41 protein-coding genes and 2 pseudogenes are annotated in these 41,603 nt (G+C 60.0%); 25 read left to right on the top strand and 18 right to left on the bottom strand.

The window, feature by feature from the left end; translation table 11 throughout:
* The 3 genes and pseudogenes from K0P03_RS35440 to K0P03_RS35430 all read left to right on the top strand — a co-directional run.
* Nucleotides 1-598, top strand: a pseudogene (locus K0P03_RS35440) (IS481 family transposase); the annotation flags it as partial.
* Nucleotides 595-1,575 carry an ExeA family protein gene (locus K0P03_RS35435; RefSeq protein WP_003501092.1) on the top strand — a complete coding sequence of 327 codons (981 nt, stop codon included), beginning with the start codon at nt 595-597 and terminating at the stop codon, nt 1,573-1,575. The pseudogene K0P03_RS35440 and the gene K0P03_RS35435, both read left to right, overlap by 4 nt.
* A 157-nt stretch (nt 1,576-1,732) precedes the next feature.
* Entirely contained in the window at nt 1,733-2,194 is a 462-nt protein-coding gene (locus tag K0P03_RS35430; RefSeq protein WP_272792122.1) for an MFS transporter, read from the top strand.
* A gap of 74 nt (nt 2,195-2,268) precedes the next feature.
* Here K0P03_RS35430 and K0P03_RS35425 read toward each other — a convergent pair whose 3' ends face one another.
* Complete coding sequence (locus K0P03_RS35425; protein ID WP_051961367.1) at nt 2,269-3,363, bottom strand: tyrosine-type recombinase/integrase; 1,095 nt, start codon at nt 3,361-3,363, stop codon at nt 2,269-2,271.
* Between the two features lie 124 nt (nt 3,364-3,487).
* Between K0P03_RS35425 and K0P03_RS35420 the strand changes: the two genes are divergently transcribed.
* Nucleotides 3,488-4,444, top strand: coding sequence for a DUF1403 family protein (locus K0P03_RS35420; protein ID WP_272792123.1), 957 nt, complete (start codon nt 3,488-3,490; stop codon nt 4,442-4,444).
* Between the two features lie 14 nt (nt 4,445-4,458).
* Nucleotides 4,459-5,121 carry an SMC-Scp complex subunit ScpB gene (gene scpB / locus K0P03_RS35415; protein ID WP_272792124.1) on the top strand — a complete coding sequence of 221 codons (663 nt, stop codon included), beginning with the start codon at nt 4,459-4,461 and terminating at the stop codon, nt 5,119-5,121.
* A gap of 214 nt (nt 5,122-5,335) precedes the next feature.
* Here scpB and K0P03_RS35410 read toward each other — a convergent pair whose 3' ends face one another.
* Genes K0P03_RS35410 through K0P03_RS35400 form a run of 3 tightly spaced genes read right to left on the bottom strand, consistent with a single transcriptional unit; the run spans nt 5,336 to nt 8,202 of the window.
* Nucleotides 5,336-6,358, bottom strand: coding sequence for an RES family NAD+ phosphorylase (locus K0P03_RS35410; protein WP_272792125.1), 1,023 nt, complete (start codon nt 6,356-6,358; stop codon nt 5,336-5,338).
* 11 nt (nt 6,359-6,369) lie between these two features.
* On the bottom strand, nt 6,370-7,311 hold the full coding sequence (locus K0P03_RS35405; RefSeq protein ID WP_272792126.1) for a sce7725 family protein: 942 nt from the start codon (nt 7,309-7,311) through the stop codon (nt 6,370-6,372).
* 3 nt (nt 7,312-7,314) lie between these two features.
* Nucleotides 7,315-8,202: a sce7726 family protein gene (locus tag K0P03_RS35400; RefSeq protein ID WP_272792127.1), complete on the bottom strand. Its 888-nt coding sequence runs from the start codon at nt 8,200-8,202 to the stop codon at nt 7,315-7,317.
* Between the two features lie 81 nt (nt 8,203-8,283).
* On the opposite strand from K0P03_RS35400, the gene K0P03_RS35395 reads away from it, so the two are divergent.
* Together K0P03_RS35395 and K0P03_RS35390 are read left to right on the top strand one after the other, a co-directional pair.
* Nucleotides 8,284-8,973, top strand: a complete 690-nt coding sequence (locus K0P03_RS35395; protein WP_272792128.1) for a hypothetical protein — start codon at nt 8,284-8,286, stop codon at nt 8,971-8,973.
* Nucleotides 8,973-9,320 (top strand): DUF6527 family protein, encoded by a 348-nt coding sequence (locus K0P03_RS35390; protein ID WP_336314314.1) that lies wholly within the window; start codon nt 8,973-8,975, stop codon nt 9,318-9,320. Before K0P03_RS35395 ends, K0P03_RS35390 begins: the two co-directional genes overlap by 1 nt.
* Nucleotides 9,321-9,424: 104 nt before the next feature.
* On the opposite strand, the gene K0P03_RS35385 is transcribed toward K0P03_RS35390, so the two are convergent.
* Nucleotides 9,425-11,056 carry a hypothetical protein gene (locus tag K0P03_RS35385; protein ID WP_272792129.1) on the bottom strand — a complete coding sequence of 544 codons (1,632 nt, stop codon included), beginning with the start codon at nt 11,054-11,056 and terminating at the stop codon, nt 9,425-9,427.
* 451 nt (nt 11,057-11,507) lie between these two features.
* Here K0P03_RS35385 and K0P03_RS35380 point away from each other — a divergent pair, with 451 nt between their 5' ends.
* Nucleotides 11,508-12,173: a hypothetical protein gene (locus K0P03_RS35380; protein ID WP_272792130.1), complete on the top strand. Its 666-nt coding sequence runs from the start codon at nt 11,508-11,510 to the stop codon at nt 12,171-12,173.
* Nucleotides 12,174-12,259: 86 nt separating this feature from the next.
* The gene (locus K0P03_RS35375; protein WP_272792131.1) at nt 12,260-13,141 is read left to right on the top strand and encodes a DUF4238 domain-containing protein; all 882 of its coding nucleotides are present in this window, start codon (nt 12,260-12,262) and stop codon (nt 13,139-13,141) included.
* 244 nt (nt 13,142-13,385) lie between these two features.
* Here the strand turns inward: K0P03_RS35375 and K0P03_RS35370 are convergent, their stop codons facing one another.
* From K0P03_RS35370 to K0P03_RS35355, 4 genes are all read right to left on the bottom strand, one after another.
* Nucleotides 13,386-14,123, bottom strand: a complete 738-nt coding sequence (locus tag K0P03_RS35370) for a DUF3800 domain-containing protein (protein WP_272792132.1) — start codon at nt 14,121-14,123, stop codon at nt 13,386-13,388.
* A 421-nt stretch (nt 14,124-14,544) separates the two neighbouring features.
* Entirely contained in the window at nt 14,545-15,171 is a 627-nt protein-coding gene (locus K0P03_RS35365; protein ID WP_272792133.1) for a substrate-binding domain-containing protein, read from the bottom strand.
* 11 nt (nt 15,172-15,182) lie between these two features.
* A protein-coding gene (locus tag K0P03_RS35360; RefSeq protein WP_272792134.1) for an IS630 family transposase occupies nt 15,183-16,249 on the bottom strand; the annotation gives its coding sequence in 2 pieces (ribosomal slippage) (nt 15,183-15,763 and nt 15,763-16,249; 1,068 coding nt in all).
* 27 nt (nt 16,250-16,276) lie between these two features.
* A complete protein-coding gene (locus K0P03_RS35355) occupies nt 16,277-16,777 on the bottom strand; it encodes a LacI family DNA-binding transcriptional regulator (RefSeq protein WP_272792135.1) in 501 nt (166 codons plus the stop codon).
* 243 nt (nt 16,778-17,020) lie between these two features.
* On the opposite strand from K0P03_RS35355, the gene K0P03_RS35350 reads away from it, so the two are divergent.
* From K0P03_RS35350 to K0P03_RS35325, 6 genes are all read left to right on the top strand, one after another.
* Nucleotides 17,021-18,493, top strand: a complete 1,473-nt coding sequence (locus tag K0P03_RS35350) for a sulfatase family protein (protein WP_272792136.1) — start codon at nt 17,021-17,023, stop codon at nt 18,491-18,493.
* 18 nt (nt 18,494-18,511) lie between these two features.
* Nucleotides 18,512-18,934 (top strand): DUF4964 domain-containing protein, encoded by a 423-nt coding sequence (locus K0P03_RS35345; RefSeq protein WP_272792137.1) that lies wholly within the window; start codon nt 18,512-18,514, stop codon nt 18,932-18,934.
* Nucleotides 18,825-19,550 (top strand): IS6 family transposase, encoded by a 726-nt coding sequence (locus K0P03_RS35340; protein ID WP_272792201.1) that lies wholly within the window; start codon nt 18,825-18,827, stop codon nt 19,548-19,550. Before K0P03_RS35345 ends, K0P03_RS35340 begins: the two co-directional genes overlap by 110 nt.
* 173 nt (nt 19,551-19,723) lie before the next feature.
* Nucleotides 19,724-20,554 carry a sulfite exporter TauE/SafE family protein gene (locus K0P03_RS35335; RefSeq protein ID WP_272792259.1) on the top strand — a complete coding sequence of 277 codons (831 nt, stop codon included), beginning with the start codon at nt 19,724-19,726 and terminating at the stop codon, nt 20,552-20,554.
* A gap of 59 nt (nt 20,555-20,613) precedes the next feature.
* Nucleotides 20,614-21,549, top strand: coding sequence for a LysR family transcriptional regulator (locus K0P03_RS35330; protein ID WP_272792260.1), 936 nt, complete (start codon nt 20,614-20,616; stop codon nt 21,547-21,549).
* Between the two features lie 12 nt (nt 21,550-21,561).
* On the top strand, nt 21,562-22,980 hold the full coding sequence (locus K0P03_RS35325; RefSeq protein ID WP_272792261.1) for an amidase: 1,419 nt from the start codon (nt 21,562-21,564) through the stop codon (nt 22,978-22,980).
* Between the two features lie 229 nt (nt 22,981-23,209).
* Here the strand turns inward: K0P03_RS35325 and K0P03_RS35320 are convergent, their stop codons facing one another.
* Together K0P03_RS35320 and traA are read right to left on the bottom strand one after the other, a co-directional pair.
* Entirely contained in the window at nt 23,210-23,905 is a 696-nt protein-coding gene (locus K0P03_RS35320) for a DUF6118 family protein (RefSeq protein WP_272792262.1), read from the bottom strand.
* A gap of 22 nt (nt 23,906-23,927) precedes the next feature.
* The gene (traA, locus tag K0P03_RS35315) at nt 23,928-27,260 is read right to left on the bottom strand and encodes a Ti-type conjugative transfer relaxase TraA (protein ID WP_272792263.1); all 3,333 of its coding nucleotides are present in this window, start codon (nt 27,258-27,260) and stop codon (nt 23,928-23,930) included.
* 258 nt (nt 27,261-27,518) lie between these two features.
* Between traA and K0P03_RS35310 the strand changes: the two genes are divergently transcribed.
* Both K0P03_RS35310 and K0P03_RS35305 read left to right on the top strand, forming a co-directional pair.
* Entirely contained in the window at nt 27,519-27,815 is a 297-nt protein-coding gene (locus K0P03_RS35310) for a mobilization protein (protein ID WP_272792264.1), read from the top strand.
* A 35-nt stretch (nt 27,816-27,850) separates the two neighbouring features.
* A complete protein-coding gene (locus K0P03_RS35305; protein WP_272792265.1) occupies nt 27,851-29,500 on the top strand; it encodes a type IV secretory system conjugative DNA transfer family protein in 1,650 nt (549 codons plus the stop codon).
* 137 nt (nt 29,501-29,637) lie between these two features.
* On the opposite strand, the gene K0P03_RS35300 is transcribed toward K0P03_RS35305, so the two are convergent.
* From K0P03_RS35300 to K0P03_RS35270, 7 genes are all read right to left on the bottom strand, one after another.
* Nucleotides 29,638-29,955: a helix-turn-helix domain-containing protein gene (locus K0P03_RS35300; protein ID WP_272792266.1), complete on the bottom strand. Its 318-nt coding sequence runs from the start codon at nt 29,953-29,955 to the stop codon at nt 29,638-29,640.
* Nucleotides 29,939-30,322, bottom strand: coding sequence for a type II toxin-antitoxin system RelE/ParE family toxin (locus tag K0P03_RS35295; protein ID WP_272792267.1), 384 nt, complete (start codon nt 30,320-30,322; stop codon nt 29,939-29,941). Before K0P03_RS35295 ends, K0P03_RS35300 begins: the two co-directional genes overlap by 17 nt.
* Before the next feature lie 52 nt (nt 30,323-30,374).
* Nucleotides 30,375-30,704 carry a stability/partitioning determinant gene (locus K0P03_RS35290; protein ID WP_272792268.1) on the bottom strand — a complete coding sequence of 110 codons (330 nt, stop codon included), beginning with the start codon at nt 30,702-30,704 and terminating at the stop codon, nt 30,375-30,377.
* Complete coding sequence (locus K0P03_RS35285) at nt 30,701-31,372, bottom strand: ParA family protein (RefSeq protein ID WP_272792269.1); 672 nt, start codon at nt 31,370-31,372, stop codon at nt 30,701-30,703. The genes K0P03_RS35290 and K0P03_RS35285 overlap by 4 nt, the downstream gene beginning before the upstream one ends.
* Nucleotides 31,373-31,653: 281 nt before the next feature.
* Nucleotides 31,654-32,364: a helix-turn-helix domain-containing protein gene (locus tag K0P03_RS35280; protein WP_272792270.1), complete on the bottom strand. Its 711-nt coding sequence runs from the start codon at nt 32,362-32,364 to the stop codon at nt 31,654-31,656.
* Between the two features lie 196 nt (nt 32,365-32,560).
* Nucleotides 32,561-32,773 (bottom strand): ribbon-helix-helix protein, CopG family, encoded by a 213-nt coding sequence (locus K0P03_RS35275; protein WP_272792271.1) that lies wholly within the window; start codon nt 32,771-32,773, stop codon nt 32,561-32,563.
* Between the two features lie 291 nt (nt 32,774-33,064).
* Nucleotides 33,065-34,453 carry a hypothetical protein gene (locus K0P03_RS35270; protein WP_272792272.1) on the bottom strand — a complete coding sequence of 463 codons (1,389 nt, stop codon included), beginning with the start codon at nt 34,451-34,453 and terminating at the stop codon, nt 33,065-33,067.
* 181 nt (nt 34,454-34,634) lie between these two features.
* Here K0P03_RS35270 and tnpB point away from each other — a divergent pair, with 181 nt between their 5' ends.
* The 8 genes and pseudogenes from tnpB to K0P03_RS35230 all read left to right on the top strand — a co-directional run.
* The gene (tnpB, locus tag K0P03_RS35765; RefSeq protein WP_080600525.1) at nt 34,635-34,928 is read left to right on the top strand and encodes an IS66 family insertion sequence element accessory protein TnpB; all 294 of its coding nucleotides are present in this window, start codon (nt 34,635-34,637) and stop codon (nt 34,926-34,928) included.
* Nucleotides 34,929-35,136: 208 nt separating this feature from the next.
* Nucleotides 35,137-35,946, top strand: a complete 810-nt coding sequence (gene phnC, locus K0P03_RS35260; RefSeq protein ID WP_006473175.1) for a phosphonate ABC transporter ATP-binding protein — start codon at nt 35,137-35,139, stop codon at nt 35,944-35,946.
* Nucleotides 35,943-36,791, top strand: coding sequence for a phosphate/phosphite/phosphonate ABC transporter substrate-binding protein (gene phnD / locus K0P03_RS35255; protein ID WP_046802286.1), 849 nt, complete (start codon nt 35,943-35,945; stop codon nt 36,789-36,791). Before phnC ends, phnD begins: the two co-directional genes overlap by 4 nt.
* Nucleotides 36,792-36,861: 70 nt before the next feature.
* Nucleotides 36,862-37,668: a phosphonate ABC transporter, permease protein PhnE gene (phnE, locus tag K0P03_RS35250; protein WP_006473411.1), complete on the top strand. Its 807-nt coding sequence runs from the start codon at nt 36,862-36,864 to the stop codon at nt 37,666-37,668.
* A 13-nt stretch (nt 37,669-37,681) separates the two neighbouring features.
* Entirely contained in the window at nt 37,682-38,680 is a 999-nt protein-coding gene (locus K0P03_RS35245) for a phosphonate dehydrogenase (RefSeq protein ID WP_003501101.1), read from the top strand.
* Between the two features lie 12 nt (nt 38,681-38,692).
* Nucleotides 38,693-39,613: a LysR family transcriptional regulator gene (locus K0P03_RS35240; protein WP_003501100.1), complete on the top strand. Its 921-nt coding sequence runs from the start codon at nt 38,693-38,695 to the stop codon at nt 39,611-39,613.
* 340 nt (nt 39,614-39,953) lie between these two features.
* Nucleotides 39,954-40,556, top strand: a complete 603-nt coding sequence (locus tag K0P03_RS35235; protein ID WP_003501098.1) for a recombinase family protein — start codon at nt 39,954-39,956, stop codon at nt 40,554-40,556.
* A pseudogene (locus K0P03_RS35230) lies at nt 40,549-41,603 on the top strand (DDE-type integrase/transposase/recombinase); the annotation flags it as partial. The gene K0P03_RS35235 and the pseudogene K0P03_RS35230, both read left to right, overlap by 8 nt.

Genomic DNA, 41,603 nt, shown 5'->3' with positions numbered 1-41,603 from the left:
GGCGATGTGCTCCTGGGAGCGGTTCTGCGCCTTTGCGCGCGAACCGGAACGACGGACGGTTGCTGGAGACGCGACCGTATCGGTCGAAGGCGCATCCTATGAGGTCGAGCCCGAACTTGCCGGCGAAACGGTGACCTTGCTCTGGGGCCTGTTCGATCAGGAACTGTTCGTCGAGCATGAGGGCAAGCGCTTCGGTCCATTCCAACCTTCGCGCGGGGCGGTTCCCCTCTTTCGCTATCGCAAATACCAGAAGAGCAAGCTCGAAGAGCGGCTCGACAAGGTGGTGCGCCTGGCAGACCAACTTGGGCTCCCCCGCGCCGCGGTCACCGGCGGGGATCGTCCATTGCCTTCGCTGCCCCCGACCACGGCTGGGCTGAGTGTACGGCGGACACCGTTTCCGGAACCCGCAATAGAGACCGCTTATCCAAATGGCCTCGCAGCCCGTGGGGCCATCGCCGACCAGCTCGGCCGGCCGATCGGCGCGATGAATGCCGGTGACCGCGCCTTCATCAATGAACTGCTTGGAGAAACACTCGACAAAAAGATGATCGCGGCCCGTATCCGCGAACGCTTCCAGGCGCGAAGAAAGGAAGAATGATGCTCGCTGACGTTCAATCCAGTTACGGCCTCGACCGGCCTTTCCAAGGGGCCGGCAACTTTGAGACCGAGCATCAGCGCACGATCATCCGCGAGGTGTGTGCGGCCGTCCAGACCGGTCGGCTTGTCGTGGTCTCCGGCCTGGTCGGTTCGGGGAAAACCCACCTTTTGCGCCGCATCGAGGCCGAACTCACCAAAGCCGGCAAGGTCGCACTCGCCAAATCGCTGGCGGTCGACAAGCGGCGCACTTCGCTGCCATCGCTCATTGAAGCCCTGTTCTACGACTTGTCTCCCGGCGATCGTGCGCAGGTCAAGATCCCCAAGCAGGCCGAGCGCCGGGAGCGCGACCTGCGCGACATCATGAAAAAAGGCAAACGGCCGATCGTCCTCGTGGTCGACGAGGCCCATGACCTGCACCACAAGACCTTAACCGGCCTGAAGCGACTGATGGAGGTGGTCGCCGACGCCGGCGTGCTCCTTTCCGTACTTCTTGTCGGGCATCCCCGGTTGCGCAATGATCTGCGCCGGCCGCAAATGGAGGAGATTGGCTACCGCACGACCATTTTTGACTACGAGGGGATCGGCTCCGCGCGCCGCGACTATGTTGCCTGGCTGCTTGGCGCCTGTGCGGCCGAAGGCGTAAAGGTTGGCGAACTCCTCGAGGAAGAAGCCATCGACCTCATCGCCGAACGTTTGCGCACGCCGCTTCAGATCGAGATGCATCTCACCCTCGCATTCGAGCAGGGCTTTCGCCTCGGCGCCAAGCCGGTTACCGCCGAAATCGTCGAGCAGGTCCTGTCCCGCGCCATCGACGATCTCGAACCGACGTTGACCCGAAATGGTTACGATGCGACGGCTCTGGTCACGCACCTCAATGCTCGGCCGTCGGATATCCGCGCCTTCCTGGCGGGCACCCTTGATCCCGAATATTCCCGTCAGCTGACCGAGCAACTACGACAGGCAGGCGTCCCGGTTTGACCATGCCGTCGCTGGCAATTAATCTGAGCACGTGGGGGATGTTTGCAAGCAGACCCGGATGTTTGCGAGCACATTGGCAGGGAGCGTGAGCACGACGCCCGCTCCATTGTCAGATAATTCGAGCAGAAAATGCCGATGTTTGCGAGCAGAGGCGCTTATGTTGGCAAGCCGCTACACCTATGGCTTCGCCTGGGGCGGCTCACAGCTCTTCACCGGTCGACTTTCCGATCACGTTGGGCGTCATTGGCCCAATGTGCTCGGCATGTGGATTTCGGGCCTCGGGGTCGCCATGGTGGTGATAGGCAGCGGCGTTTGGTGGTGGGCCGCATCGGCCGCCATCGCCGGCTTCGGCATGGCCCTGCTTTATCCCAATCTGTCGGCAGCCGTGGCCGACATCGCCCCGCCCAGCTGGCGCGGCTCAGCCATTGGCATTTACCGGTTCTGGCGTGACCTTGGATATGGCATTGGTGCGCTCGGGCTCGGCCTGGTTGCCCATTTCAGCGGCGCTCTCGAGGCTACATTCTGGTTCGTGGCACTTTCGATGATGGTGTCGGGCTTGGTGTTGTGGGCATTCGGTGAGGAGACCCATCCGCGGATAAACCCGGAAGATTTGGCCTAGCTCATGCCTTGGCATCATGGTGGACGTTGACGTCGCTTGATGGCAGCTTTCAGGCATCCCAGCAGGGCAAGGGGCTATAGTCCCGCAGCCTTGGTAAGGTTTACGCGAAAGCGGTCCCGCCGGCGTTGATAGCGACGGGTCATCTCAGCCGAAACATGCCCTAGCTGCTTCTGGACGTAGCGTTCGTCGACCTCGGCCGATGAGGCGAGACCGGCCCGCAGAGAATGGCCGGCGAACAAGCCCCCCCGGGCATCTTCCGAAAGGTCGCCCCGTACCCCGGCCGCCAGTGCCGCTGTCTTGACCAGGCGGGCGACTTGTTTGTCGTTCAGTCGATCGGCGCCGACGCCCTTGCCCTGCCCAGTCACACGGCGAAACAGCGGGCCATGCGCGATCCGAGCGAGCTTAAGCCAGGTTTCCACTGCCACAACGGGGCAGGTGGCATCAGTGGATCCGCGACCGATTTCCACTTCACGCCATCCGGTCTTGCCCCGAATATTCAGGACCATCCCTTTGTCCAGGATCTCTATCCAACCACGGCCGTCCTCGCTCTGCCCTTCGCCGCCATCGAGGCCGACGATTTCCGAGCGCCGCAGGCCGCCGGCGAAACCCAGCAGCAGCATGGCGCGATCGCGGATGCCACGCAGGCTGCCGCGGTCGAAGGTTTCCAGCATCGCCAGGAGATCCTCGGGCAACAGGGCTTCCTTTTGCCGTGGTGGCTTGGCGTGGGTATTGCGGATGCCAGCCATCACTGTGGCGATGTGGCGATCCTTGCGATCTAGGACTTGCCCGAGCTGGGTGTAATTCCAGGAAAGCGACGAGAGCCGGCGTTCGATGGTGCTGACTGCATTTGGCGCAACCGTAGCCTGGCCTGTCGCACAGGCCGTAATGTAGAGGCCAACAATCTGTGGATCGGGCGGCTGCACTGCCAGTCCCTGCCGGCGACACCAACCAGAAAAATGCTTCCAGTCCGAGGCGTAGGCCAGCCTGGTGTTGGCCGAGCTGGCTGCCTCGACATAGTCCCGGGCGCGATCCGCCAGGCCGCGCAAATGGGCGCGATCGCCGCCCGGAATCGACACGGCGGAATTGCCGACGGGTGCCGCGGCTGCAGCACAGGGCAGGGGGGCGTTGCCGGCGTCGTTTTGCGTGGTTTCGTCGAGGTTTTGGGGCATTCTCTCTATAATGAGCAAAACGTCCGATAATGCAAGATTATCATTCGTTCTGAGATGCCGACAGGTAGGGCGGTTTACAACCAAATCGGTAGCAAAAAGCGCCGCTGCGTGTTACTCTGTTTGCATGAAAATCGCTGCTGATTTGCTCGAGATCGATCTGCCACCAGTGCCGAAGGTGCCGGCCTGGGCGCGCTCGCGCGGCGAGATTTCTTACGATGTCGACGGTGCTTACATGGCGGGTGCAGCGTTGAATTCGTTGGATAGTTTAGTGCGGCAGAGTTGTCCTTGGGCCGGTGCCTGGCGCCAGCGACTGGCCCTGCATAGTGCTAGCGCGGCGGTGAACTTGACCGGTCGGCGCGAGGACGAATCCGCGTTGCGCGATACCCATTTTCTGCGCGGCAAGGGCGATGATCCTGGGCCAGCCGGGCACCTGCTGATGGCCTGGCGCCGCTTGGCCAGCCGGACCACCAGTTGCGACGCAGAGTTGGTACGCCCGGTGGTCGAACAGCATTTTGCTCTGCAGTGGGATGACGTTCTTGCCGAGGTTGTCGCCAATGCCGAAGACCTGACGGCGTCGTCGCGGCCGGCTCCAGCCTTGGCGGCCGAGATTGCCGCTGCCGTCTACCGGGCCCGGCCCGATGCCGAATTGTTGGCCTTTTGGCTTGCTGACATGGTCCTCGCCCAGAAGTTCAGATGGCCTGTTCCGGTGCCCCTGCTGATGGGGCAGGTGGCTTCGCCGACCTTTAAATCGGGCGAACACCGCAAACGCATCCGGCCGGGAGGAGAAGGTTGGGGCAAGGCGGTGTTTTGGGCCTACGCCACGGCGGCGGCAGAAGCCTGCGATCTCGGGTCAGAGCTGGGGCAGCGGGCGGCAATACTGGCTTCGGCGGCGCCAAAGTTGCGCGCTAAAGGTGCTGGCGACGTCATCAAACTGCTACTGTCCGATGACGCGGTGCCGGGCTCCTGGTCCAGCCCAAGACTGTCGGCGCGCGGGGCTCGGCGGCTATTCGATCGCTTGGGAGAGTTGGGGGGAGTGCGCGAACTCAGTGGCCGGCCGACGTTCCGGCTCTACGGTTTGTGAGGCAGGGCAACGGGATGGCCAGGCGCAAAAGGACAGATGCCGAACCGCCGATCTTCGATTCCGAACTGGTCGATATGCCGGCTGACCTACGCTGGCGCGAATGGATGAACCGCATCGAAGCCGTACTGTTCGCGGCGCCCAAGCCGGTGGAGCGCGAGGTCCTGGCGCGGGTGATCGGTCGTGACGCCAGCATCGACCTGCTCATTGACGACATCCGTGAAAGCCTGCGGGGCAAACCCTACGACCTGGTCAGTGTCGCTGGGGGCTGGGCGTTCCGCACCCGAACGGCCTATGCCGATGCCATCGCCACGTCTGCTGCGGTGCCGGACCGGGCGATCGATCTGACTCAGAACGAGGCCATGGTGTTGGTGTCGATCGCCTATCACCAGCCAGTCACGCGAGCAGGGGTGTCGGAAATCCTGGGGCGGGAGGTGTCGCGCGACGTCATCGGGGCGTTGCGGGACAAGAACATGATCACCGCGGGACCCCGCAGCCCGACGGCCGGGGCGCCGTTCACTTATGTGACAACCAAGGGGTTTTTGGAGCATTTTGGGCTAGCTACGCTTCGTGATCTTCCCGAAATTGAGGCGCTCCAAGATGCTGGTCTTCTCTCCAGCGACCATGGCCAGCACGGCGACGTTCCGATTGGCAGTGACCGCTCCGCTGACGAGGCATAGGATTTTGGGAGTGTCAGTGCCACGGTTGTATGGATGCTCGGAAGCGCTCAACCACCCGCCATCTTCGCCGCACCGCAACTTAGACTTTATATTTCATCAATCGAAATATCGAGATAGCGCTCCGGATCGCAACGACAGCACTATGGCATGACGCGCATATCCCACGTCCCATAAGGAAAGTTGGAAACAGCCGAGTTGGCGCTCATCGCGGCGATCAGGCGGGGTCAACCTGGACCGTGACCTTCGTGATGTTAAACTTTGAGACTGCGCCGCCGATCGCCTTCGCGGGATCAAATAGCGCTAAGTTCATCCCGTCGCTGACCGAGCTGCGGTAAACGACGCCGTCATAGCCGTTCTTCTTGATGAACTCACAGAGATACTGGCTGGGAATGTAATCGATTGCGGCCCCACGAGGCAGCACAGGGCGTGTCAACTCATCCCCAAGCCGCTCCAGAAACGCAATGTCCGCCCGCAGCTGACCGATCGCGCTCGCATCGGCCAAAAGGAAGGGCGACACCAGCTTGCGCGGGTTACGCAAATCCACCGCGCGCAGCGGCATAGGAATTGTGAACTCGGCGACGCACGCCACCTCGCCGGTATGAGGCCGGACTTCCGCGGCCGCGGTCTCTGGAATTGAACCGAGATACAAATATGGAATGCCGGGCGGGTTCGCGCGCCCGTGTGATGCAAGCCGCTTTGGCGGAGCACCCATTTCTCCAATAAGATAAACTGTGTCGTCGGACAGGATACGCGCCCGGTACCACTTCGCAGGCATGTCATCCGTCGGCAAATGGCCAAGCAACTCCCGCAGCCGATCCGCGTCCAGGACCTCGTCCAGGAAGTACCGGTTCTTCCACATCAGTTCATCGCGCAGATTTTCCCATTGCGCGAGAGCTTTGCTGTCATAGGCGGACGACGGCGCGAACGGCTTGCGGACGATGTCGCCGTCATCGAGAATCTCAGCGAGTAGCTCCTTCGAATGCGCAACGTCCATTGCGGCATGGCTGAACAGCTGCCAGTCATCTTTCATCCATTCAACTAAGGTTTTGCCCGCGGAATCTGCTTCGTAGATCCCGATTAACAACTCGAAGATGTCAGCGAGGGCACGTGGTTCAACCAGGATAACGGCTGTCGACCCGCAGAAGTCACAGTCCCCCATTCCATGGCTGAGCGAGGGGATGATGTCGCGGCGAAGGCCACGGTCGTCGAAGCATTCGGGGCAACAGAACTTCGGCATGTGATTGCCCGCTACTCGGAAAAAAAGTCTGCGAGCGTCTCGATATGATGGCGCATCGAAAGCTTCTTGACCTGCCCGAGCCCCGGGAAGTGGCCTTTTTCATGCAACTCCCGAAATTCGGCGATGGCTGTGCTAGCAAACAGTCTGGAGGTTCCGGAATCCAGCTTAGCGATCAGTTTTGCCAGCGCTTGGGCAAACTTACCGCCCGGATCAGTCGGCGTGTCCTTTGTCGTTGATACGAAATGATAGATGTACATCACCTCGTCCTTGTCGGGGTCGAGGAACGTCAGGTGGATCGCGACAGCGTACGCGGGGCCGCCACCTTCAACATAGTCGTCGCCAACGATTAGGAAGTCGCCGAACCCGTCCATGTCTTCCTCCTCGAATGTGAGGTGGAGGTCTGAAAACAATTCGACTGCTGGATGATCGGCGTTGCGCCGCCGTTCGAACCCGTCACGAAGAAGGATACGGGTTTTGCTGCCTTTCAGGTGTTTCCGGTAGAGCTTGTGGCAGTGCTTTTCGAAGAAGACGTGTCGAGTCTCAGAGAGGTCATTCCCGAGCGCTTCTGCTAGCGCCTTCGCTTCGGTGAAACCGGCATGGATGAATACAGGACGATGTGCCTGGTGCTTGGTGTGACAGGCCATCGCGTCATCGATATTCATGTCGTTGGTGAGCAAGATGCCGGCGCTAATGCCGTCTTTATTTAGAAATCCATTTCCCAGAAGGGTCGAGATGCTCACGCCGTCCTCAGCATGATCGCCATAGGCTGGATTAATGATCACGATCGCCTCGCCGCCGGCGTCGCAGATCGCCGTCAGGGTTCTCTCTAATCCCTTGAGCGCCTCCCGCACCGGCTCAATGATGGGCACGAACCCCGATCCAGCCATCAGTGCTGCGGTTTCGCGAATGGCGATCAGCTCGAACTGCTTGCCACGAAAATAGGGGTGATACATGCGTTAGGCCCAGGCCATCGACTCGCCCAGCGGCGTAGAGATCGCTTCTACCACATGGGCATGGTCTGCACGGCGCACCGGAATTGAAAGAGCGGCAGCGTGGAGCGAGCGCGGGAGCCGGTCGACGAGGTAAGCTAGTGGCGCCAGATCGCGGGTGCGTTTTAAGGTCCGCACCACTTCGCGGTGAACCGCGACGGGGTCCAGATGCGCGAATAGCGCCCGCATGGCGGCGTGGCGCTGTGTATTGGGAACATCAGGAACGGCAATGCTAAGCGCTTTCAGGATACTCGCAGCTTCTGCTGAACGAAGCGATTCGAACACCGTAGCCGGGCAGATTCGCTCGGGACAATCTACTGCGTCACGCACGGTCGCGATGCGGTAGCGATGCGACAAGCACAGGATACCGACATCCTCCGGAAGGATCAGTCGGACGCCGTCCACATGGCGCTCGCTGACTACAACGTTCACAGATGCGAATACGCGTTTGTAGTTTTCCACTTGGTTGATCAGACGCGCGAGGGAGTCTCGCTCGGATTTGATCTCGTAGACCGTCGAGGTTCCGTTGAGAATGACAAGATCGGCTTTGCACGATCCGGCGCGAAATTCGTTTAGCATTGAGGCGGTGCGCAAGGAGTGTTTGCCCATCAGTATCTTGTGGGTCAGCGCTGACCGATAGATATATTCATCGCGTAGTCCGGCGACCCTGAGAATCGAGAAAGCGGCCTCAAAGGCATCCCCGACTGTGGCTTCTTTCGCGCACAGCTCGGCGAGGCGGGTCTCGCCGAGTAGACGTCCAAACAGCGCAGAGCGCCCCTTCCGGGCCAGTTGCTGGAACACGGCCGAAGAGAACAGGCGCGTCAGCGCTGAAAGTTCTGTTGTACTTACGGTCACGTTTTTCCCCGACGCGCAGACTTAGGCCGCGACTGAGCCAGTTTAGCTTAGCGGCCCTACAACGCAAATCGATAATGCTCAATGGGTTACCTCACCTATCAAGCCGCCATGCTCATATTTGCCGGCAATGCTGGATATCGCGGTCCGGACGTTGCGACTGCCATTGCTGAGAGCATCGGCTCCCGCGAGGCAATTCTCGCGGTCAGTCAATGCGACGTCATCTTCAGTTGCGTCGACACCCACGAGGCAAGGCAGATTGTTGACCTGATCGCGTCTGCCTTTCTTATCCCCTTGTTCGACGTGGGCGTTGTCATTCCGACGCGGAAGGTGGGGAACGACGGAGTAGCAATAGCCGACGTTTGTGGCCGGATCGACTACGTCCAGCCTGGGGGTTCTACTCTTGCTGACCGGCGCGTATTCACTCCCGAGAGCCTCCGCGCGGAATGGCTGCATAAGGCGAACCCAGGCGCATTCAAAGAAGAGCAAGAAGCCGGCTACATCAAGGGGCTGACCGAACAGGCCCCTTCCGTTATCTCGCTCAATATGCGGGCAAGTTCGGCCGTCGTGATGGAGCTCATCGCTCGTACCTTTCCCTTCAGGCACGATGCGAATGAGCTTTATGCCCGGACCACGTTCAGCCTGGCGGCAGCCGAGGAGGAATACACCCCGGAGAGCGAATTCGATCGAGACCCCGACACGGAGCTAGCCCGAGGCGCAGAAGAGCCGCTGCTGGGCATTCCCGCGCTCGGCAAGCCAAAGGGCAGAAAGTGATGAGCCTGCCCCGCTGGTTTCATCGTCTGTGGGATCGGTTCGGCCCCGCGCGTCGACTTCAAACTGTCGTGGGAGACGAGTTGCCCTCCGCGATGCCGTCCAGGGACTTGGTGCTTGCTATCGATGATGGCGAGCCATGGAGTGTGGGCATGATGTGCCCATGCCGCTGCGGCGCCATGATCGAAATGCTTGTGGTCGATGCCGGGAAGCCACGATGGGACATCGCCGTAGATGCCAAGGGTCGGCCGACTTTGCGTCCATCCGTCTGGCGGAATACCGGATGCAAGTCGCATTTCTGGCTGCGTTCGGGCCGGATAGTTTGGTGCGGCAATTCCGAAGCGGACTAGCGCTTTGACTAGCCAGGGTCGATACAGAGAGCCGGGTAGTTGGGTTATCGCATACACGAAAAAGCATGTGAAACACCGCGCGCCCTGGGCATTCTCCCTAGGTCTTAGGAGGCTGGCGGCTTTGGAACGGCAATCGCCGCGTCTATTTCAAGCAGCGCATTGACCACGCTCTCCAGCAACTGCAGACCTTGCACGGCTTGTGGGTTCCTGCCATCGACGCCAAGGCGCTCAAGGCCACTTTGCACCAGGGTCGAACCGAGGTGCGAACCGGCATTGCGAAGGTCAATCATACCAAACAGCGGCCCCATCATCTTCCTGGCCTGTTCCTCGGTTAGGACGGTACCCAACAAGCGCTCAATGGCCTTTAATGACCCTGGCTTCTTCTCGCCCTTGGCCAATGGGGGGCATTGCGCCAGCACCACATCAACATCAACCCGTTCGGTGAAGAGCTGGGTCAATTGCTTGGAAAGTTCCAGCAAACCTTCCGTCTCCGCACTTCGGAACCGATGGGCTCGCGTGAACAAGTCCGGCACCTGGGCATTCTCACGAAGCAGCTGCTGACCATACCGCTCGCGGAAGCTCGAAGCGACACTATCGACGGCCTTTTCAATAAGGGCTTCTGGCGCCTTGGTCGAGGCCGGCTGGACCATCATCTGCGCCTCAAAAAGCTCCTTGGACACACCGCCATCCGGGGTGACGTTGTGGGCGGCCCAAATTCGCTGTTCCCATGGCTTGAGCATGCCGATGTCCTTGGCGAAAACGGTGATCAGACCAAGGTCGTTGACACCGAAATGGACGGTGTCTGAGGTCGCACCCACACCACCAGTATCTCGCGACGCCCAATGAAGCCGACCACCACGATGCCGAAGCAAGGCATTGATGATCCCCGGGTCAAAGTAAAGCCAACCGATGTCTCCATGCAGCCGCGCAGCGGCCACCCGGGTACCATCCGGCTTGGTCACGAAAGAAACCTCATCGGCTGGCTTATCACCGCGGACACGAGGGCTGAATGTTCCCGGCTCCAGCCATTCAGTTCGCCATATGGCGCCTCTGGTGAAGAACGATCCGCGAGGATTGGGCCAACCTGCCGAGGTGGTAGTGTATTCGAGCAGATCTCGCCCCTCAGCCACGTTGATTGGCTTGCGAGACCAGCCGTAGCCGGGATCCTTCTCAGTCACTGCCGTCCGCTCGGCATAGCTCGAGCAAAAGAGACGCATCCCCCGTGCTGCTAGATAGTCGTTGAGGAATTCAGTTTTGATCTCGATGGAAACCGGCTCCCCATTATCGCCTCGGGCCAGCCGTACGACCTCCGGCCACCCTTCTTCGGGCCGGTACCAGCGATCGCCTTCCTGGATAAGCCGGAGCGCCACAACCAGATCAGGATGCAGATGCCAAATCTCCTTGCTCGGCTCCTCGAGGTGCTGGGCAATGACCAGGTTGATGCCAAGTTCGGTGTCTCCCCAGCCACGGAACACATCCGATGACTGGTAGCCCCATGATTCCATACCTGCCCGATGGGGGTTCAGCCCGACATCGTTCCATCCCATCGTGTCTACATCAGCGGACTTGGCGGAATGAACCGCGGCGGTCGCTGTCCCGTGGAATTCGGCTACAGAGATGACCCGAGGCGGGAGATCGTTAAGCGTCGACTCCGTCACCCTCCGCAAGGGGGTCCAGGTGCGCGCCGCGAGCTTCGGCAAGTCAGCCAGATTGAAGAAGGTCTGCTTGATCGTCATAGGCGCTCCTTTGCCTGGCGCAGACCAGGAATCGGTGCCGCGATCGAGATGTGGACCAAGATACGCTCTGCGGCAACGGTGGAGCCTGGGAAACCCCTGCTCCCTTGCTTGGGTGAGCCCTTGGGGTGGACTGAGCGAGGTTGAAGTGCCCACTATGGGATGCCCGCTCGCGCCCCCAGGCGTTTTGCGGCGATTGCCAACACATATTTGCGGCGGACGCTCGCCTCGCCGATCTTGGCTATCTCTTCGAACTAGCCATGGGCAATCCGAGTTGAGGCGTTGTCTGCATCGATCAAAGCAGCGAGACGAACGGTCAAGGGCCGGTCGCGGTCCTGGTTGGATAAAGTAGTTGGGCGCTATGGCACTTAATATAGTGAAAACGTTGTTTTTGCCCATTGTGCCGACAGGGCGCTGAGGAGATTGTTGTCCTACGATCCAAGAGGGGGCACCTATGTCTGTTCTAGATATTCCTCTCCGAAAGGCCCTTCAGTTATTCTATGCGCCCAATTCACTGCGTCGATCCATTTTGAAAGAGGACATTCGACTTGATCGTAAAAAGGAAGCCGGCGGCACTAGAAGTCGAGGCGGCGACTTCTACCTACCCTTTTGGTCAGACGTTAAGATGCACATCTCTGGCCGAGGCGACCTAGCGCAGCTGACCCAAGATCGCATCCGATCGAACAGGAATTTCAAACGACTTTATCCGCTACTGACCAATGGAATTCTCGAACTGCTTAGCGCAAAGCTGCGCTGGTCAAACGAGCCCGTGGAGATCGTTCCTATAAGCATGCACGGCAACCTGCGTATCGAAACTTTGGGAGCCACAGTTCGGATAAGGGATGCACTCCATGCGCGCGTCCGGGGGGAATATACACGTGTGGTATACCCATACTTCAGTGAAGAGCCGCCGCTCTCGGAAGAAGGAGGGAGGCTAGGGCTCTGGGCAATGCAACAAGTCCTAACTGAAGCAGACTCCGCTGACATGCGTGTTATCGATGCACTGCGTCGTACTTTCTTCTCTCCGCAAATGACGCCGTTGCAGGGCAACGAGGAGGCAGTTTTTCATGAAAAGTACAGGACGTTGATTGGCGAGTGGGAGCGACTGAAGCTGGAGTGAGCGAATGCGCGAATGTCGTCTAGGCTGTTTAGCCTTTCACATGCCATAGACAGCGCCCTTATGAGGAGAAGTCATGGTGACGGCCCGTGCCTAAGTCCGGTAGCCACAAATCGCAGCACTATATCCCAAGGAGCTACCTTTCCGCCTGGTGTGATCCGCATACGCCTGCTGGAATGCAGCCCTTTGTGTGGACCTTTGATCCCAGTGGCGGCGTCGGCCGCAAGCGAGCACCCCAAAACCTCTTCACCGAGACCGACATCTACACGATCCTCGGGCCGGACGGTTCCCGGGATCTGCGGATAGAGTTTGAACTGTCGAAACTTGAGCAGGGCCTGAAGACACTCGTCACAGACTTCGTAGCCAGCCACCGCCAGTTGCCTCGGCTTCGGCAATGGCAGTTGATCGCCTTCATCGCAGCGATGCACGGGCGTACGCTTGAAGCGAGAGAGATCCAACGGACGCTTTGGCAGCAGACCTTGGACGCGGCTGAGAAAAAGGCCGTTGCTCTAGGTATATCCGCAAATTCCGAGGCGCAGCTAAACAGCATTCGAAAAGCGGTGGCGTCGCCTATGCAGTTTTTGTTACCGGGAGCCATGATGGATGGTCTGACCATGCTAAGTGAAGTGACGATGACTATTATGTGCTCCGTTGAGCCCGACTTCATTACTTCAGACAGTCCGGTAACTTGGTTCGATCCAACTGTGCCTAGGGAGAGATTCTTAACTCACAAGAGTTCTCTAGCGAATCCGGGCATCGAGGTGGTGATGCCGCTTTCGCCGCAGCATACAATTATCTTGCATTACCCAAGAACACCCTTCGAAAAGCCGGTCCGTTACGTCAGTGCTGGTTCGGCGACCGTCGCTGCCCTAAACAAGCGCACGGCGCACTACGCCCACAGGGCCGTAGTGTCATGGAGAGACGGGTCTGACCCCGAATGGCGAATAGGGGCGCCGGACCGGTCGGATTGACGTCACTCAATGCCAGGATGTTGCTGGCGAATGTCTGCTTTGGGGATTGGTCGAGGGGCGTTGAACGGCAGGAATGGGGGCGCATTGCGGACGGAAGAGGGGCCAGCGACAGGCATTGGACGCTATATTTGCCTCAGCAGTGGGTTGACAGTCCACCTAGCTGGACCCATTTTGTAAACAAATGGAACGGGAATGCTCGTTCGGCGTCGGGCCTCGGGGAATACCTCGGGGCCCTTCGCTTTTCTCACGGGAATATTTTCAGCCCGTAGCCGCGTATTTTCCCAGCCGCACTCCGACGGAACTTGGGTTCTGCAAGATCGTAGGCCCGGTTTGGCTGGTCAGGAGCTATTATGTGCCGGGCGACCGGGTAGGCCAAAAGGTCGGCCATCTGCAGCCCCGCTGAATTATGCTTCTTGTCCATGAAGCGGATGTCGAGGTTTGGCATGGGTCCAACCTGGTTGCCGCCAGCGGCAATACGCCTGAACTCGAGCTCTAGGTCATCGTCCTCTTTCCGGCCTCGCTGTTCGACCAGTATCCAGGTCTTGCGGTGATCTTGCCCTCGTTCGGCCAAGAACCGCTGCAGGCGCTCCATGCAGAAAGTTAGCGCAATTTTGTATGGATTGTCGGGATCATGGTACTTCTGCACATGACGTTGCTTATCAATTGCAGCCGCTATGAGCGTGACCGGCGCCTGTTCGACGACATAATTCACAGTTGCCATGAAGCGGTCGCGCACGGTCTGATTGAGCAAGATGGAAAAGTCACCGGACGACTTCCGGATCTCGCGGCTATGTAGAACAACGCCGTCATGGCCCCAAAACTCGAACTTGAGTGCCTGCACAAGCGGTACCATTGCTGTCCGGTAGGCCTCTTTCTCGAAGATGCAGAAGGTGAGCACAAACACCGGATTCTGCGGATTTATGCTGACAAGCCCGTGGTCGCCGCTCTCATCGACGTAGACTATAAAATCACTGAATTCCATGCACCCAGCGTTGCACAGACGCGAGATTCTGCCAATGCAATGGAAGCGTGACGGCACTCATGCACGGGGAGTCGGGCCGGATTCGCATAATATTTGTTGGGGAACCCACAGTGCCTCAGCGGCGGCCACCAACATGTGCGGCCCTGCTAACGGCAATCGGTCGGCCGCATGAGAATGGAATGATCGGTCTCGTCCACCGCGGCGCCCGCCTCACGACGCGCCAGCACTTGGTCAATGGGCGACGCAGACTACGACGTCGTCCTAACTGGAATTAGCATGTGGTGCCGCATGACGAGGTCGGCGCGCTCGACTATGGCTAGGCCATTGCGCTTTTGCCGGCGCCACCGGTTAAGGCGGCAACGCGATGGGGGGGCCGCGCGCCGATACCGGTCTTTTGTACGCGAGCGACGGGATGGCTAGTTCAGACTAACTTCAAAATTCGGTGCGGGCGCGGAAGGCCGACGGACTTGCGCTCCACAAGCGGGCAATCAATCTGGAGTCTGCCTGCTATGATGCCTAGTTTTTGCGCTTCGCGCTTAGCGTAGATGTGCGTAATCGCACGTCTTCCCATATCTTCGTGCGGAACGCGGATTGTGGTGAGCGGAGGCTCCAGATGACGGGATGAGGATGCATCGTCGAAGCCGATGACCGAGAGGTCGCGCGGAATCGATAGCCCAGCTTCCTTTGTGGCCTCGTAGCAGCCGATGGCCATCTCGTCGCTGGCACAGAAGATCGCCGTGGGTGGCTCGGGCAGAGCGAGCAGTTCGCGGGTGCAATCGTGGCCGCCTGAAAGCGTCCAGTTGCCTGATCGGACGAGTTTGGCGTCGAACGCTATGTCGGCGGTCTTGAGGCCGCGCTTGTAGCCGCGCAGACGGTCCTTGCTAGCTTCCATCCAGCCTTCGCCGTTAATGAAGGCAATGCGCCGGTGGCCGGAGGCCGTCAGGTGGCGCACGGCCGTTTCGGCGCCCAGCGCATGCGCCGGCAGGATGGCCGGAGCAATGTCGCCTTTAGTGTGGCAGTTGATGAGCACGACGGGAACCGAGCTCATACCAACGGCTGTCATGATTGACCGATGTGGGCCCAGTCGCGCATTCCGATGGACATGATTGTTTCGGGCTGATCGATGAGGTTGTTCCAGGCTTGGCATGACGCGTCGATGATGGCGTCGTAGGTATCGAAGACGCGGTTGGAGAGCCAGTTCTGCCTGAGGTATTGCCAGATGTTCTCGACCGGGTTCAGTTCGGGAGAGCGCGAGGGCAGGAAGATCAGCGTCATGTTCTTCGGGACGACGAGTTTGCCCGTGGTGTGCCAGCCGGCGCGGTCGAGCAGCAGAACGGCATGAGCGCCGCGCTGAACATGCCGGCTGATCTCGTCGATGTGGAGTTGCATGGCGAAGGTGTCGGCAAAGGGCAGCGCCAGCCCGGCGCCCTTTCCCTTTGCCGGGCAGATAGCGCCGAACAGATAGGCGTTCTGGTAGCGCTGATCTGCCGGTTGCCGTGGGCGGGTTCCACGCCTTGCCCAAAGCCGGGCGATCCCATTTTTCTGCCCGATCCGGGCCTCGTCCTGGAACCAGATTTCGATCGGCTTGCCCTTGGGGAGATGGCAGATATGGGCGGTCAGCGCCCGCGGCCAGTTTTTTTAAACGCCGCCACCGTCGCGGCGTCCTGACCAGGATGCAGCGGGCGTGCGCTCATGTGGGAGAAGCCGAGTTTCTTGAGAAGCGTGCCGACATGGCGCTCGTGATACTCGATACCGAACCGCTCCCTAATGACGCGCTGAAGATCTACTCGGCGCCAGCGAACAACGCCGTCTACATCCGGGTCGGGACCGGTCTCGACGATCTCGGCGAGTTCGACCTTCTGCTCTTCCGACAGCCGCGATGACGGACCGGGTGACCAGTGGTCGAAAAGGCCATCGGGGCCGGCTTCGTTGAACCGATGAACCCAGTCCCGAAGCGTCTGGCGGTCCATGCCGCCGATCCGGGCGGCGTCGGCGCGGCTCATGCCGTCAAGCACGGCTGCTAGTGACAGAAGTCGTCGGCTCTGGTTGGCGTCCTTGCTCCGTGACGCCAGCCGCCGGAGTTGAGAAGGGGTATAGTCCTGTCGCAGTCGAACCGATCCGGGCATGGGCGAATTTCCTTCGCCGACATCGAATCAGCAACTCAACAGTTTGGGAATCCCCCGCGAGTCAGACGTCAGAGCCGTTGGTATCAGTTTCTGCGGCAGGGTATACTGGCGCGTGAAGAAGGCCGCGAACACCACGCCCACCACCCGATGTGCGAACAGCAGTTCGAGCGCCGCGGCGCGCAGGCGCTCGTCGTTCTGGGTCGGCAGGACGACAAGCACGGCGCCATTTTCCCAAGCCAGCTGCCGTGCCGATTCGATCGCCTTGTTGGTGATGGGGTTGGACGTGCTGTCGTCGATGATAAAGCCGATGGCCTGGATGCCGCCCTGACCGACCGGCGCGCGCATCCAGACGCGATAACCCAGCGTTTCGGCCGCCTCGCGGACGAGACCGCGCGTCTTTTCGGTGACCCGCGTGCCGCCGGTTTCGTTGAGCACCATCGAGACGGTGGCCTGGCTGACTCCGGCAAGCTTGGCCACGTCGACCATGGTTGGTCTCGTGCTGGCTTTTTCCGTCTTGCGTCTGTTCATCACCCTCTCCGCCAGAAGGACATATCGCAGGATTTTGTGGAAGGAAACTGCCCCGAAGCGCCGGTTATAGAAAACTGACCTGTGCTTGACAGTGGTTATAAATAACTAATAGCATTACCACGTGCTGGAGGAGCGCAGGGACGATCCTGGCGACGGGATATGTCCGATGTCGGTGCCATTCGAGGAATGGCGTGGGAGGAGAACAAGATGACGATTTCGAGAAATTGCGCGACTGGGGTTATCATGACCAAACCCAACATCTTGTGGATATGCACTGACCAGCAGCGCTGGGACACGCTTGGCATTACCGGCAATCGCCATGTGCGAACTCCGGTGCTCGACAAGCTCTTCGGCGAGGCAGCCTGGTTCTCCGGGGCCTATTGCCAGTCGCCGGTCTGCACGCCCAGTCGCGCGAGCTTTCTCACCGGCCGCTATCCGCGTACGACCCGGACGCGCCAGAACGGGCAGGACATGCCGGCCGACGAAATGCTGGTGACGCGGCTGCTCGCCGAGAATGGCTATACCTGCGGTCTATCGGGCAAGCTCCATATCTCGGCGGCCAATCCGAGCGTGGCGCCGGTCATCGAACCGCGCATCAATGATGGCTATGCCGCCTTTCACTGGTCGCATCATCCGGGTTGTCGGATGGTACTTAATGACTACGGCAGCGCGCAGAACTGGCCACTCAACGAATACAATCTATGGCTGCTCGAGCGCGGCGCCGAATACCGGGCTGACCCCTATCGGGGCTCCAGATATGTGAAGGCGGGGCCCGAGACAAAGAACCACCAGACCACCTGGTGCGCCGACAAGGCCATCAATTTCGTCAAGGCGCATGAGGCGAACGACCGGCCCTGGCTGTTCTCGGTCAACTTCTTCGACCCTCATCACCCCTTCGATCCGCCCGCCGAGTATCTCGATCGCTACCTCGACCGGCTCGACGAGATCGAGTTGCCGAACTACCGGCCGGGAGAGCTGGAAGAAAAACCTGCCTTCCAGAAGATCGACCACCAGGGAGCCTATGGCGGCAATGCCGGCATGCCCTACGACGAGATGACCGATCATGACCACAGGCTGGTGCGCGCGGCTTATTTCGCCATGTGCGACTTGATCGATGACCAGGTCGGCCGCATGCTCGACGCCCTGCGCGATACCGGTCAGCTCGACAATACCATCGTCATCTTCATGTCCGACCACGGCGAGCTGCTGGGCGATCATGGCGTCTATCTCAAGGGGCCGTTCTTCTACGAGCCCAGCGTCCATGTTCCCCTGGCGATCTCGTGGCCGGGCCATATTCCGGCCCGCCGAATCGACGGGCTGGTCGAACTGACCGATATCGCGCCGACCCTGCTCGAGGCGGCGGGGCTCGATATCTGGCCGGGCATGCAGGGCCGCTCGCTCTGGCCGCTGCTGTCGGGCACCGAGACGCAAACCGGCGTCGCGGATGTCTACTGCGAATATTACAACGCCATGCCCTGGCATAAAGAGCCGCATCTGCCATTCGCGACCATGCTGCGCACCGGGACGATGAAGCTGGTGGTTAGCCACGGCGACCGGCGCGGTGAGCTTTACGATCTGAATGCAGACCCCGACGAGACCACAAACCTGTGGGACGATCCAAACCGCCTGGCGGAGAAATGCGACCTGTTGCAGCGTCTTTGCGACCGGATGGCCTTCACCGTCGACCCGCTGCCGCTGCGCCGCGCCCCCTGGTAACCCAGCGAGATTCCAAAAATGACCGATCCCCGTTCGGGCCGTGCGCCGGCCACGCCACTCATCGTCCACGACCCCTTCATGAGCGTCTGGTCGCATACCGATGAGCTGACCCAATCCTGGCCGACGCACTGGACCGGCAAGAACCAATCGATGGCGGGCATGGCCCATATCGACGGCAAGAGCTATCGCTTCATGGGGCTGGTGACCCGCACCGGCATGGAGGGCCTGTCGCAAATTTTCTTGGTTAACGGCCTGTTGACCACCAGCGGAGAAATTGCCGCTCCCAATGTAGCGGAGCGTAGCCATGATTCTGAATGCCATTGCCGACAAGCTGAAGCGCCAATCAAAGGACGACTTCAAAGGTCGGCATTTCGAGGCATGGCTCATCATGCAGGCGGTGGCCTGGTATCTGCGCTATCCGCTCAGCTATCGAGACCTTGAGGAGATGTTTCGGGAACGTGGTTTCGAGGTCGATCACAGCACTGTCAACCGCTGGGTTTTGGCTTATGCGCCGATGATCGAGAAGCGGCTTCGCCAGTTCCGACGCCCGCATTGTGGTTCGATCCGGATCGACGAAACGTACGTGAAGATCCGCGGCAAGTGGCGCTATCTGTACCGGGCGATCGATAAGCATGGAAACCCGATGGATTTCCTGCTGGCGGCCAGGCGCGACCTGGATGCTGCAAAGAGGTTCTTCCGCAAAATGCTCAAAGACGAGCCCCTGTTATCGCCTAAGAAGATCGGCACGGATGGAGCGAATACCTTCCCATCCGCGATTAAAGCATCGGTAGATGATGGTCTGCTTCAGCCCAACCCCGTGCACTACGTCACAAAGCATCTCCAACAACGCATCGAGAGTGACCATTTTCGGGTTAAGAAGAACATGCCCAAGATCGGCGGCTTCCAATCCTTCAAAACGGCGCGTCGGACAATCGCAGGCTTCGAAGCCATGCTCTGGCTGAAGAAGGGCTTCGGCTTTTCCGGCGTGTGGACCGTAAATGATCAGAACGATCTGCTCGCGCACCTCTTCGGACTACAAAAGGTTAACAAAGCATGAAAACGAGGACGCTCAGTGGATAATTGCGCGCTCCGAAAATGTTTGCGACAAGCCCCTGCAATATATTCCGCCGGTAATACCCTAACTTCTGAACGGACCGATCAGTGGGGCACGCGCGATCCTCGACTGCGTGCCCCCGATTTTTGGTCGATGAACCAGCTGCTAGGCGCGGAATGCTGCCGGACTGTTCCCTCTTCGATGGTGACGCGGTGGTCGACGCGCTCATTCGGTCCACCCGCTTCAGGGCGAAGCAAGTTAAAAGAATCATTTTGGTTCGAAAGGCAAATGCAGTGAGTGGTAACCTTCTCGTTCTGTCGGGGCTGGTAATATTTATTGCTGCATTCGTCCAAGGCGCAACAGGGCTCGGGTTTGCATTGATTGCGGCTCCAGTTATCGGGTTGATTAACCCGCAATTACTCCCTGTTCTGATTCTCGTTTTGATGATTCCATTGAACCTATTTGTGGCATGGCGGGAGCGCCGCGCCGTCGATGTTAAGGGCGCGGCGTGGATCATGGCAGGACGTGTGGCAGGCACAGCAGGCGGGTTGTGGCTGCTTCTTGCCATCCCTCTTAACAGCCTCAACCTCCTTGTCGGGGTATCTACGATCCTCGCTGCATCAGCCTCTCTGATTGTCTCACCGTTCAAACCGGGCAGCCGAGCGTTGATCGCGGTTGGTGCCATCACGGGAGTGACCGAGACGGCCACAGGAATTGGCGGACCGCCACTGGCCCTGGCCTACCAACATCGACCTGCACCGGTACTACGCTCAACGATTGCGACATGTTTTCTGCTGGGGGAGATTCTCTCTCTCGTCGTGCTTGCGGCTTCAGGTCAAATCGATGGCGAGCAAATCCGAATCGCTTTGCTCCTTCTTCCTGTCCTGGGCCTTGGTGTGCTGCTGAGCAGCCTTGTTCACCACAGGATCGATGGTCCCCTCGTTCGAACTCTCGTTCTCGCCTTCGCATTGCTTTCGGGTATCGTCGTCACAATCCGAGGCTGGTAATGACACCGATTTCCTCCGGAATGTGACTAGATGGTCTGAACAGTCGCTGGAATGGTTCCATGGAGCGCCGACAACTGGAATACTTCGTTGCAGTCGCAGAGCACGGCGGATTTGGGCGTGCGTCGGCAGCACTGAACGTGACCCAGTCGGCAATTTCGCAAGCCATCGGGCAGTTAGAGAGAGAACTCCGTACCAAGCTGTTTCTGCGCACCGGCCGTCATGCGAATCTTACCGCAGCGGGCCACGCCGCCCTAACACCGGCGCGGCAAGCGCTAAGGGATCTCGGCACAATTCGTGCGGTTGTTGCAGATGTGATGGGCCTGGCAGGCGGGCGACTGGACATAGCGACTTTTCCCCCGCTCGCCGAATGGCCGGTCGGCGCGGTTGTTGGTGCATTCCGGAAGAAACATCCCGCCGTAACGATACACATCAAAGGTCCCACTTGGGCGCGCATACCGGAAGTCGCTGAAATGGTCCGGGATGGTCGGTGCGAGCTAGGGTTCACTGACGATAGCGAACTTGCGCATGGCCTGATCGCACATCCTCTTGCGCACCAAGATTATGTCGGGGTTCTGCCACCCGAAACGCCTATCGCAGACAATGGCGTGATTTCACTTGAGGACGTCGTGGCACATGGCCTGATCGTGGGGCCGTGGTGGGAAACATCGCCTCCATACTTGGAGCTTCGGGCGAACTATCCGGATCTGATGCAGAATGCAATCGCTGTTCGAATTGAATACCGGGAAGCATACGTTCCACTCGTCGTCTCCGGCGCGGGGGCTGCAATTCTACCGAGATTTGTCGGGGAGCTCGCTTCTGCAGCGGGCGCTACGGTAGCGGAATTGGCCCGCCCGATTTGGCTCAAAACTCTTCTGGTTCAGCGGCCCGGAGACATGGCGCCCGCAGCGCGAGAGTTCCGCGATGTTACCTTGCAGCTCTATGGCGGAGTAGAAGCGCCGGCCGATACTCCTGCAAGCCAATCACTTCCAACATGACGGGATAGCAAGATGACGTGTATCGACGAGATTACGACGAAGCCTGCACAGGTATTAGCCGGGTTGATTCGCGAGCGCGAGCTCTCATGCCTGGAAGTTACATCCGCTTTCTTGAAAAGGATCGATGATATCAATCCAAAGATAAATGCATTTTGCACCGTCCTACACGAAGCGGCGCTCGCTGCGGCGGCGCAAGCCGATCAAGCCTTCAGAAGCGGGTCTCCGATCGGACCGCTCCACGGCCTGCCGGTAGCGCTCAAGGATTTGACACCGACTAAGGGAGTTCGAACCACCCGCGGCTCACGTCTTTTCGAAAACGCCGTGCCAACTGAGGACGTTGAACTCGTCAGGAGGCTCAAGAAAGCCGGAGCCATTCTCATTGGCAAAACAAATACTCCGGAGTTTGGGCATAAAGGCGAGACCGATAATCTCATTTTCGGCCCGACTCGCAACCCGTGGCGTCTTGATCGGACTCCTGGCGGATCGAGTGGCGGCTCAGCAGCTGCTGTAGCTGCGGGATTGGTCCCGTTTGCAGAGGGTAGCGATGGCGCGGGATCGATCCGAATCCCGGCGAGTATGTGCGGAATCTTCGGCTTCAAACCAAGCTACGGGCGAGTGCCCGATGTCGCCGGTCCGTTCTCCAGCCACACTCCATTTTTCCACAATGGTCCCCTGGCGCGAAGCGTGGGCGATGCCGCGTTACTGTATCAGGCGATGGTCGGAGCCGACAGCTCCGATCCGTTTTCCGTCCCAGCCGACCAGGATGCGCTGATATCTCTTGACCACGGTGTTGCCGGCCTGCGAGTGGCATTCAGCATGAATTTGGGATATTTTGAGGTGTCCGATGAGGTGAAGCTAGCCTGTACGCGGGCCACAGAGGCGTTTTCGGCGCTAGGTTGCGTCGTTGACGAGGTGGAGGTGGGCTTCGACGGTGACTTAGAGGCGGCTTTCTTCACCCTGTGGTGCGCAAAGTTGGCGACGGTCTATTCCGGCATTACGGACCGCGAATTCTCGATGCTGGAGCCGGTGGTTCAGGGCCTGATCGAACGAGGCAGAGAATTGAGCGCCGTCGAGTTTGGCCGGGCAAATCTCGTCCGCGAAGTCGTTTGGGGCAGGCTGTGCTCTATTTTTGAGAAGTATGATGTGTTGATCTGCCCAACAACAGCGGTTCCCGCCTTTTCTATAGAGAATGGGCCACCCGGTACGATCAACGGCGCGTCGATTAATCGCCTTCTGGGCTGGTTCCTGACTTATCCCTTCAACTTCACAGGAAATCCCGCCGCATCCGTTCCGTGTGGATTTTCTCATGACGGCCTCCCGATCGGGATGCAGATTATCGGAAGGCGTCTCGATGACGGCTTGGTTTTGCGCGCTTCCCGCACGTTCGAGCGTCTATCTCCTTGGCCCAAACTAGCAAATCCAAGCTCTTAACGATCGTGCCCGTTAGGTGAGGTATAGCTCAGGCCAATGGCTGGCCGGCCATGCTTCTACTAAAATGATAGAGCGCGGCCGGCGTTCGCAGCGGCCCGGAATCCAAGCCTCGAAGTGTCGCAAAAGTCTGTCGCACAAATTTGACTTTTGCCCCTGACTTTTGCGACGGAATTTCCCCTGAGAAATCAGCGCCCGTGATTTTGTCGCGAATGCTAGGATTTTTGCGACGTTACGGCGCCGGCACTGAAACCTCACATGTCTGCGCCGTTCCTGTCTGCCGCGCCGCATCCCGGCAAGCCCGGATCGCCTCGGCGTTCTCCTGTAGTAGGGTGGATGTGTAAACCAGGTTGCGGGCGCCCTCGGGGTCGGCGGCATACATGAGGTCGCTGCCGGCCGTCCAGCGATCGGCGTTACCGGTGGCGAGCGCGGCGAGATAGCCGCCGCCTGGCGCGAGGGCGGCGACCAGCGGGAACAGCACCAGGCCGGCGACGAGCGACGCGACGGCTGTCCAGGCGAGCGCCCGGCGCTGCTGACGCCGATCGCGCACCGTGCCGATCATCCGGGCGAGTTGGTGACGCTCGCGCTCCGTCTCGCGCGCTTCACGGTCGAAGGCCTGAACGGCATTGCGCAGAAGTTCGGCCCCGGCCGACGCGACGGCGCGGCCGTGCTGTTCGGGCGTGAGTTTCAGGGCGGGGTGCTCTTCATAGGATGCAAGGCGTTCCTCGACCTCACCGATCCGCTCGGAGATGACGCCGAGGGTCGGCGCGTAATCGGGCGGGCGGGCGGATTCGAGCTGGTCGAACAGGGCTTCGATCGCCCGCCGCTGCACGTTGATTTCGGCGCGAAGATCATCGAAAGCGCGTGCCGCCTCGTCCTGCTCCTCGTCGCCGTGCCGGTCCTGCCCGTGCTGCGTTTCTTCCGCCATGCCTTCTCCTGACCGCCCTGCCCTATCGTTCCATTTCGATGCCGCGGCTGAGGCGAAGCCCCTGCGACAGCTTCTGCTCAAGCATCTGGGCCGCCTGCCGCTCCTGCAACGCCTGGCCAAGCGTGCTGTCCCGGCCGATGCCGAGTTTTTCGGCCTGCGATTTCATGGCGGCCTCGGCTTGCGGGTCGCGGCCGATCGTATGCGCCACCTTTTTCATCTGGCCTTCCACCTGCTTACGCTCGGCGTCGTGCTGCCAACCTGAAAGCGCCTTGTGCTGTGTTTCGAGCTCGGTCCAGCGCTGAACCAGGCGCTCGGCCCGCACGTTCGGATCGGCTCGCAAACCTTCCTCGCGCTCAATACCGGCGACGAGCTGCGCTGTGCGCTCCCGGCCCGAAAATTCCGCCATCGCGCGGCCCATCTCCGGATCGTGCCGGAAGGCCGAACGCATGGTGCTGACCGCGCCAAGCCGTTCCTGGTCGAGCGCGGCGCCGGCCTTCTGTAAATCGAGCTTCTGGTGTTCGAGGATGGGAAGGTCTTTCGCTGCCATGCGTTCGGCCGCGTGAAGCGCCTGGGCGTAGCGGTCGACCGCAACCGCAAACCCGTCCTGCATCCTCGATCGCAACGGTTCTGCCGTCTCCCTCCCCTTCCCGGCTGGCAATGACACGCCGGCAAAGCGGTCCGGCCCCTGGCGCTGCTGGTTCCCCTGCTCCGGGCCGCGCGAAAGCCGAAGGCCGGCGAACTTGGCCACCCGTTTCGGCGACTCCTGGCGGTCGCCGGGGAGATCCTCGGCCTTGTTTTCGACACCGGCCCATCCCACCTTCCCGCCGCTCGCGGTTTCGTGAGTTTGGTCCCGGCTCTGCTTCCCAAGCCCCCCGCCCAAGCGGGTCGGGACCGTTTCAATCACATGCGACGAAACCTCCCGTTGCCGTGCCTGCTGTCTGGCCTGCGGAATCTCGATCTCGCTGCGAATGCCAAGCTCTTCGGCGAGGCCGCGCCGTTCGGCGTAGGCTTTAGCGTAATCGAGCGTGGTTTCCTTGAGACCGGCCCGGCTGAACGTGGCCGACAACGCCTTTTCGTCCTTGAACTCGTCACGGCCGGCATGGAGCTGAACGCTGTCGCGGTGCCGCGTCATCGCCACATAAGTCAGATGCCGGTCCATCGTGCCGGACGCCAGCACAAACGCCCGATCGACGGTCGACCCTTGAGTTTTGTGGATCGTCGTCGCATAGCCATGATCGAAGGCGGCATAATCCCGCGTCGATATGGAAACGCTCCGGATTTCTCCTCCCCCTGGCCCTCCCCTCGATCCGTCCAGCTCGGCCGTGAGCCGACCCGTTTCCACATGACTGACGGTGCCGAGCATGCCGTTCTTAACGCCAAGCTCGCGATCGTTCTGCAAAAACACGATGCGGTCGCCGGCGGCGAATTCTCTCTTCCCGGCATTGGTCTGGAAACTGATCTCGCCGGCGGCTTCACCCTTGGCCAACTGCCCGCGTTCCTGGCGCGCGGATCGAATGTCGGCGTTGAGAGCCCGGACATCGACACGCCGGTGCGCCATCGCCACCCGGCTCGCTTGAGGCCGCTGCTCGAGATCGGCCATGTAATCGCGCACGATGTCGGCTCGAGCGTTTTCCCGGGTGTCGGCAAACCGGATAGCTCCCCGCTCCGCATAGGCGGCAAGCCCCTCGGCCGTGCGGTGCCTGGCGAACGAAACCGACGCCTCTCGGCTCCAGTCCTCGCGCTGCCGGCGCACATCTTGCAATTCGGCAAAGCCTATTTGCTCGGCGATCGCCCGGAACGGCGCGCCGGCGCCGATCGCCTGAAGCTGCTCATGATCGCCGACCAGGACCAGTTTCGCACCGGATCGCTCGGCCTCGCCGACGAAGCGGGCGAGCTGACGCGATCCGACCATGCCGGCCTCGTCGATGACGAACACGTCGCCGCGGCCGATCTCACCCTTGCCTGCCTGCCAGCCATATTCCCATGACGCCAGCGTTCGGGACGCAATGCCGCTCGATTCCTCCAACCCCTCGGCCGCCTTGCCGGCGAGCGCCGCACCATGGACGCGATACCCCTGGCGCTCCCATGCTTCCCGCGCGGCTGCGAGCATCGTGCTCTTGCCGGCCCCTGCAAGCCCGACAACGGCAGCGATGCGCTCCGGGCCGGTGATGTGCCCGATCGCCTCCCGCTGCTCGCTGCTGAGCCCCGCAGCGCCGATCTCACCGCGCTCGACCTGGCCGGCGGTGCTGGCGAACACACCCGCCCGGATCGCCGAATCCTGACGGTCGAGCGCCTGGCCGACATGCGCGCGGTCCACACCATAGCCGTAAGACTGCGACAGCCGCTCCGCCGCTCCCGCCATGCGGCCCTCGATCTCGACCATCTCGCGGGTCGAATAGCGCGCCAGTTCCGCTCCTTCCGGCCCGTCCATCTTTTCCGGCTGCAACTCGACCAGCGCCGGCGACGCCATGACGGATGCAAAGGCATTTCTGAAAGCGTCCGGATCGTCGATATAGCGATGCAGCGCCCGCGCCACGTCGTGCCGGTCGAACACGCTCTTCTCGTTCGTGATGAGCGAAAGAACCTGCTCCGGCTTTTTCCGGATCAGCTCGGCGTTGCGTGTCGCCGCCTCAGCATCCAACCTCGTTCTGGATACGGCCAGGCCCCGCCTGTCCATCTGCGAGGCATGAACGCCCATATGCTCGGTTGGCTCGATCTCAAGGCCCCGCTCGGCGTGAGAACGATGGTCGATACGCGCCTCGATGCCGGCCCGCGCCAGATGCTCGTTCGCATGATGCTCCCAGGACTGCCGGATTTCCCGAAGCTGCATCATTGAAGTCGGCTGACCGTCCGAAAGCAACCGCGCGTTCTTCAATTCGATCGCCGTCTTGTCGCCAAGCCCGTCGGCCTCGACCCGCCGCGTCGTCATCATCACATGCGCATGATGATTGCGAATGTCCCCTGCCCCGTGCGGCTCATGGATGGCGAAATCCACCGCCGTCCCGTAGCGATCGGCCAGGCCCTGGGCAAAGTCCCGCGTTAGCGCAACCCGCTGCTCGGCCGACAGTTCATGCGGCAAGGCAACCTCGAACTCGCGGGCGACACGGGCGTCTTTTCGAACCTCCGCCTTCTCCGCCGCGTTCCACAAAGCCGCCCGATCGCGCGCCCATTCGGCATCTGAGCCCGTAGGCAAAACAATCTCGGAATGCTCGACGCCCTCCTTGCGGGTGAAGTCATGCACCAGGCCGTCGCGCTCGTTCAATATCTTCGTCGCGGTTCTGTAAGCAGCCGCCGCGACCGCGCTTCTTCCCGAAGCCCGTGCGATCGGCTTCATGCTGCAATGATAGATCGCCAAATTGCGCGTTCCCGAAAACGAATCGCAGGCTATCAAGCACTGACTTGCGCAGCAAGTCGTAAGTGCGCCCTTAAAACTTCCTTCGCTTCGCTCTTTTCGTTATGGTGTAGCGCGCTGTAACAGCGCTGGCGGATCACATGTAGACTGTCGAATTCGACATTTGATATTGCGGAAATGGTGGATTGATGACCTGGAACGGTTGGCCTGCTGGACAGGTCTCGCTAGAACGTCGGCGACAAAAGCAGGAGACGAATGCCTATGGCCCGGAAATCAATCGAGGAACGGCTGGCGCAACTGGATGCGCAGCGAAAGACGCTACAGGCCAGGCTCTCCAAACAGGAACGCGTCAGGGACACGCGCCGCAAGATCCTGCTCGGCGCGCTCGTGCTGCACCGCCTCGAATCCGATCGTGACGAGGAATTCTCAAAGCGCCTCGGCGACTGGTTGCGCCGCGAGCTGCCAGGCTTTCTCACCCGCGATGCCGACAAGGAGTTGTTCGACGATCTGCTTGCCGCGCCTACCGGCACTCCGAGGACCGACGGAGCTGCATCGTGAACCAGGCAACCTTTGCATGGGCAGCATTCAAGAACATGATGCGCCAAACCGCCCGTGATCCCGTGTGGGCGATTGCCGCGCTGATCGCCGCTCCCTTTCGGGCCGGCCCCTACGTCCTGAAACTCGGCTTCTTCTTTCTGATCGTCGCCATCGCCCTGTTCTTAGGCGCGAGATACCTTCTGGACGCGATCGGCCTGCAGCCGGGCGACCTGCTTTGGATCGCCGCCGATGTGGTGATAACCGCCTTTCTCGTTGTCCTCGCCTTCCGGTTTCTGACCAATCCCATGATCGAGCATTTCGGCGGCATGGACGGCGACACGCATGGCACCGCCCGCTTCGCCACCAAGGCGGAAATCGCTCCCCTCACCCGCCAGGAATCCGGCCTGCTCGTCGGCCGCGACGGAAAGACCGGAAAGCTGCTGCGCTATGATGGTCCCGCGCACCTGATGACGATGGCGCCGACGCGCACCGGAAAAGGCGTCGGCACGATCATCCCGAATCTGCTCACCGCCGATCGCTCCATCATCTGCATCGATCCCAAGGGCGAGAACGCCAGGATCGCTGGCCGCGCGCGAGGAAACTTCGGGCCGGTCTATGTCCTCGATCCCTTTGGCGTAACCGGCAAACCATCGGCCGCCTACAATCCCCTCGATGCGCTCGATCCCGCCGGCCTCGATTTTGCAGAGGATGTAAATACCCTTGCCGACGCCCTGGTCCATGATGAGCCAGGCGCTGTCGGCGAGGCGCACTGGAATGAGGAAGCCAAGGCGCTGATCGCCGGGATGATCCTCCATATCGTCGCCCACGAGCCCAAGGACAGGCGAACGCTCGCCACCCTGCGCGAATGCCTCACCCTTGCCCCCGAAACCTTCACTGCGCTCCTGAAGGAAATGCAGCGGTCAGCCGCGGCCGGTGGCCTGATCGCCCGCGCCGCGAACCGTCATCTCGGCAAATCTGACCGGGAAGCCGCCGGCGTGCTGTCGGCCGCGCAGCGCCACACCCATTTCCTCGACAGTCCGCGCATGACCGCGGTTCTCGGCCGGTCGGATTTCGCCTTCGGATATCTCAAGCGCCATACCGCGACCGTCTTCCTGGTTCTGCCGCCCGATCGCCTCGGGAGCTATTCGAGATGGCTGCGCCTGCTCGTCACGCAAAGCCTCACCGACATGGCCAGGACCGCCGCAACCTCCCCCGCCCGGCCGGCCGACGCGTCGACCAGGCCGGTCCTCTATCTGCTCGATGAGTTCGCAGCCCTCGGTCATCTTGCGCCGGTCGAGCGCGCCATGGGCCTCATGGCCGGCTACGGCGTCCAGCTCTGGCCGATCCTGCAGGACGTCCACCAGCTTCGCGCCACCTACGGGCAGCGCGCCGGCACCTTCCTCTCCAACGCCGGCGTCCTCCAGGTCTTCGGCGTCAACGATCATGAAAGCGCCCGCCTCGTCTCCGATCTGCTCGGCCAGGAGACCGTCGTGTTCAAGCCCATGAGCCGCGCGCTCGATTCCGAAAAGTCCGGCCTCACCTTCGGCGAACAGCATGTCGGCCGGCCGCTGCTCACGCCCGATGAGGTCCGCAACCTCCCCCAGCATACCGAACTGCTCTTCATCGCCGGGCAACGCCCGATCGTCGCCGGCAAGCTGCAATATTACGCCGATCCTGAATTCCGCGGCATATTTGACCAGGGATGAGGGCAAACGGACCCGGCGCTAATAGCGCCGGGTCCTTCCTGAGAACGGCCCTCCGGCAACCTACGGCGCGATTCGAAAGCGCGGTCGCCTCCGGGCCGATCGCGGCTTCCGCCGGCGGCTGACCAACATGCAGAACCTTAAGCGATGGCTTGAAGTCCCTTTTTCTGCACCACCGTAAGCAACCGCAACGCCGGGCCTCCCGGCTTCTTCACGCCGCGCTCCCAATCCGACACCAGACCCTTACTCACATTGAGGTAGCGGGCAAAAACAGGTTGAGACAGACGCTCACGCTCCCGAATGGCGCGGATTTCCTCCGGCGCGAGCGTTTCAACAGCCGTAAGGCACGCCTCGTCAAACTCTCGCATTGTCTGTTTGTCGATAGCGCCGCTCTGATGGAAGCCTTCCATCATCTCGTGGATAGCCGCCATCGCCTCGCTTTTATAACCCTTGGCCATTGCAATTCACCTCTATCAGTCGGCCGGCTATTACTTCGGCGTGCATCTGCGCATCGGTAAAACTTAGCACCAGCTTCGCCGCCTTCTTGAAGGCCGCTTCTTCGTCATCTTCGAGATTCGCTATGTCACTCTTGGCAAACCCGAAGGCAAAAACGGCCCTTGTCTGCGTTCGGAAGAAAATCAACGTCCGAAAGCCGCCAGACTTTCCAGCGCCAGGCCGTGCGACCCGCTGCTTAATGAGACCGGCTCCTAAATCGGCATCTATAAGGCCACGTTCAGCGCGTTCTACTGCTTCACACAGCATGGCGTCGGAGATATTCTCCTTACGGGCAAACTTTTGAAACCTGCTGCCTTTGAAAACCCTCACGCGATTTCCTCATCCGCCTATATATGGCACTTAGCGTTACACTTCAAGGTATTCACCCCTCATCGTCTCTAAGAGCCGCCATTGCCCGCTCGATCGTCTCGGCAAGCGTGATCTCATGGCGGTCGGCATAGGCGTAGATCGCTTCGAGGGTATCGGCGCGCAGCCGTGTCGCAAACTGCTCTGTGCGGCCTGTCTTGCGCCGCGTGCGGCGCGCCGGCCGGCCGGGAGATGATGGAAACAGATCCGAGGCTTTCGGGGTTTCGCGAAATCCCGCCGCGCGTGTGGCGGCCTTGACCGCATTCGGATCGACGGGCGGGACCAGCGGCGTTTCCAGCTCATCGCCAAAGTCGAGCGTGGCGCGCTTCTTTTCGTCGCCGGTCATGCGTCCCCTCCCCTGGTGGCATTGATGACGGCTTGCGCGTATTCGCGCGCGTTTTCCTTGGCGGTTACCAGTCCAGACACATCGGACGTTTCTAGCTCGTGCAGCGTGCCTCCCAGGGAAAAAAGAGTTCGATAGGCCGCGCGGTCGATCAAAGTGGCCGGCAACACCGGAACCGCAGCGCCGGAAAACTGCCGTTCTATGTCGCGTGCCGTGCGCTCGCGGATCGCCGGCGGCACGCGCGTAAAGAACACGCGATAAGAGATTACCCGGTTCGCCACCTTCCACATTTGGCGGACCAACTTGACCGACTTCGCGGCCTCGGCCGCGTCCAGAACCGAGCTTTGCAGCGGAATCAGGACCAAATCCGAGCGCGCGACGGCAAAACCGATGCGATCCGTTGCCGTGCCTTCAAGATCGACAATCACAAAATCCGCGTCTGCGCGGGCGTCCTCGATCGTGTCGATGATGGTTTCGGCCGAGTCATCGACTATGATGCGTAGGGTTTCGGGCAGCGGCCGAAGCCTTGACCAGGCTTCAAGCGGCCTGTTGGGGTCCGCGTCGATCAACGCAACCTTGCGCCCGGCTGCCGCGAACTCACCGGCAAGCACAACGGCGGAAGTCGTTTTTCCGACCCCGCCTTTGCTCGAAACAAACGATATGACGGCCATTTGCCCTCCAGTCATCTGATAGCTAGCAGCATGTTAGCAGCAGTTGATTTATAAGCTGTTAATTCGCGACTAGCAATCAGCTTATAAAATGCTAACAGCTAGTAATCCGCTATCACATTTATGCACTACCCTTGCCGCAGCTTCTTCGAAAGCCCATTCGACATTGCCGCGAGTCCTGTCGCTGGCGGTTATTTTTGATGGTTCCGCATCCCGGCCCGCCCTATAAGCGGGCCGGAACCGCCGCAGGGCTGCGTAAGCAGCCCGGACAGCGGCGTCCGTTTCTATTTTTCCCTTATAGGAATAGAACCAAGTTGGGATTCAGTCCGCTTGGCGGACTCACGTTCTTTCACCATCTTTCCTAGCCTCGCGAGGCTTTGAGCAAGGGGGCTATCGCCCAGCACGAAGAGCGGCAGCTCATCGGGCGGCAGGCTGTCCTGGTGCGCCTTCAGCGCGTCCTGACGGGCTTCCAGGGCGTCGCTGTGGTCATCGGGAAGGGGAGGGGCCTCGGCGCGGCGACCGAGAAGCCGCAAAGCCCGCGCCGGCAATGACAGGCGGTAGGCGTTGCTGGTCTGCTGCACCTGGGGGCCGCGGCCCTCGTTGCCGGTCGGCACATAGCGGCGCAGCCAGTCGAGGAAGCCGTGGGCGCGAAGGTTCTTCAAGGCATTGACGATCGCGTCACGCGAGCGCCTGAGATAGCGTTTGAGGGTTTCAATCGACGGATCGAGCCGGCCGGTGCGAAAATTCACCAGATTGCCCATGAGCTCGAGTATCTCGATCGCCACCGAGCCGAGCGGACCATTGCGCGATCCGGGTTGACGTAGCGCCAGCTCGTAGCGCCGCGCCGCCAAAAGGATCTTGCGGACCTCCTGACGATCGGTGCGGCGCCAGAATACGCCCTCGCAGCGTCCCGCTGCACGGCTATGCCTTCGGACGGGCGTGCGCTCCCGTCCGGCCGGCGCTCCCGTGAGCACCGTCCCTATCTGTTCAAACATGGTCCTTCGTCCTCTCCGTCCTGGGAGGGCATGACACTGTGGACGGCGGACAAAGCTTCGCCGGTCCCTGCAAGAATCACTCTTGCGGGGCGGGGTCTGCTCGGCTAAATTGGGGGAGAGTTAGGGAGCCCTCCAATCTAGCCGGTTCCGAAATCCAAAAGCGCCAGACCGCTGCTAACGGTCGGGCGCTTTTCTTTTATGCCCTCTGCTTCTGCTCGAAATAAAACCTCAATGCTTCCTCGATGATCGCCGCGCGTGCTGACGCGCCGCGTTCTTCCTTGGTCTGATCGACAAGAGCAACCAGGTCCCCCGGAAGGTCGGTCGTCACCAGCACCCGGCCAGCCGCGCGCCGTCGCTCTCTATGAGCGATAAGTCTCTCGCGGGCTGTGGCAGGGTCCAAGCGACTCATGTGTTGCATGCAACGCTAAAATCGCTGATTCTGCAATGCCTTGGTTCAAGTCGTTGAAAACATGAAGTATCGCTTCCGCCGCCGACACTGGCCGGGTGCAAATCAGGCACGAATCGCGCCCGACTCAATCTCGGCCAGGGGTGGGAGGGGAGCACGAGGGGCGGGGCTATGGGGCACCCCTCGTCTGACCCGGTCGGGTCGATCCCGGCCCGGGTCAGCCCCCGCGCCAATAGAAAACGCCCGAAGCGGTGCGCTCCGGGCGTTTTCTGTTGTGCAAGGAAGTCTTGCTGCTTACTCGGCCGCGATCTGCATGGTGTCGGTCGTGCTGTCATTATCGGCATCATTATTCCGGTCCTCGGCCGGAGCGGCATCATCATCATCGGGCAACGTGAGCGGGGAGGGGAGCCAACCCTTGCCGTCCAGTTCCCTTGTCGCCTGCGCTACCGCCTCGGCCTTTGGGGCGCGCTCGATCGCCCTGGCTGCATCCTCGGAGCAACCGGCCTCGCGCATGATGCTGGCGATCGTCGATTTGGAAAGGTGGGCGAGGAATTCCGCATCCGGCGTCCACCACGCGCGCATGTCGAGAGCAACGGTTCTTGCGATCTGATCGGCCTGTTCGATGCGGCTGCGGCTGGCGTCATATCGGGCGGACACCGCATTGAGGTTCGCCGCCGTGACCACCGCCAGAAGCTCGGTCAAGACATCGGTCGGCTGTTCGATGAGCCATTCCCAAAGGTCGGCTGGGTCGCCGGGAAGACGATGGCCCCATCCGCCCACGATCTCTTTCCAGCCGGCAAGCGCTCGGCAGGCTTCCGGCTCCTTGATGCAGGGGTCCAGCGCCTTGCGCTCGCCCCTGATCTCGACGGCCGAATCCATGCGCAGATACTGGTAGCCGTCATGGAAACAGCGCAGCACCAGCGGATGCAGCATGGCGGCAAGCGCGATCTCCGGACGGTTCGCCAGTTCGACGCGAAGTGCTGCCGTGCGGACTGCCGTCAGTTCCTCGATGAGCGTGGCGGAGTATCCGGACGGCTCGGCGGGCTCGGCCGCATCGGGCAGGGCAGGGGCCTCGCCAGCATCGTCCCCATTCCGAGCACCATCACGCAGCCGGTCCAGCGCCTTGCGGTCCTCCGGCTTCACAAGCCCGCGCGTCACCTGAAGGGAACCGTCATAGGCGACTGCGACAAGGCAACCGGCAAGGGCCTGTTCTTCCGGCCGAAAACTTTCCGTCGCGTCCCTGATCGCCTCGATGCGCTGTTCGATTTCGGCAAGCCGCGCCTCGTCGGCCGCGATTTCAGGATCGCCCTCGGCATAGGCCTCGATCCGAGCGGCCAGCTCGTCAAAAGCCTCGGCAAGAGCGGACGATTCGGCCTGCTCCTCGTCGGTATGGTCGCGGCGCTCCGGGTAAATCCGGCCATATCCGGCGCTGTGGATGCTGCCGCCGTCGATGCTGATCTCCGCCCATTTCCAGCCCTGCGGCGAAAATTCTTCCGCGACCGTTTCCAGTTTTTCGCCCACCAGCCTCAACAACAATGGCCGATCGGTGAAGAATGTCGCGTCGTCCTCCGCGAACAGATCGCGCAGCACGTTGCCGCCTGCGGCCTCATAGGCGTCCACGCCGACAAAGCGGGCCAGACGGTCATTGCTGCGGACATGCTCGCTGGTCAGCGCCGCGCGCAAATTACTAGGTGTAGCGGCTTGCCAACATAAGCGCCTCTGCTCGCAAACATCGGCATTTTCTGCTCGAATTATCTGACAATGGAGCGGGCGTCGTGCTCACGCTCTTTGCCAATGTGCTCGCAAACATCCGGGTCTGCTTGCAAACATCCGCCACGTGCTCAGATTAATTGCCAGCGACGGCATGGTCAAACCGGGACGCCTGCCTGTCGTAGTTGCTCGGTCAGCTGACGGGAATATTCGGGATCAAGGGTGCCCGCCAGGAAGGCGCGGATATACGGACATGCGCTGTGGCTTTCCCTCCTTGGCGCTTCGGGTGCAGGAGGTTCTGCAGCATGATCCGTTGTCAGGGCATCTCTTCGTCTTCAGGGGCCGCAGATCGGATATTTTGAAGATCATCTGGCATGATGGTCTGGGCGCCTGCCTTTTTACCCGGCGGCTGGAGAAGGGCCGGTTTATCTGGCCGAATATGGGATAGCATCCGTCAAGGTGGTGTAGAATTGGGACCGGGCCGTCATGATCAGGCGGCTCTGGGTGAAATTTCTCCATCGCAGCTACGCGAGGAGGTAGAGCTGAGTTTAAGTGCTGTCATTGAAGTTTCACGAGCCTGATAAACGGACGTCATATGTCGCCCATAGTGATGCAAATATTCAATCGATGCACCACTAACGATCAGGATTATTGTGATGCTGGCTCTGAACGGAGTTGCCGTGACCTATGCCAACGGCACCCAAGCTTTGAAGACAACGACATTGACGTTCAACCAGGGTCAGTTCGTCGTGCTCCTCGGTAGATCCGGCGCAGGCAAATCTACCCTCATCCGGACACTCAACGGCTTGGTTGCGCCGACGTCTGGTTCGATCACTTCTAACGATATTGGTGCTCTGGATGCGGAAACTAAGCTTCGCATTCACCGAAGGCGAACTGGGATGATATTCCAGCAGCACCAACTCATAGGGCGCTTGAGCGCGCTCGACAACGTCATGACGGGCCGCCTGGGCTACCACTCTGGCTGGCGTACGTTGTTCCCTATGCCGCGTTCGGATCGAAGGCTGGGGTTGGAATGCCTTGAACGCGTAGGCCTTCTTGATAAGGCTCTCGTCAGGGCGGATCAACTATCCGGCGGTCAGCAGCAACGGGTGGGCATTGCGCGCGCGCTGGTCCAGAAGCCCCAACTGGTCCTTGCAGATGAGCCCGTTGCAAGTCTGGACCCTGAAACGGCTGTCGAGGTCCTGTCGCAGCTTCGCGAAATATGCACAGCCGACGGCATCACTGCTGTGATCAGCCTTCATCAGATCGATCTAGCTCGCCGGTTCGGCGACCGGGTCATTGCTATGCGCGACGGGGAAGTGGTTGCGGACGCCGCTGTCGACGAACTGACCGATCAAATGTGTGCGTCGATCTACCGCAGCGCCCCAAGAAATCCGACCACAACACAAGATTTGTCCAACTACGAGTATGATCAACCTTTAGCTGCCATGGAGGCCGCATTATGAAGAAGCTTCTGTCCCTCGCATTCCTCGCCGTTCTTGGCTGGAGTTCGTTGGCGCATGCTGGCTCAAATCCAGAGACATTGCGCGTCGCGTTGCTACCGGACGAGAACGCCGCCACTGTCATCAAAAACAATCGTCCTCTCGAGGAGTATCTTGAGAAGACACTCGGTCGGGAGATTGAACTGATCGTAACGACCGACTACTCGTCAATGATCGAAGCGATGCGTTTCGGCCGGCTTGAGTTGGCTTATTTCGGGCCGCTCTCTTACACGCTCGCGAAAACCAAGGCTGATATCGAGCCTTTCGCAGCAGTTATGAAGGATGGCGAAACTACCTATCGCGCTGTAGTTGTCGCCAATGCAGAGGCTGGCATCGAAAGCCTTGAAGATGCAAAAGGGAAAAAGGTCGCGTTTGGGGACGTGGCTTCCACCTCAAGCCACCTTATCCCGAAATCTATGCTGCTTAAGGCCGGAGTTGAGGCTGGAAAAGACTATAGCGAGAACTTCGTAGGGTCGCATGATGCCGTGGCTATTGCAGTGCAGAATGGCAATGCTCAGATTGGCGGACTTTCGTTGCCCATCTACAATTCAATGGTCGCTCGTGGCACCATTGATCCTAAGAAAGTTATCGCCCTCGCCGAGTCCGATCCGTTCCCGCAGTACCCCTGGACCATGCGGTCGGATCTTGACACTTCGTTGAAAGAGGCGATCACCAAAGCCTTCATCGACCTTAAAGACGAAAAGGTATTGGCATCCTTCAAAGCCGATGGGTTCGCTCCGATCGATGACAAAGCCTACGACGTCGTCCGTGAGCTCGGTAAAGTGCTGAACTTGGACCTGAGTCAGTAAGGCGCGTTCGAGACAGTTTCTCACCTTTCGACGCAGGCGCTGGCCTGCGTCCTTTCTTCCAGGATATGTGATGACACAGCCGTCGGCCGACTACGACTCTATCCTTCAACATCAAAACAAAGCTTGGACCAGAGCTGGCGTGATCGCGTTGGCAATTGCGTGTGTGATCATTGTTAGCAGTTATCACTCCGGTCTTCTTGATCTGGAGCGTCTGGGATCTGGGTTTCCTGCGCTCTGGCAGCTCGGTACGGAAATGTTTCCCCCGGATTTCAACCGAGGCTTGGAGTGGATCAGCCCTCTCATCGACACTCTGGCGATGAGTATAGCTGGGACTGCGATCGCGGTACTGATATCACTTCCAGTTGGCTTTTTCGCCTCAGGGAAAACAGCACCCAACGCTGTCATCTATATGATCTCGCGTGGATTGTTGAATGGTCTACGGTCGATCCCGGAGCTGATTATGGGCATCGTCTTCGTGGCGGCAGTGGGATTTGGAGCGCTCCCAGGCGTGCTGGCTCTTGGTCTTCACTCGGTTGGCATGGTGGGCAAGTTCTTTGCGGAGGCGATCGAGCATTGCGATAATGCGCCTATAGAAGCCGCACGCGCAGCTGGTGCGTCGCCGTTCCAGATCGTGACGCGGGCGATCTTGCCACAAGTTCTACCGCAATTGGCCGATGTGACCATCTATCGGTGGGAGTACAACTTCCGCGCCTCGACAATCCTGGGCACTGTGGGAGCTGGTGGTATCGGTTTCGAGTTGATGACATCCCTCCGGATCATGAATTATCAGGAGGTTCTTGCGATCATGCTCGTTGTCCTTCTGATGGTCACCATCGTTGACCAGGTCGGCGCTCTCCTCCGCCGCCAGCTGCAATAGAAGGATAAATTAAATGCTCCCAAAGGTAGTAATCACCCATCGCGTCCACGAGGAGATTATCTCAAAGCTATCTCCCCACGCTCGTTTAGTTTGCAACGATACTGATGATACATGGCCCCGCGAGAAACTGCTCGCAGAATTGAGCGACGCCAAGGCGATGATGGCGTTCATGCCGGACATGATCGACGCGTCTGTACTCGCGCACGCTCCCGATCTTCAACTTGTGGCATGTGCGCTGAAAGGCTTCGATAACTTCGACATCGAAGCCTGCACGCAGCGTGGAGTCCACGTCACGATAGTGTCCGATCTTCTCACTGACCCGACAGCCGAACTTACAATCGGTCTGATGATTGCTCTTGGGCGGCACATTCTGCCAGGCGACAAGAGCGTCAGGAGGGATTACAAAGGTTGGCGCCCTCGGTTTTACGGCCTTGGGCTGCAGGGCACAGCAATCGGCATTTTAGGGATGGGAGCGATCGGAAAAGCTATAGCACAGCGCCTAAGTACCTTCGGCGCCATTGTGTCGTACTGGGATCGTCAATCCCTGGACAAAGCCGATGAGATCAGACTGAACGTAAAGCCTCTTGAATTTGACCAGTTGATCTCGTCGTCTACCTTTCTTGTGTGTGCACTCCCGCTTTCGGCCGAAACGAAGCATCTCCTCGGCGCTGAACAACTCGCCAAAATGCCCAAAGGAGCACTTCTTATTAATCCTGCACGCGGAAGCGTGGTTGATGAAGAGGCTGTTGTCGCTGCATTGCAGGCGGGGCGCTTGGGAGGCTACGCCGCTGATGTTTATGAGATGGAGGACTGGGCCAGACCCGACCGGCCTGACAAGGTCCACGGGGGTCTCCTCAATCGCGAACATGATTCGATCTTGACACCCCACATAGGCTCAGCAGTGGCGAAGTCGCGTTTGGCTATCGAGCACGAGGCTGCTGACAACATTATAGATTTTGTCCAAGGCCGAAGACCTCGTGCGGCAATTAACGAGGTTCAACTAATTCCTTGATTAGAGAAAGTAATGTTTAGCCTTTCGCATGTCGCAGCATTCATAGAGGTAATCGAAACTGGCAGCTTTCACGAGGCGTCGCGACGGCTTCAGATATCCCAACCGACTGTCTCACATAATGTGAAACGATTGGAGGATATACTAGGGGTGCGGCTGGTCGAGAGGAGGAAGGACAAGTGTGTGCCGACTCGGCAAGGGCTCGTATTCTTGCCATTCGCACGCAGCCTTTTGACCGTCACGAAGAGATCTCTGGACCGCCTGCACAGCGGCCGGATTACGTTGGGTGCCAGTACTAACATCGGTACCTATATTTTGCCAGTCCACTTGAAGCGTTTACAGGATGCTCAAGGCCGGCCACCTGAGGTGGCCGTTGCCTCAAATCCTGAAATCATCGAAAAGCTCTTGAGGAAGGAGATTGATCTAGCCTTTACCGAATGGTGGGACGATCGAAAAGGATATCAAGCCCGCCTTTGGCGGAAGGAAAAGCTGGTAATAATCGTATCCCCACAGCATAATTGGAGGACGCGAAAAACAATTGAAGCGGCAGAGTTATTTCAAGAGTCCCTCATTGGCGGAGAACGTGGAACCGGTACCGGATCCGTGCTCCGCGAGGCCTTCGGCCAAGCGGCAGAGCAATTCCCAATCTCATTCAATGTCGGGAGCACTGAGGCTGTGAAGCATGCAGTTCGAGCTGGTCTCGGCATTTCGATCGTGATGAGGAGCACTGTCCTCGATGAGCTCGCGTCGGGTAGGCTTTATGAGGTTTCTGTTGAGAATGTGGTTCTCGAAAAGTCTGTGTGGGCTGTACATCCCGTACATATGGAGGATGGTTCACCGGAAGCAATCGCGCTTAAGGTTATACTCGATGCGAGCGCCCCTCTGGGTGACCTAGAGCACGTCCACATTACTCGGGGTCATATCCGCAAGATTTGAAGTAGTTGGCGCATTCCTGCGGCTCGAACATGGTAACGGCCTGGCCGACCGCATCCTTTGGTATCGCCGCCTCAATTCCCGGAGTATCCCATACAAGGGGGACAAGATCGGGGACCGCCCGATTTTCGATGCGTAAGGTTCCCTGCTCCATGTCGCGAATATTCGGCCGTCAGACACATAGTTGGTTTCCATGGATCGTTTGTCATAAACGAGGGTTTTTGAGCATGCCATAGCGCATGCCGTCACGCCCCTTGAATGGCGCGATGGAATCTTCTCAAAACTGTTATAGAAACGGTTGTCGCAAAATGCTATGTGTCCAACGACTTTCAAGAACATTTGGATGGCTATGCGGGTCGGGTACGCCAGGGTCAGCACGATCGATCAAAATCCGGAGCTTCAGCTTGAGGCGCTGAGACGCGCCGGTTGCGAGAAGGTGTTTACCGAGCGCGGGTCAGGCGCTCGCGATGACCGCCCGGAATTGGGCCGAATTCTCTCCGACGTGCTTCGCACTGGTGACACGCTCGTTGTCTGGAAACTCGATCGGTTGGCGCGATCGCTAAAGAAGCTCATCGCGACGGCGGAAGAGTTGGAGCGCGCGAAGATCGGGCTCGTGTCCTTGACCGAGAGCATTGATACGACGACGCCGGGCGGCATGCTGACCTTCCATGTCTTCGGTGCGATCGCCCAGTTCGAACGTGCTCTGATCCGCGAACGCACGACGGCTGGACTGGTCGAGGCGCGGCAACGTGGCCGCAAGGGTGGCCGCCCGCCCGCGATGCGCCCGGGCGATATTGCCGCGGCGCGCGCCCTGATGAAGGAAGGCAGCATACCGGTACGCAATATTGCGCAGCGCATGGGGGTTTCTGTTGCAACCCTCTATCGTCATATCGGCAAGAAGGGTGGCTCTCCCAAAACAGTGGAATCCGAGGACGTCCATGGCTGAGCGGAGAAAGCGGCCGCCCGGAGAGGCTCTTGTCGATCTTCGACGCCGATTGTCGCTGCTTTCTCCCCGTGATCCAGGCCGTACCGAGATTGTTGCTCGTGCCGCCGATGCCTACGGCATCTCGATCTGGACCCTGTATCGGGCGCTGCGGGAGTTGAACCGCCCGAAATCCGTACGGCGCGCCGATCACGGAACCTCCCGGATCGCCCCGCAGCCGGAGATGGAAACCTATGCCGAAATCATCGCGGCCCTGAAGATCAGAACGGCGAACCGGAAGGGGCGGCATATCTCCACGGCGCGCGCCATCAAGCTGCTTGAGGAAGACGGCGTGGTGACGCCCGATGGCCTGGTCCGTGCACCGCCCGGCATCTTGAAACGCGCAACGGTCGATCGGCTGCTGCGTGTTTCCGGCCTGGATTATGCGCGCGTCACCCGCCCGGTGGCTGCCGTCCGATTCCAGGCGCGGCGTTCCAACGAACTCTGGCACTTCGACATGAGCCCGTCCGACCTGAAGCAGGTGGAAGCGCCGCTTTGGGTCGAGGAAGGGCGCGGCCGGCCGACGCTGATGCTGTTCTCCGTGGTCGATGATCGCTCCGGCGCGAGCTATCAGGAATACCGCTCCGTCTACGGCGAGGACGCGGAGTCCGCCTTGCGCTTTCTCTACAATGCCTTCGCCGCCAAGCCTGAACCGGAACTGCCGCTTCAGGGGATTCCAACGACCATCCATATGGATAACGGGCCGGTGAGCCGCTCGCGCGTTTTCCAGTCCGTCATGGGTAGCCTTGGTGTCCGGGTTCTCACGCATATGCCCCCGTCGGACAGCGAGCGGCGCACGCCGGCGCGAGCGAAAGGCAAGGTCGAGCGGCCGTTTCGCACGATCAAGGAAGTGCACGAGACCCTCTATCATTTCCACAAGCCGAAGGACGAAGAGGAAGCCAACCTTTGGCTCAGGCGCGCCTTGGTCACCTACAATAACGGCGACCATCGCACAGAGTCTCATGCACGCATCGAGGATTGGCTGCGGCATCTTCCTCCTGACGGGGTGCG

This window comes from Shinella sp. HY16, from assembly GCF_028534175.1.
Lineage (GTDB): Bacteria > Pseudomonadota > Alphaproteobacteria > Rhizobiales > Rhizobiaceae > Shinella.
Note: the sequence above shows the minus strand (reverse complement) of the source record. Positions and strands in the feature narration are given on the sequence as shown.

Excerpts from the sequence above, each read along its gene's own strand:
- K0P03_RS35290 (WP_272792268.1), bottom strand. The coding sequence starts at position 30,704 with ATGACCGGCGACGAAAAGAAGCGCGCCACGCTCGACTTTGGCGATGAG.
- K0P03_RS35345 (WP_272792137.1), top strand. The coding sequence starts at position 18,512 with ATGACCGATCCCCGTTCGGGCCGTGCGCCGGCCACGCCACTCATCGTC.
- K0P03_RS35320 (WP_272792262.1), bottom strand. The coding sequence starts at position 23,905 with ATGGCGGAAGAAACGCAGCACGGGCAGGACCGGCACGGCGACGAGGAG.
- K0P03_RS35395 (WP_272792128.1), top strand. The coding sequence starts at position 8,284 with ATGGGTTACCTCACCTATCAAGCCGCCATGCTCATATTTGCCGGCAAT.
- K0P03_RS35350 (WP_272792136.1), top strand. The coding sequence starts at position 17,021 with ATGACCAAACCCAACATCTTGTGGATATGCACTGACCAGCAGCGCTGG.
- K0P03_RS35405 (WP_272792126.1), bottom strand. The coding sequence starts at position 7,311 with ATGTATCACCCCTATTTTCGTGGCAAGCAGTTCGAGCTGATCGCCATT.
- K0P03_RS35370 (WP_272792132.1), bottom strand. The coding sequence starts at position 14,123 with ATGGAATTCAGTGATTTTATAGTCTACGTCGATGAGAGCGGCGACCAC.
- scpB (WP_272792124.1), top strand. The coding sequence starts at position 4,459 with ATGGCCAGGCGCAAAAGGACAGATGCCGAACCGCCGATCTTCGATTCC.
- K0P03_RS35335 (WP_272792259.1), top strand. The coding sequence starts at position 19,724 with ATGCTGCCGGACTGTTCCCTCTTCGATGGTGACGCGGTGGTCGACGCG.
- K0P03_RS35330 (WP_272792260.1), top strand. The coding sequence starts at position 20,614 with ATGGAGCGCCGACAACTGGAATACTTCGTTGCAGTCGCAGAGCACGGC.
- K0P03_RS35425 (WP_051961367.1), bottom strand. The coding sequence starts at position 3,363 with ATGCCCCAAAACCTCGACGAAACCACGCAAAACGACGCCGGCAACGCC.
- K0P03_RS35385 (WP_272792129.1), bottom strand. The coding sequence starts at position 11,056 with ATGACGATCAAGCAGACCTTCTTCAATCTGGCTGACTTGCCGAAGCTC.
- K0P03_RS35325 (WP_272792261.1), top strand. The coding sequence starts at position 21,562 with ATGACGTGTATCGACGAGATTACGACGAAGCCTGCACAGGTATTAGCC.
- K0P03_RS35275 (WP_272792271.1), bottom strand. The coding sequence starts at position 32,773 with ATGAGTCGCTTGGACCCTGCCACAGCCCGCGAGAGACTTATCGCTCAT.
- K0P03_RS35310 (WP_272792264.1), top strand. The coding sequence starts at position 27,519 with ATGGCCCGGAAATCAATCGAGGAACGGCTGGCGCAACTGGATGCGCAG.
- K0P03_RS35430 (WP_272792122.1), top strand. The coding sequence starts at position 1,733 with ATGTTGGCAAGCCGCTACACCTATGGCTTCGCCTGGGGCGGCTCACAG.
- K0P03_RS35305 (WP_272792265.1), top strand. The coding sequence starts at position 27,851 with ATGATGCGCCAAACCGCCCGTGATCCCGTGTGGGCGATTGCCGCGCTG.
- K0P03_RS35280 (WP_272792270.1), bottom strand. The coding sequence starts at position 32,364 with ATGTTTGAACAGATAGGGACGGTGCTCACGGGAGCGCCGGCCGGACGG.
- K0P03_RS35380 (WP_272792130.1), top strand. The coding sequence starts at position 11,508 with ATGTCTGTTCTAGATATTCCTCTCCGAAAGGCCCTTCAGTTATTCTAT.
- K0P03_RS35420 (WP_272792123.1), top strand. The coding sequence starts at position 3,488 with ATGAAAATCGCTGCTGATTTGCTCGAGATCGATCTGCCACCAGTGCCG.
- K0P03_RS35410 (WP_272792125.1), bottom strand. The coding sequence starts at position 6,358 with ATGCCGAAGTTCTGTTGCCCCGAATGCTTCGACGACCGTGGCCTTCGC.
- K0P03_RS35235 (WP_003501098.1), top strand. The coding sequence starts at position 39,954 with ATGGCTATGCGGGTCGGGTACGCCAGGGTCAGCACGATCGATCAAAAT.
- phnD (WP_046802286.1), top strand. The coding sequence starts at position 35,943 with ATGAAGAAGCTTCTGTCCCTCGCATTCCTCGCCGTTCTTGGCTGGAGT.
- K0P03_RS35365 (WP_272792133.1), bottom strand. The coding sequence starts at position 15,171 with ATGAGCTCGGTTCCCGTCGTGCTCATCAACTGCCACACTAAAGGCGAC.
- K0P03_RS35355 (WP_272792135.1), bottom strand. The coding sequence starts at position 16,777 with ATGAACAGACGCAAGACGGAAAAAGCCAGCACGAGACCAACCATGGTC.
- tnpB (WP_080600525.1), top strand. The coding sequence starts at position 34,635 with ATGGTCAAACCGGGACGCCTGCCTGTCGTAGTTGCTCGGTCAGCTGAC.
- K0P03_RS35245 (WP_003501101.1), top strand. The coding sequence starts at position 37,682 with ATGCTCCCAAAGGTAGTAATCACCCATCGCGTCCACGAGGAGATTATC.
- K0P03_RS35240 (WP_003501100.1), top strand. The coding sequence starts at position 38,693 with ATGTTTAGCCTTTCGCATGTCGCAGCATTCATAGAGGTAATCGAAACT.
- phnC (WP_006473175.1), top strand. The coding sequence starts at position 35,137 with ATGCTGGCTCTGAACGGAGTTGCCGTGACCTATGCCAACGGCACCCAA.
- K0P03_RS35435 (WP_003501092.1), top strand. The coding sequence starts at position 595 with ATGATGCTCGCTGACGTTCAATCCAGTTACGGCCTCGACCGGCCTTTC.
- K0P03_RS35390 (WP_336314314.1), top strand. The coding sequence starts at position 8,973 with ATGAGCCTGCCCCGCTGGTTTCATCGTCTGTGGGATCGGTTCGGCCCC.
- K0P03_RS35300 (WP_272792266.1), bottom strand. The coding sequence starts at position 29,955 with ATGGCCAAGGGTTATAAAAGCGAGGCGATGGCGGCTATCCACGAGATG.
- K0P03_RS35285 (WP_272792269.1), bottom strand. The coding sequence starts at position 31,372 with ATGGCCGTCATATCGTTTGTTTCGAGCAAAGGCGGGGTCGGAAAAACG.
- phnE (WP_006473411.1), top strand. The coding sequence starts at position 36,862 with ATGACACAGCCGTCGGCCGACTACGACTCTATCCTTCAACATCAAAAC.